52 protein-coding genes (2 of these 52 only partly in view) are annotated in these 57671 nt (G+C 37.8%); 32 read left to right on the top strand and 20 right to left on the bottom strand.

Annotation, left to right across the window (positions count from 1 at the left end):
* From DV415_RS02670 to gdhA, 5 genes are all read left to right on the top strand, one after another.
* A protein-coding gene (locus tag DV415_RS02670; protein WP_192878549.1) for an alanine/glycine:cation symporter family protein crosses the window boundary here: on the top strand, positions 1 to 253 show its final stretch. It extends 1187 nt beyond the left edge of the window; the window shows 253 of its 1440 coding nt (coding positions 1188-1440); the start codon falls outside the window, past its left edge; its stop codon occupies positions 251 to 253.
* Between the two features lie 172 nt (positions 254 to 425).
* Positions 426 to 653, top strand: coding sequence for a twin-arginine translocase TatA/TatE family subunit (gene tatA, locus DV415_RS02665; protein ID WP_192879074.1), 228 nt, complete (start codon positions 426 to 428; stop codon positions 651 to 653).
* A gap of 3 nt (positions 654 to 656) precedes the next feature.
* On the top strand, positions 657 to 1217 hold the full coding sequence (gene tatB / locus DV415_RS02660; protein WP_118790676.1) for a Sec-independent protein translocase protein TatB: 561 nt from the start codon (positions 657 to 659) through the stop codon (positions 1215 to 1217).
* A gap of 9 nt (positions 1218 to 1226) precedes the next feature.
* Complete coding sequence (gene tatC, locus DV415_RS02655; protein WP_009500069.1) at positions 1227 to 1997, top strand: twin-arginine translocase subunit TatC; 771 nt, start codon at positions 1227 to 1229, stop codon at positions 1995 to 1997.
* A gap of 376 nt (positions 1998 to 2373) precedes the next feature.
* Positions 2374 to 3723 carry an NADP-specific glutamate dehydrogenase gene (gdhA, locus tag DV415_RS02650; RefSeq protein WP_005630640.1) on the top strand — a complete coding sequence of 450 codons (1350 nt, stop codon included), beginning with the start codon at positions 2374 to 2376 and terminating at the stop codon, positions 3721 to 3723.
* Between the two features lie 106 nt (positions 3724 to 3829).
* On the opposite strand, the gene fur is transcribed toward gdhA, so the two are convergent.
* From fur to DV415_RS02635, 3 genes are all read right to left on the bottom strand, one after another.
* Positions 3830 to 4273: a ferric iron uptake transcriptional regulator gene (gene fur / locus DV415_RS02645; protein WP_046938890.1), complete on the bottom strand. Its 444-nt coding sequence runs from the start codon at positions 4271 to 4273 to the stop codon at positions 3830 to 3832.
* A 29-nt stretch (positions 4274 to 4302) separates the two neighbouring features.
* Positions 4303 to 4827 carry a flavodoxin FldA gene (gene fldA / locus DV415_RS02640; RefSeq protein WP_046938891.1) on the bottom strand — a complete coding sequence of 175 codons (525 nt, stop codon included), beginning with the start codon at positions 4825 to 4827 and terminating at the stop codon, positions 4303 to 4305.
* 98 nt (positions 4828 to 4925) lie between these two features.
* Positions 4926 to 5708, bottom strand: a complete 783-nt coding sequence (locus DV415_RS02635) for an alpha/beta fold hydrolase (RefSeq protein WP_118790674.1) — start codon at positions 5706 to 5708, stop codon at positions 4926 to 4928.
* A gap of 69 nt (positions 5709 to 5777) precedes the next feature.
* Here DV415_RS02635 and seqA point away from each other — a divergent pair, with 69 nt between their 5' ends.
* From seqA to selD, 8 genes are all read left to right on the top strand, one after another.
* Positions 5778 to 6389 carry a replication initiation negative regulator SeqA gene (seqA, locus tag DV415_RS02630; RefSeq protein WP_005630657.1) on the top strand — a complete coding sequence of 204 codons (612 nt, stop codon included), beginning with the start codon at positions 5778 to 5780 and terminating at the stop codon, positions 6387 to 6389.
* Between the two features lie 2 nt (positions 6390 to 6391).
* Positions 6392 to 7753 (top strand): o-succinylbenzoate--CoA ligase, encoded by a 1362-nt coding sequence (menE, locus tag DV415_RS02625; protein WP_118790692.1) that lies wholly within the window; start codon positions 6392 to 6394, stop codon positions 7751 to 7753.
* A gap of 16 nt (positions 7754 to 7769) precedes the next feature.
* Complete coding sequence (mscK, locus tag DV415_RS02620) at positions 7770 to 11096, top strand: mechanosensitive channel MscK (RefSeq protein WP_118790673.1); 3327 nt, start codon at positions 7770 to 7772, stop codon at positions 11094 to 11096.
* A gap of 10 nt (positions 11097 to 11106) precedes the next feature.
* On the top strand, positions 11107 to 12180 hold the full coding sequence (aroC, locus tag DV415_RS02615) for a chorismate synthase (protein ID WP_118790671.1): 1074 nt from the start codon (positions 11107 to 11109) through the stop codon (positions 12178 to 12180).
* A gap of 331 nt (positions 12181 to 12511) precedes the next feature.
* Positions 12512 to 13372, top strand: coding sequence for a penicillin-insensitive murein endopeptidase (mepA, locus tag DV415_RS02610; protein WP_118782356.1), 861 nt, complete (start codon positions 12512 to 12514; stop codon positions 13370 to 13372).
* Between the two features lie 17 nt (positions 13373 to 13389).
* Positions 13390 to 14157 (top strand): TSUP family transporter, encoded by a 768-nt coding sequence (locus DV415_RS02605; RefSeq protein WP_118776479.1) that lies wholly within the window; start codon positions 13390 to 13392, stop codon positions 14155 to 14157.
* A 46-nt stretch (positions 14158 to 14203) separates the two neighbouring features.
* Positions 14204 to 15160, top strand: a complete 957-nt coding sequence (lpxM, locus tag DV415_RS02600; RefSeq protein WP_118790670.1) for a lauroyl-Kdo(2)-lipid IV(A) myristoyltransferase — start codon at positions 14204 to 14206, stop codon at positions 15158 to 15160.
* Between the two features lie 56 nt (positions 15161 to 15216).
* On the top strand, positions 15217 to 16260 hold the full coding sequence (gene selD / locus DV415_RS02595) for a selenide, water dikinase SelD (protein ID WP_118794411.1): 1044 nt from the start codon (positions 15217 to 15219) through the stop codon (positions 16258 to 16260).
* Positions 16261 to 16367: 107 nt separating this feature from the next.
* Here selD and DV415_RS02590 read toward each other — a convergent pair whose 3' ends face one another.
* The 6 genes from DV415_RS02590 to serS form a co-directional block, all read right to left on the bottom strand.
* On the bottom strand, positions 16368 to 17561 hold the full coding sequence (locus tag DV415_RS02590) for a fimbrial protein (RefSeq protein WP_118794410.1): 1194 nt from the start codon (positions 17559 to 17561) through the stop codon (positions 16368 to 16370).
* A 24-nt stretch (positions 17562 to 17585) separates the two neighbouring features.
* Positions 17586 to 18140, bottom strand: a complete 555-nt coding sequence (locus tag DV415_RS02585; RefSeq protein ID WP_118794409.1) for a fimbrial protein — start codon at positions 18138 to 18140, stop codon at positions 17586 to 17588.
* 11 nt (positions 18141 to 18151) lie between these two features.
* The gene (locus DV415_RS02580) at positions 18152 to 20680 is read right to left on the bottom strand and encodes a fimbria/pilus outer membrane usher protein (RefSeq protein ID WP_118794408.1); all 2529 of its coding nucleotides are present in this window, start codon (positions 20678 to 20680) and stop codon (positions 18152 to 18154) included.
* Between the two features lie 12 nt (positions 20681 to 20692).
* Complete coding sequence (locus DV415_RS02575) at positions 20693 to 21391, bottom strand: fimbria/pilus periplasmic chaperone (protein ID WP_114908835.1); 699 nt, start codon at positions 21389 to 21391, stop codon at positions 20693 to 20695.
* 117 nt (positions 21392 to 21508) lie between these two features.
* Complete coding sequence (locus tag DV415_RS02570) at positions 21509 to 22165, bottom strand: fimbrial protein (RefSeq protein WP_118794407.1); 657 nt, start codon at positions 22163 to 22165, stop codon at positions 21509 to 21511.
* 256 nt (positions 22166 to 22421) lie between these two features.
* A complete protein-coding gene (gene serS, locus DV415_RS02565; protein ID WP_118776141.1) occupies positions 22422 to 23711 on the bottom strand; it encodes a serine--tRNA ligase in 1290 nt (429 codons plus the stop codon).
* A 171-nt stretch (positions 23712 to 23882) separates the two neighbouring features.
* On the opposite strand from serS, the gene DV415_RS02560 reads away from it, so the two are divergent.
* Together DV415_RS02560 and DV415_RS02555 are read left to right on the top strand one after the other, a co-directional pair.
* Positions 23883 to 24647: a hypothetical protein gene (locus DV415_RS02560; protein WP_118794406.1), complete on the top strand. Its 765-nt coding sequence runs from the start codon at positions 23883 to 23885 to the stop codon at positions 24645 to 24647.
* 114 nt (positions 24648 to 24761) lie between these two features.
* The gene (locus tag DV415_RS02555; RefSeq protein ID WP_005628252.1) at positions 24762 to 24980 is read left to right on the top strand and encodes an HP1242/YdcH family protein; all 219 of its coding nucleotides are present in this window, start codon (positions 24762 to 24764) and stop codon (positions 24978 to 24980) included.
* 46 nt (positions 24981 to 25026) lie between these two features.
* Here the strand turns inward: DV415_RS02555 and DV415_RS02550 are convergent, their stop codons facing one another.
* Positions 25027 to 25506: a threonine/serine exporter family protein gene (locus DV415_RS02550; RefSeq protein WP_005628250.1), complete on the bottom strand. Its 480-nt coding sequence runs from the start codon at positions 25504 to 25506 to the stop codon at positions 25027 to 25029.
* Position 25507: 1 nt separating this feature from the next.
* Positions 25508 to 26278, bottom strand: a complete 771-nt coding sequence (locus DV415_RS02545) for a threonine/serine exporter family protein (protein ID WP_118794405.1) — start codon at positions 26276 to 26278, stop codon at positions 25508 to 25510.
* A 204-nt stretch (positions 26279 to 26482) separates the two neighbouring features.
* On the opposite strand from DV415_RS02545, the gene DV415_RS02540 reads away from it, so the two are divergent.
* The 3 genes from DV415_RS02540 (at position 26483) to DV415_RS02530 (ending at position 32142) form a co-directional block, all read left to right on the top strand.
* Positions 26483 to 29731: a TonB-dependent receptor domain-containing protein gene (locus DV415_RS02540; protein WP_118794404.1), complete on the top strand. Its 3249-nt coding sequence runs from the start codon at positions 26483 to 26485 to the stop codon at positions 29729 to 29731.
* 98 nt (positions 29732 to 29829) lie between these two features.
* Complete coding sequence (locus DV415_RS02535) at positions 29830 to 30648, top strand: Slam-dependent surface lipoprotein (protein WP_118785824.1); 819 nt, start codon at positions 29830 to 29832, stop codon at positions 30646 to 30648.
* 54 nt (positions 30649 to 30702) lie between these two features.
* Positions 30703 to 32142, top strand: a complete 1440-nt coding sequence (locus DV415_RS02530; protein ID WP_118785823.1) for a porin family protein — start codon at positions 30703 to 30705, stop codon at positions 32140 to 32142.
* A gap of 66 nt (positions 32143 to 32208) precedes the next feature.
* On the opposite strand, the gene DV415_RS02525 is transcribed toward DV415_RS02530, so the two are convergent.
* Positions 32209 to 33471: an HlyC/CorC family transporter gene (locus DV415_RS02525; RefSeq protein ID WP_118794403.1), complete on the bottom strand. Its 1263-nt coding sequence runs from the start codon at positions 33469 to 33471 to the stop codon at positions 32209 to 32211.
* Between the two features lie 280 nt (positions 33472 to 33751).
* On the opposite strand from DV415_RS02525, the gene ffh reads away from it, so the two are divergent.
* On the top strand, positions 33752 to 35140 hold the full coding sequence (gene ffh / locus DV415_RS02520) for a signal recognition particle protein (RefSeq protein WP_118794402.1): 1389 nt from the start codon (positions 33752 to 33754) through the stop codon (positions 35138 to 35140).
* A 56-nt stretch (positions 35141 to 35196) separates the two neighbouring features.
* Here the strand turns inward: ffh and DV415_RS02515 are convergent, their stop codons facing one another.
* Positions 35197 to 35952 (bottom strand): Nif3-like dinuclear metal center hexameric protein, encoded by a 756-nt coding sequence (locus DV415_RS02515; protein ID WP_118794401.1) that lies wholly within the window; start codon positions 35950 to 35952, stop codon positions 35197 to 35199.
* Between the two features lie 376 nt (positions 35953 to 36328).
* On the opposite strand from DV415_RS02515, the gene DV415_RS02510 reads away from it, so the two are divergent.
* Positions 36329 to 36472 carry a hypothetical protein gene (locus DV415_RS02510; protein WP_005634891.1) on the top strand — a complete coding sequence of 48 codons (144 nt, stop codon included), beginning with the start codon at positions 36329 to 36331 and terminating at the stop codon, positions 36470 to 36472.
* A gap of 105 nt (positions 36473 to 36577) precedes the next feature.
* On the opposite strand, the gene DV415_RS02505 is transcribed toward DV415_RS02510, so the two are convergent.
* On the bottom strand, positions 36578 to 36961 hold the full coding sequence (locus DV415_RS02505; protein ID WP_118794400.1) for a helix-turn-helix domain-containing protein: 384 nt from the start codon (positions 36959 to 36961) through the stop codon (positions 36578 to 36580).
* A 193-nt stretch (positions 36962 to 37154) separates the two neighbouring features.
* Here DV415_RS02505 and DV415_RS02500 point away from each other — a divergent pair, with 193 nt between their 5' ends.
* Complete coding sequence (locus DV415_RS02500) at positions 37155 to 40109, top strand: autotransporter outer membrane beta-barrel domain-containing protein (protein ID WP_204626715.1); 2955 nt, start codon at positions 37155 to 37157, stop codon at positions 40107 to 40109.
* Between the two features lie 79 nt (positions 40110 to 40188).
* On the opposite strand, the gene DV415_RS02495 is transcribed toward DV415_RS02500, so the two are convergent.
* Positions 40189 to 41220 (bottom strand): branched-chain amino acid aminotransferase, encoded by a 1032-nt coding sequence (locus tag DV415_RS02495; RefSeq protein WP_118794399.1) that lies wholly within the window; start codon positions 41218 to 41220, stop codon positions 40189 to 40191.
* Between the two features lie 475 nt (positions 41221 to 41695).
* Here DV415_RS02495 and DV415_RS02490 point away from each other — a divergent pair, with 475 nt between their 5' ends.
* From DV415_RS02490 to cysB, 7 genes are all read left to right on the top strand, one after another.
* Positions 41696 to 42589: a transcriptional regulator GcvA gene (locus DV415_RS02490; protein ID WP_118794398.1), complete on the top strand. Its 894-nt coding sequence runs from the start codon at positions 41696 to 41698 to the stop codon at positions 42587 to 42589.
* On the top strand, positions 42582 to 43673 hold the full coding sequence (rlmM, locus tag DV415_RS02485; RefSeq protein WP_118794397.1) for a 23S rRNA (cytidine(2498)-2'-O)-methyltransferase RlmM: 1092 nt from the start codon (positions 42582 to 42584) through the stop codon (positions 43671 to 43673). The genes DV415_RS02490 and rlmM overlap by 8 nt, the downstream gene beginning before the upstream one ends.
* A gap of 35 nt (positions 43674 to 43708) precedes the next feature.
* The gene (gene sucC, locus DV415_RS02480; protein ID WP_118782374.1) at positions 43709 to 44878 is read left to right on the top strand and encodes an ADP-forming succinate--CoA ligase subunit beta; all 1170 of its coding nucleotides are present in this window, start codon (positions 43709 to 43711) and stop codon (positions 44876 to 44878) included.
* Complete coding sequence (sucD, locus tag DV415_RS02475) at positions 44878 to 45759, top strand: succinate--CoA ligase subunit alpha (RefSeq protein WP_053465323.1); 882 nt, start codon at positions 44878 to 44880, stop codon at positions 45757 to 45759. The genes sucC and sucD overlap by 1 nt, the downstream gene beginning before the upstream one ends.
* Before the next feature lie 120 nt (positions 45760 to 45879).
* The gene (locus DV415_RS02470; RefSeq protein ID WP_118794396.1) at positions 45880 to 46503 is read left to right on the top strand and encodes an L-threonylcarbamoyladenylate synthase; all 624 of its coding nucleotides are present in this window, start codon (positions 45880 to 45882) and stop codon (positions 46501 to 46503) included.
* Positions 46504 to 46550: 47 nt separating this feature from the next.
* Positions 46551 to 47624, top strand: coding sequence for a 23S rRNA pseudouridine(2605) synthase RluB (gene rluB / locus DV415_RS02465; RefSeq protein ID WP_118794395.1), 1074 nt, complete (start codon positions 46551 to 46553; stop codon positions 47622 to 47624).
* An 11-nt stretch (positions 47625 to 47635) separates the two neighbouring features.
* Positions 47636 to 48607 carry an HTH-type transcriptional regulator CysB gene (gene cysB, locus DV415_RS02460; RefSeq protein ID WP_118789220.1) on the top strand — a complete coding sequence of 324 codons (972 nt, stop codon included), beginning with the start codon at positions 47636 to 47638 and terminating at the stop codon, positions 48605 to 48607.
* A 56-nt stretch (positions 48608 to 48663) separates the two neighbouring features.
* Here cysB and DV415_RS02455 read toward each other — a convergent pair whose 3' ends face one another.
* From DV415_RS02455 to prmB, 3 genes are all read right to left on the bottom strand, one after another.
* Positions 48664 to 49056, bottom strand: a complete 393-nt coding sequence (locus tag DV415_RS02455) for a hypothetical protein (RefSeq protein ID WP_118794394.1) — start codon at positions 49054 to 49056, stop codon at positions 48664 to 48666.
* Between the two features lie 99 nt (positions 49057 to 49155).
* Complete coding sequence (locus DV415_RS02450; protein WP_118794393.1) at positions 49156 to 50232, bottom strand: MFS transporter; 1077 nt, start codon at positions 50230 to 50232, stop codon at positions 49156 to 49158.
* Positions 50233 to 50335: 103 nt separating this feature from the next.
* On the bottom strand, positions 50336 to 51280 hold the full coding sequence (gene prmB, locus DV415_RS02445; protein WP_118790626.1) for a 50S ribosomal protein L3 N(5)-glutamine methyltransferase: 945 nt from the start codon (positions 51278 to 51280) through the stop codon (positions 50336 to 50338).
* Positions 51281 to 51409: 129 nt separating this feature from the next.
* Here prmB and smrB point away from each other — a divergent pair, with 129 nt between their 5' ends.
* Positions 51410 to 51913 carry an endonuclease SmrB gene (gene smrB / locus DV415_RS02440; RefSeq protein ID WP_118790625.1) on the top strand — a complete coding sequence of 168 codons (504 nt, stop codon included), beginning with the start codon at positions 51410 to 51412 and terminating at the stop codon, positions 51911 to 51913.
* 77 nt (positions 51914 to 51990) lie between these two features.
* Here smrB and pta read toward each other — a convergent pair whose 3' ends face one another.
* The gene (gene pta, locus DV415_RS02435; RefSeq protein WP_118790624.1) at positions 51991 to 54126 is read right to left on the bottom strand and encodes a phosphate acetyltransferase; all 2136 of its coding nucleotides are present in this window, start codon (positions 54124 to 54126) and stop codon (positions 51991 to 51993) included.
* Positions 54127 to 54193: 67 nt separating this feature from the next.
* A complete protein-coding gene (locus tag DV415_RS02430) occupies positions 54194 to 55399 on the bottom strand; it encodes an acetate kinase (protein WP_118790623.1) in 1206 nt (401 codons plus the stop codon).
* Positions 55400 to 55619: 220 nt separating this feature from the next.
* Here DV415_RS02430 and yfbV point away from each other — a divergent pair, with 220 nt between their 5' ends.
* The 3 genes from yfbV to purF all read left to right on the top strand — a co-directional run.
* Positions 55620 to 56063: a terminus macrodomain insulation protein YfbV gene (gene yfbV / locus DV415_RS02425; protein WP_118790622.1), complete on the top strand. Its 444-nt coding sequence runs from the start codon at positions 55620 to 55622 to the stop codon at positions 56061 to 56063.
* 86 nt (positions 56064 to 56149) lie between these two features.
* Entirely contained in the window at positions 56150 to 56641 is a 492-nt protein-coding gene (locus tag DV415_RS02420; protein WP_118790621.1) for a CvpA family protein, read from the top strand.
* A gap of 10 nt (positions 56642 to 56651) precedes the next feature.
* Positions 56652 to 57671, top strand: partial view of an amidophosphoribosyltransferase gene (gene purF / locus DV415_RS02415; protein ID WP_118790620.1) — the 5' portion only. 498 nt of this gene lie beyond the right edge of the window; 1020 of the gene's 1518 nt are visible here — the first part of the coding sequence; its start codon is at positions 56652 to 56654; its stop codon lies beyond the right edge, outside the window.

Below are 57671 nucleotides of genomic sequence, written 5' to 3'. Positions count from 1 at the left end.
CCGTTTAATGGTGCTATTCTTCGTGTATTTTGGTTCGGTTCGTTCAGGCAATGTGGTGTGGAATTTCGCAGATACGGTAATGGCAGTCATGGCAATCATTAACTTAATTGCAATTTTGATGTTGTCGCCAATCGTATGGAAATTGATGAAGGATTATCAACGCCAGCTTAAAGAAGGAAAAACACCAGAGTTTAAAATTGACGACCACCCTGAATTACGTAAGAAAATATTTGATTCCCGCATTTGGAAATAAAGATAAAATGGCTAGAAAGAAATTTTTAGCCATTTTTAGTTTACTCATATATTGCGTTTTATCATTAATATCGTGATAAATTGAAAATAATCCCCGATAGCTATTGTTCTAAGTGGGTAAAAAGGGTATATTCCGACCCAAATTTTTTCTTTTTTACAGAACGGAGTTTATTATGTTTGGTTTATCCCCTGCTCAAATGATTATCTTATTAGTGGTCATTTTATTGGTTTTCGGTACGAAAAAATTAAGAAATGCGGGTTCAGATCTTGGCGCTGCTGTGAAAGGCTTTAAGAAAGCAATGCAAGATGACGAAAAAGCAAAAGATGCAGAATTTAAGTCTATTGACAATAATGCAACATCTACAAAAACTGAAACTACAAAAGAGAAAGAACAGGCTTAATCCGTGTTTGATATTGGTTTTTCAGAACTTGTTTTGTTAATGGTGGTTGGTCTAGTTGTTCTAGGGCCGAAGCGTTTGCCTGTCGCTATTCGCACAGTGATGGGCTGGGTGAAAACGATTCGTGGTTTAGCTGCCAATGTGCAAAATGAGTTGAAACAAGAACTAAAATTGCAAGAATTACAGGATAGTATCAAAAAAGCTGAATCTTTGAACTTGCAAACCCTTTCACCAGAATTGAGTAAAACGGTGGAAGAATTAAAAGCTCAGGCAGATAAAATGAAAGCAGAGCTAGAAGATAAAGCGGCTCAAGCTGGTACAACGGTGGAAGAGCAAATCAAAGAAATTAAAAGTGCGGCCGAAAATGCAGAAAAGCCTCAAAATGTGGCATTAACTGAGGATTCTACAGAAACTTTACCTGAAGTAGAAAAAACACCTGCAGATTTAACCGCACTTGAAGCCCACGAGCAAGCAGAATTGACGGAGCGTTTATCTGATTATTATCCACCTGATGATGTTGAAATTGCTCCAGCACCAAAATCTCAATCTTCAAAAACTGAATCATAGCGAGTTTTTATGAGTAATGTGGATGAATCTCAACCTCTAATTACACACCTTGTTGAGCTAAGAAACCGTTTATTACGCTGTGTGATTTGTGTGGTATTGGTTTTTGTCGCATTGGTGTATTTTTCCAATGATATTTATCATTTCGTTGCTGCACCTTTAACGGCTGTTATGCCAAAAGGTGCGACAATGATTGCAACGAATATTCAAACGCCTTTCTTTACACCAATTAAATTGACAGCGATTGTTGCTGTTTTTATTTCTGTTCCTTATTTGCTTTATCAAATTTGGGCTTTTGTTGCGCCAGCATTGTACCAACATGAAAAACGGATGATTTATCCGTTGCTATTTTCAAGTACGATTTTATTTTATTGTGGCGTGTCTTTTGCTTATTACGTTGTATTCCCGTTTGTATTTAGTTTCTTTACACAAACTGCACCAGAAGGTGTTGCTATTGCAACAGACATCAGCAGCTATTTAGATTTTGCTTTGGCATTATTTTTAGCGTTCGGAGTGTGTTTTGAAGTACCGATAGCCATCATTCTACTTTGCTGGACTGGCGTAACAACAGTAAAAGCACTTTCAGGAAAACGTCCTTATATTATTGTGGGCGCATTTTTTATTGGCATGCTTTTAACGCCTCCTGATGTTTTTTCACAAACTTTACTCGCAGTACCGATGTGCTTGCTCTTTGAGCTTGGTCTATTAGTAGCTCGTTTTTATCAACCCAAAGATGATGAAAGTGCGGTTGAAAACAACGATGAATCAGAAAAAACAGAATAATAAATCGATTAATATGTTAAATAGGGGCTTAGCCCCTTTTTTATTGCATTGATGGCATCGTCGTGTTGCTTTTTCATAAAACAATATCTTTTCTTTATTCACGAATAAATGTGATTTATAGCTTAGTAAAAGTTTCGTATTTTTACCGAAAACATCATCATTTTATTAGGTTATTATCTTTATTTTTATTTTCTATCTAATAAATTGGGTGATTTTTTAGATAATTTCTTTCTGTTTTGTTTTTCTTTAAATTTCCTTCATGAAAATTATTGCAACGTTAAATCAGTCATTGCATATTGTCAGTGCGCCCTATGAGGCGAGCATAATAAAAAAAACACAATACACACAACATTAACAACAAAGAAGGAAATTCATTATGTCAACAGTTGCTTCCTTAGATGCATTCTTAGCAAAAGTCGCTCAACGTGATGGTCATCAACCAGAGTTTTTACAAGCAGTGAGAGAAGTGTTTACTTCTATTTGGCCTTTTTTAGAAGCTAATCCTAAATATCGTTCAGAGGGATTATTAGAACGTTTAGTTGAGCCTGAACGTGCATTTCAATTCCGTGTAGCTTGGACTGATGACAATGGGCAGGTGCAAGTTAACCGTGCATTCCGAGTGCAATTTAATAGTGCAATTGGTCCATTTAAAGGTGGTATGCGTTTCCATCCATCAGTGAACTTATCTATTTTAAAATTCTTGGGTTTTGAGCAAATTTTTAAAAATGCTTTAACTACATTGCCTATGGGCGGAGCAAAAGGTGGTTCAGACTTTGATCCGAAAGGGAAATCAGATGCAGAAGTCATGCGTTTTTGCCAAGCATTGATAGCTGAACTTTATCGTCATGTAGGGGCAGATACTGATGTGCCAGCAGGTGATATTGGTGTTGGTGGGCGCGAAGTTGGTTATTTAGCTGGCTATATGAAAAAATTATCGAACCAAGCTGCATGCGTATTTACTGGTCGTGGATTATCTTTTGGTGGTAGCTTAATTCGTCCAGAAGCAACGGGATATGGATTAGTTTATTTTGCTCAAGCTATGTTGGCTGAAAAAGGCGATAGTTTTGCGGGAAAAGTTGTATCGGTTTCAGGTTCTGGTAACGTAGCGCAATATGCTATTGAAAAAGCATTATCGCTTGGCGCAAAAGTGGTGACTTGCTCTGACTCATCAGGCTATGTTTATGATGCTGAGGGATTTACTACTGAAAAATTAGCCGCACTTTTAGAAATTAAAAATGTGAAACGTGGTCGAGTGAAAGATTATGCAGAACAATTTGGTTTGCAATATTTTGAAGGTAAACGCCCTTGGGAAGTTAAAGTTGATATTGCGCTTCCTTGTGCAACTCAAAATGAATTAGAACTTTCTGATGCTCAACTTTTAATTAAAAATGGCGTGAGATTGGTCGCTGAAGGCGCCAATATGCCAACTACCATTGAAGCAACAGAAGCGTTACAGGCTGCTGGTGTATTATTTGGGCCTGGTAAAGCGGCTAATGCTGGTGGTGTGGCGACTTCTGGTTTAGAAATGGCGCAAAGCTCACAACGTTTGTATTGGACTGCAGAAGAAGTGGATGCACAATTGCATCGTATTATGTTAGATATTCATGCAAACTGTAAAAAATACGGCACGATTGAGGGGCAAGAAAATATTAACTATGTGGTAGGCGCAAACGTAGCAGGTTTTGTCAAAGTTGCTGATGCCATGTTGGCACAAGGTGTTTATTAATCCTTAAAATTTCAAATAGAAAATAACCGCACTTTAAAAAAGAGCGGTTATTTTTTCGGATAAAATTTGAATATAAGAAAGGCGACATTGAGTCGCCTTAGAGATGTTATTTATTTGAATTGTTTTCATCGCAATGATTAATATCACTACATTTCCCGTAAAGATATAAACTATGCGCTTTTAATTTAATGCCATATTTTTCGCTAATTTCACGTTGGCGTTGTTCAATAATATTATCACTAAATTCAAATACTTTTCCGCAATCTTCGCAGATAATATGATCATGGTGTTCAGTTGGTGCTAGCTCAAATACAGATTTATTACCTTCAAAATTGTGACGAATTAAAATATTAGCTTCATCGAATTGGTTTAATACTCTGTAAACTGTCGCTAAGCCAATTTCACTCCCTTGATCAAGTAGAATTTTGTACACATCTTCTGCTGAGAAATGTTCATTTTTGTGTTCTTGCATTAAGCTAAGAATAGTTAAACGAGGTTCAGTGATTTTTAATCCAGCTTTTTTAAGTAATTTAATGTTTTCTTCAGACATAAAGTTCCCTTCCTTTTATGTGAAAAATTCTAAGCGATCTCGGCTAAACACATTTCATCGTAAATTTGTTTACACCATTTTTCCACACGTTCTGCAGTGAGTTCAGGTTGGCGATCTTCATCAATACACAACCCAATGAAAGTTCCGTCTTCTAATAATGCTTTTGATGCTTCAAAAGTATAGCCTTCAGTTGGCCAGTTACCTACAATGATTGCGCCGCGCGGTTCTACAATGTCGCGCACGGTGCCGATAGCATCGCAGAAATAATCAGCATAGTCTTCTTGATCGCCACAGCCGAAAATACCTACGAGTTTATCTGTAAAATCGATTTCTTCTAACGTTGGGAAAAAATCATCCCAGTCAGCTTGTGCTTCGCCGTAATACCAAGTCGGAATACCGAAAAGTAAGAAATCATATGCTTCAATATCTTCTTTGCTACTTTTTGCAATATCACGAATATCGATTAAGTCATTACCTAATTGTTTTTGGATCATTTTTGCGATGTTTTCGGTATTGCCTGTGTCACTGCCATAAAATAGACCAACAACTGCCATTTTTCTTTCCTTTTAAAATTTAACGTATTGATTATAAATAGGGGATATTCCCTAAATTGTGTGGGAGTATACTACAAAAGTATTCTCATTTAAATTAATTAATTCTTATTTACAAATCGCTCTATCGCACGTATAACAAATTCAGGTTTTTCAGCATGTACCCAGTGGCCACAACCACTAATAGTAAAAGACGTCGCATGAGGAAATTGTTCTAAAATTTTTTCGCTATTCTCTATTTTTATATAAGAAGAATTTCCGCCTTTAATAAACAGCGTCGGCGTGAGTACATGCACCTTTTCCCAATCCATAATGTTAGCGTAATTGTTGAAAAGTGCAGTGAGATTAAACCGAAAATAATCAGGTGAATTGGGTTCAAAAGATTTCAGCATAAATTGCACGACATCCTGATCATCAATTTCCTTTTCTAAGAGCGGTTTGGCTTCTTGACGAGTTTGAGGTGCTGCATTTTTTACAGCGAACAAACCATTAAATACATCTTTATGTCCAAATCCTTCGTAAGGCAGGGGAGACATATCAATTACAATTAATTTTTCGACTAATTCTGGGCAAAGTGCGGTGATTTTCATGGCGGTTTTTCCCCCCATGGAATGGCCAATTAATATCACTTTGGATAAATTTAAGTGGTGGATTACCGCGATAACATCTTCAGCCATAAGTTGATAATTCATTTTTTCCGAATGAAAACTATGGCCGTGATTGCGCAGATCTACGCGTAAAATATTGTAATTTTCGCTAAAAGCTCTGGCGATGATACCAAGGTTATTCATATCTCCGAATAAACCGTGAATAAAAACTAAAGTTGGAGAATTAATCGTTTGTTTTACTTGATGAAATTGATAATTGAGCAATGAATTTGCCATAATTTTTGCGTGAGAATTTGTAAAGAAGTCGCTATAATTAAAAAAATTCTAGCAAACAGAGAGAAAAAAATGAAGATCATTGAAGTTGATGAAGAATTATACCAATACATTGCGAGCCAAACCCGCTCTATTGGGGAAAGTGCTTCGGATATTTTACGCCGTTTGCTTAATTTACCGGCACATGCGAGTGTTTTTGCCGATGGCTTAACATTTGCTCCGGCTGAAAATAACGAAAAAACAGAATCAAAAGTAGAAGTACAGCCCGAACCGGCTAAGTCAGAAAGTGTAAAACTGACGAAAAAACAGCCGATAACGGCGATTAATCAGATTGTAGAAAAAGTTCAAGCCTTATTAAAATCGACAGAATTTCAAGAGGAAGGCAAAGCTGTTACGCGTTTCTTGGCTATTTTGCGCGTGCTTTATCGCACTAATCCTGAGAGTTTTGCGCAAGCCACAGAATCTTTACAAGGCCGCACCCGAGTTTATTTTGCTCGAGATGAAGCAACATTGTTAATGACTGGTAATCATACAAAACCAAAACAAATTCCAGATACGCCTTATTGGGTTATTACTAACACAAACAGTGGTCGTAAAATGCTGATGTTGGAAGGCGCAATGCAATCAATGGATTTGCCTGAAAGTTTAATTGACGAAGTGCGGGCATATTTCACGGTAAATTAATGATGTATCCTTGGCAAGCCTTTGCTATCCAACCTAAGTTTTCTCATAAAATCGCCTTGCGCACTGCACAGGGCGATATTTTTAATTGGGCGCAAGTAGCCGAGAAAGTGAACCAAACTGTTTCCTTCTTACAAAATAAAGGTGTAAATCCTGAAAGTGCGGTTGCTTTTGTCGGAAAAAATACAGAAAACATTTTATTTTTATATCTTGCTGCAATCCAACTGGGTGCAAAAATTCTAGGCATTAATCCGGCGTTTCCTCAAGAAAAAATTGAAGAATTATGTGAGATTCATCACATCGATTTTTGTTTTTGTGATGAAGATTTGAGGGATTTTCCAATAGCTGACTTCTCTATACAAAAAGCTGATTTCTTTCGCCCTGCAACAATGACGCTCACGTCTGGCTCGACAGGTTTGCCAAAAGCAGTAGTACATAATGTTCAAGCGCATTTAGATAATGCGAAGGGCGTATGCGAATTGATGAAGTTCGATAGTGCATATTCTTGGCTACTTTCCTTGCCGTTATATCATGTTTCAGGTCAAGGTATTGTTTGGCGTTGGTTGAGTTGTGGCGCTGAATTGCATTTTCCGAAAACGGATTTTTACGCTTCATTATTGGAGGCGACTCACGTTTCTCTTGTGCCAACGCAATTACAGCGTTTATTAGATTATTTACAGGAAAATCCGAGTATTTCATTTGCTACGCGTCATATTTTACTGGGTGGTGCGCATATTCCGACAGAACTTACACAAAAAATGGTGAAATATGGTATCGAAACGTATTCTGGCTACGGAATGACGGAAATGGCGTCTACGGTTTTTGCCAAAAAATCTGATGAAAAACAAGGCGTGGGGCAACCTTTATTAGGTCGAGAATATCGTTTGGTGAATGATGAAGTTTGGCTAAAAGGCGCGGGTTTGGCGATGGGGTATTGGAAAGACCAACAAATTTTTCCATTAACCAATAGCGACGGCTGGCTTCAGACAAAAGATAAGGGCATTTTGCAAGATGGCGAACTGGTTATTATCGGACGACTTGATAATATGTTTATTTCAGGCGGTGAAAATATTCAGCCAGAAGAAATAGAGCAAGTGATGCTGAAAAATGCTATGGTGAAACAAGTTTTTGTTTTACCCAAAGCCGATCATGAATTTGGCTATCGTCCCGTTGCGATTGTTGCTTTGAATGAACCCTTTAATCAAAGTGCGGTCGAAAAACTCACTGAATTTTTACAAGATAAATTGGCTCGCTTTAAACAGCCAATAGCTTATTATGAATTGCCTGTAGATTTATCTGCTGGCGCAATAAAAATATCACGTAAAGTGCTTGCCGATTGGTTAGCAAAACAAATAAACGAACAATAAAAAATACAGGTAAATTATGAAAACATCACGTTTTTTCACCGCACTTTTAGCGACAGCTTTAATTGGTTGGGCGACGGTGCATCCAACATTGGCTGCAAATAAAAGCAATATATTATTACCTACGGACCAAGATCTCTCTGCAGATTTAGCTGATGCGCAAAAAATGGCTGATGGTGATGTAAAAACAGCACTTATTAATGAATTGCAAACCTCTTTGGATTTATTGCAGCTCATTCAAACTCAACAAAAAAATAATGAAGATTTACATGATGTTTTAGCCCATGCTGATAGTGAAATTAAGAAAAATAATGCAGATTTATTGGCGTTTAAGAAGCAGTTAGAACAATCTAAATCAGTCGATTATCAAGCTCAAAATTTAGCGGATTTACAGGCTACATTAAGTAAACTTAATGCTCAACAGCAGGAAACCCAAACAGCATTAAGTAAAGCGAATACTCAATTAGCGGGGCAAAGTTCTGTATCTGAGCGTGCACAAACCAGTCTTACTGAGAATTTGAAACGCACACAAGAAATTAATCAACAATTAGCCGATAGCAATCTTACAAAAACTTTACGTCAAAAAAATCAAATAGAATTGCAGTTGATTGATTTAAAAAACGCTTACAACCAAGATTTATTGAAAAATAGCGATCAGCTGACATTGCTTTATCAAAGCCGTTATGATTTGTTGAATGCTCGTTTGCAACTGCTACAACAACAAATTGTGGCGATCCAAGAAGTGATCAATCAGAAAAACTTAGCGCAAACTCAAAACCAAGTAGAACAAGTTCAACAACAGCAACAAAATAGTGCGAAAAATGCTTATATTCAGAAAGAATTGGCGCGTAATGCAGAGTTGAGTCAATATTTGTTGCAACAAACGGAAAAGACGAACATCTTGACGCAAGATGATTTAAGAATGCGTAATGTGTTTGATAGTCTCACTCAAACTCAACATACCATCGAGGAGCAAATTAGTGCATTACAAGGTACGTTGGTGCTTTCTCGTATTATCCAGCAACAAAAACAAAAATTACCGACGAACTTAAATATTCAAGGTTTATCAAAACAAATTGCGGATTTACGGGTACAAATTTTCGATATAACTCAAAAACGTAATGAACTTTATGATTTAGATGCCTATATTGCCAAAGTCGAATCAGATGAAGGTGAGAAATTTACTCACGCTGAAAAAACACAATTAGTTAATTTATTAACTGAACGTCGTAAAATGGCTTCTGACTTAATTAGGTCATTGAATAATCAACTTAATTTAGCTATTTCTTTAGAGCTTACTCAGCAACAAATTACTCAAATTAGTGATCAAATTCAATCAAAATTGGAGCAACAAAGTTTCTGGGTTAAAAGCAATAATCCTATTAATTTAGATTGGTTTGCTGAATTGCCTCGAGCCTTTATGGCGCAAGTTGATGGTATTGTGAAAAAAATTGGTTTACCCACAAATTACAGTAATTTGCCTTACTTACTGATGTACTGCTTAGGCTTGTTTGTCGTGGGTGGTGCTATTTTTAAATTTAAAGATCGTATCAAACAACGTCTGTCAAAAATTAACGGCGAAATTAACCGATTAAAATATGATAATCAGTGGAATACCCCACAAGCTTTATTGCTTACTGCATTTTTAACGCTTTCTGGGACTTTATGGTTTTTAGCCATTTGTCAAATGCTTGGTTTCTTCTTTATGAAAAATCCAACTGAGTTTTGGGATTGGTCGTTTAGTATGGCGGGCTATTGGTGGTTCTTCACGTTTTGGCTTTCTTTATTCCGTCCGAATGGGATTTTTGTCCGTCACTTTGAATTTTCTCAACAAAGTGCGGTGCGTTTTCAAAGTGTAATTAAACGTATTGTTGTAGCGGTTGTTTTATTACTGAATACATCAGTATTTAGTAACGTGACTGATTATGGGTTGGCAAATGATGTGATTGGACAAGTAAATACGATTGTTTCATTGCTGTTTTGCATTATTATCATCGCACCACGTTTTAAAAATGTGCTACGTTCTTACGAAGATGAGAAAAAAAACCATAACCACATTATCGTCAAAATTGTTCAATTTGGTTTACAGATTATTCCTGTTGGCTTAGTGCTATTAGTCGCATTGGGATACTATTACACTGCGTTGAATTTAATACAGCATCTGATTAATTCTTATATAGCCTGGTGTGTGTGGTGGTTAATTCGCCAAGTAATTTATCGTGGTATTACTGTATCATCTCGTCGCTTGGCTCATCGTCGTTTAGAAGAAAAACTCCGTCAAAAACAAGCAGGCTTTAATGATGGTTCGACATCCGATGATGTTGTTGTTCTGAATGAAAAAGAAGAAGGTTTAGCGTTAAATGAAGTGCGTAGTCAATTATTACGTTTTGCTGATCTCTTTATTTGGACTGCGTTGATTGGAATTTTCTATTACGTTTGGTCAGATCTTGTCACGGTGGTAAGTTATTTGCGTGAAGTAACTTTATGGCAGCAAACGACGACTACTGAAGCAGGTACAGTGACAGAAAGCATTACTTTATTTAATCTTCTTGTTGCCTTAGTTATCGTAGGGATTACTTATGTATTGATACGTAACATTTCGGGTATTTTAGAAGTATTGATTTTCTCTCGCGTGAATCTTTCACAAGGTACGCCCTATACCATTACGACGTTGCTCACTTATATTTTTATCGCTATTGGTGGCGCGTGGGCATTTGCAACCTTGGGTATGTCTTGGTCAAAATTACAATGGTTATTCGCCGCACTTTCTGTTGGCCTTGGTTTTGGTATGCAAGAGATTTTTGCTAACTTTGTTTCTGGTATTATTTTGTTATTTGAACGCCCAATTCGAGTAGGCGATACCGTTACAATTAATGACGTGAGTGGGACCGTTGCGAAAATTCGTATTCGTGCAATTACGTTGATTGATTTTGATCGTAAAGAAGTGATTGTGCCAAATAAATCTTTTGTAACAGGGCAGGTAATTAACTGGGCACTTTCTAACACTATGACGCGTTTAGTGATCAATGTTGGTGTCGCTTATGGTTCTAATCTTGAATTAGTGAAGAAATTATTGCTACAAGCCGCAAATGAGCAGACAACAGTATTAAAGGATCCTGAACCAAGAGCCTATTTCTTGAGTTTTGGTGCCAGCACCTTGGATCACGAATTGCGCGTTTATGTTGCTCAACTTGCTGAACGTACAAATACGATTGATGCACTTAATCGCCGTATTAATGAGCTCTTTGCAGAAAACAATATTGATATTGCATTTAACCAACTTGATGTTTTTATCAAAAATAATGATACTGGCGAAGAAATGCCTTTTATTGAAGTAAAAAAATAAGTGAGAAATTATGGCTGGTAACACAATCGGACAACTTTTTCGTGTGACAACTTTTGGGGAGTCACATGGTATTGCATTAGGCTGTATCGTTGATGGGGTACCGCCAAATCTTGAATTATCAGAGAACGATATTCAGCCAGATTTAGATCGTCGTAAACCCGGGACATCTCGATATACCACACCGCGTCGTGAGGATGATGAAGTTCAAATTTTATCTGGTGTGTTTGAAGGAAAAACGACAGGTACAAGTATTGGAATGATCATTAAAAATGGTGATCAGCGTTCGCAAGATTATGGCGATATTAAAGATCGTTTCCGCCCAGGACATGCGGATTTTACCTATCACCAAAAGTATGGAATTCGCGATTACCGTGGTGGTGGGCGTTCATCAGCGCGTGAAACAGCAATGCGAGTTGCTGCAGGAGCGATCGCAAAAAAATATTTACGCGAACATTTTGGTATTGAAGTCCGCGGTTTTTTAAGCCAAATCGGTCATGTGAAAATTGCACCGCAGACTATCGGAGAAATTGATTGGGAAAAGGTAAATAGCAATCCATTCTTTTGTCCTGATGAAAGTGCGGTAGAAAAATTCGATGAATTGATCCGTGAGCTTAAAAAAGAAGGGGATTCTATTGGCTCTAAACTTACCGTTATCGCTGAAAATGTTCCAGTCGGATTAGGCGAGCCAGTATTTGACCGTTTAGATGCAGATCTTGCTCACGCATTAATGGGAATTAATGCAGTAAAAGGCGTCGAAATTGGTGATGGTTTTGCTGTAGTTGAGCAACGAGGAAGTGAACATCGTGATGAAATGACCCCCGATGGATTTGAAAGCAATCATGCCGGTGGAATTTTAGGGGGAATTAGTTCTGGTCAACCGATAATCGCCACGATTGCACTAAAACCGACTTCAAGTATTACGATTCCTGGTCGTTCAATCAATCTTAATGGTGAAGTCGTAGAGGTTGTAACAAAAGGTCGACACGATCCTTGTGTGGGTATTCGTGCTGTACCCATCGCAGAAGCCATGATGGCGATTGTTTTATTAGATCATCTATTACGTTTTAAGGCACAGTGTAAATAATCTTAGTATAAGATGGGAGTCTGTGCCTAGGGTAGGTATACCCTAGGTTAGTTTGATGTTACCCCTTTGGGGTAGGTGGAAAGTTCTTCAATGGGGCTGAACTTAAGGTGTACCTATATGTGAGTCTGTTCCTAGGGTAGGTATACCCTAGGTTAGTTTGATGTTACCCCTTTGGGGTAAGTATAAAGTTCCCCAAAGGGGAACTATTTTTCTAACCGTGGGTATACTTACCCACGGCAAAACCTAGGATATACTTACCCACGGCAAAACCCAGAGTATGCTTATCTACAAGCAAGACCTAGAATATATTTACCTACGGCAAAACTTTAGAATGAATAAAATTTTATTAAAAACAACCATAATTTTTACCGCACTTTTCTCTCTGAACATTGTTGCGTCTCCTCTAGATTGGCAAAAAGTGAAACGTCCTATTCCAAGTGATGATGGGAAATCAAAACCTATTGGTAGTTATACCAATGGGTGTATTATTGGGGCGCAAGCATTACCAGCGAAAGGTGAAGGTTACCAAGTGATTCGTATGAATCGCAATCGCTATTATGGTCATCCAAATATGATTCAGTATCTTGAACGTTTGGGACAACGCGCTAAAGCTGCTGGGTTACCAACTATGTTAGTGGGCGATATTGCCATGCCCGGTGGCGGACGGTTTTTAACGGGTCATGCTAGCCATCAGATGGGATTAGATGCGGATATTTGGTTAAGAATGGGCGAAATGTCAGATGCCGATGCGCTCAATTCTGATGGTAAAGGTTTATTAGTTGTGGATAGAAAGGCACAACGAGTCGATGAGCGCGTGTGGAATAGCAATCACGCGACGTTAATCAAATTAGCCGCGCAAGATCCAAGTGTGACGCGTATTTTTGTTAATCCCGCGATTAAGGTAAAATTATGCCAAACCGCTGGCAATGATCGTGGTTGGCTACACAAAGTTCGTCCTTGGTATGGACACGACTCTCATTTTCATGTTCGTTTAACTTGCCCAGCAGATGCATCTTATTGTGAAAATCAAGCGCCTGTGCCTGCCGGTGATGGTTGTGGAGACGAATTATATTCTTGGTTTGAACCACCAAAACCAGGCACTTCAGTGAGTAAACCTAAAGTGACGCCACCTGAGCCGTTTTTGTGCCAACAAATTTTAAATTCCCCGAATCGGAGTGAATGGTTAGAATAGCATTAAGGTAAATCAATATGGATATCGGAATTGATCTTTTAGCAATATTGTTTTGTGTTGGTTTTGTCGCATCATTTATCGATGCGATTGCTGGCGGTGGTGGATTAATCACTATTCCAGCATTGCTCATGACAGGTATGCCACCGGCAATGGCGTTAGGCACCAACAAATTGCAAGCTATGGGGGGCGCATTATCCGCAAGCCTTTATTTCTTGCGAAAAAGAGCGGTTAATTTACGCGATATTTGGTTTATTTTGATTTGGGTTTTCTTAGGCTCTGCCCTAGGTACATTATTAATTCAATCAATTGACGTGGCGATTTTCAAAAAAATTCTGCCTTTTTTGATTTTAGCCATTGGTCTATATTTTTTATTTACCCCTAAATTGGGCGATGAAGATCGAAAACAGCGTTTAAGTTACATGTTATTTGGTCTTTTAGTTAGCCCATTTTTAGGTTTTTATGATGGCTTTTTTGGGCCCGGGACTGGCTCAATCATGAGTTTAGCCTGTGTTACTTTGCTAGGATTTAATCTCCCGAAAGCGACGGCACATGCAAAAGTGATGAACTTCACTTCGAATCTTGCTTCTTTTACGCTTTTCTTATTGGGCGGACAAATTCTTTGGAAAGTGGGTTTTGTGATGATGGCTGGGAGCATTTTAGGTGCAAATTTAGGCGCCAAAATGGTGATGACGAAAGGTAAAACCTTGATTCGACCGATGGTTGTTATCATGTCTTTTATGATGACGGCTAAAATGGTTTACGATCAGGGTTGGTTTCATTTTTAATTCGGAAAGCGCGCAAAAGTGCGGTTAAAATTAATTTCATTTTATTATGTCGGATAATCAACAAAATTTACGTTTGACGGCGAGAGTGGGCTATGACGCACACTTTTCATGGTCGTATTTAAAGCCTCAATATTGGGGAATTTGGCTCGGTATTTTCTTTTTATTGTTGTTAGCATTTGTGCCTTTTCGTCTGCGCGATAAATTGGCGGGAAAATTAGGTGTATGGATTGGACATAAAGCAAAGAAACAGCGTACGCGTGCACAAACTAACCTGCAATATTGTTTCCCTCATTGGACTGAACAACAACGTGAGCAAGTCATTGATAAAATGTTTGCGGTTGTTGCACAAGTTATGTTTGGTATTGGTGAGATTGCCATCCGTTCAAAGAAACATTTGCAAAAACGTAGCGAATTTATCGGTCTTGAACATATCGAACAGGCAAAAGCTGAAGGCAAGAATATTATTCTTATGGTGCCACATGGATGGGCGATTGATGCGTCTGGCATTATTTTACACACTCAAGGCATGCCAATGACTTCTATGTATAATCCACACCGTAATCCATTGGTGGATTGGCTTTGGACGATTACACGCCAACGTTTTGGCGGAAAAATGCATGCTCGTCAAAATGGTATTAAATCTTTTTTAAATCATGTTCGTAAAGGCGAAATGGGTTATTACTTACCCGATGAAGATTTTGGAGCCGAGCAAAGCGTATTTGTTGATTTCTTTGGAACTTATAAAGCGACATTGCCAGGATTAAATAAAATGGCAAAACTTTCTAAAGCGGTTGTCATTCCAATGTTTCCTCGTTATAACGCTGAGGCTGGCAAATATGAAATGGAAATTCATCCAGCAATGAATTTAAGTGATGATCCTGAACAATCAGCCCGAGCAATGAACGAAGAAATAGAATCTTTTGTTACGCCAGCGCCAGAGCAATATGTTTGGATTTTGCAATTATTGCGTACAAGGAAGGATGGCGAAGATCTTTATGATTAAGAATAGGGTTTGAAAGTCATATTCTCGAAAACCGATATTCAACAAGGTAAATAAAAATGGAAGAAAAAATTCGGCTGACGCAATACAGCCATGGTGCAGGTTGAGGCTGTAAAATTTCGCCTAAGGTGTTAGGGACAATTTTACATTCAGAACTGGAAAAATTTTATGATCCAAATCTGCTCGTTGGCAATGAAACCGCAGACGATGCGGCAGTGTATGATCTTGGTAATGGAACTGCAATTATCAGTACTACAGACTTTTTCATGCCAATTGTGGATGATCCTTTTGATTTTGGACGAATTGCCGCGACCAATGCCATCAGTGATATTTTTGCTATGGGCGGCAAGCCGATTATGGGCATCGCCATTTTAGGTTTTCCAACCAATGTATTACCTGCAGAAGTTGCACAGAAAATTGTTGATGGCGGTCGCTTTGCTTGCCATCAAGCAGGTATTGCTTTGGCGGGGGGGCATTCCATTGATTCGCCTGAACCTATTTTTGGTTTAGCCGTGACAGGCGTGATTGACACTGAAAAAGTGAAACGTAATGCGTCTGCAAAATCAGGTTGTAAGCTTTATATGACAAAACCGCTTGGTATTGGTATTTTGACGACGGCGGAGAAAAAAGGAAAACTCAAACCAGAACATCAAGGTTTAGCCACTGCCGCTATGTGCCAAATGAATTCCATTGGCAGTCAATTTTCCCAAGTGGATGGCGTCACAGCAATGACTGATGTCACAGGATTTGGTTTACTTGGTCATTTGATTGAAATCTGTGAAGGTTCAAATCTAAGTGCGGTAATTTTTTCAGACAAAATTAAAACCTTGGACGGTGTAAAAGATTATATTGCACAAGGTTGCGTCCCAGGTGGAACAGGGCGTAATTTTGAAAGTTATGGACATAAAGTGGGTCTATTAAACGAAGAACAAAAAGCGATTTTGTGTGATCCTCAAACATCAGGCGGTTTATTAGTGGCAGTTGAGCCTAATAGCGTTCAAACGGTAATTGAAATAGCCAAAGATGCAGGAATTGATTTATATGAAGTAGGTGAATTAAAGCCTAAAAAAGTAGAAAAAACGGTTTTAATTGATATCTATTAGGGATTATGTAAGTTTTAAAAGCTCAATGAAAAGGCTAACTTTTAAAAGTTAGCCTTTTGTTTCTTTATTTTTGGGTGATATTTTACATTATTCTTATTTTAGTGAGTTTATTGATAATATAGTGTAAACGTCGTTGCGGCTTTTACTTCACCGCCTGCAACGGGAACACTCTGATTATTAACATAATATACGTCGAAATTGTTTCTAGAATAACCGCTTCCTGTGGCATCTGCCATTTGGAATTTCTTACCAAATTTAATTGAAGTGTTATTATCGTGTTGTTTTAAGCGTAAGGAAACCCCTTGCGCTTTTCCTGTACCTGTTTGAATGTTTAATAAATCATTATTACCATCGTTAGTCGTGCCATTTAGTCCATTGAAAGTGACAAATACTTTAGGTGGTTTAAGCTGACTTCCTTCTTTATTATTTTCTCCAGTACAATTTACATCTAGGGAAAAATTCCCTCCCAGCGCTTCTAAACTACCAGTACTCCCGCTTGCAGTAGGGACTATCTCTCTCTTATAAATCTCTCTTAACGGGATATTTTGATCTGAGCTACCATTTATTAAGCAAGATTTAATAGGGTTTGAAATTACGAGTCCATTTGTTGAGAGATTAACCAATGCATTTGATCTGTCATCTAACTTAAACGTCGTATAGGGTGGTTTTTTTAATCGTGTTGTATTAGATTCCGTTTTTATTTGAAAAATAGGCTCATTTATTACTGGAATTGTGTAACTTGTACCGCTAGCCGGTTTATTCAATAGTATATAACGCGCTCTGACGACGGCTCCAAATGAGCCAGTACTTCGACTAAATCGAATTTGATTTGTGCCAATAACTGTTTCTCGATCATTCACTTTAACAGGAGAAAGAGACCATGAATTACTTCTCATTCTGGCATCAAAGATCAAGCCTAGGTTAGGATGACTATTTAATTTATATACTGTATAACCATCATAAGTCCTTCCAGTTGATGTGAGGTTACTTTGCATAACTAATTTCATCGTAATGGTAAACGGATCTAAGACATCTGTTCCTCTTTCATTGGTGAGCTGACTTAAATCAAAGCAAGCGGTGCCTGTTTCTGGGGTTGAGAACCAGTCAGAAATAAATTCATCTTGATCTTTTCTAAAATATTGAGTTGTTAAATTTAAATTTGAACCATTATTACCTCTAATCTCGTATGTCATGCTATTACCATATCTTCTAGGAGCGTCTACTTGAATACAAGCAAATGTTTCCCGCATCCCTAGCATCAGTAAAATAGTTGTGGCTATTTTATAAACGGATTTATTCATTCTTATTTCCTTATTTATTTAATCTTAAGGGTAACTAATTTCAAATTCTGCTCGAGCAGTGACCTCGCCAGCAGTAGCACTCCCTGTTGCATAATATTGAGCATAATAATCAAATTGGGGCTGAATGATTTTTCCCCCAAGCTGAATACCTGTATTTGCAGTTTTTGCAGAATCGGCAGCTGTACCATCAAGTAGCATAATTTGATTACTAGTTGCATTAATTAATTGAATCGAGACATGTTGTGCGCCCGTTGTAGTAAGATTATTTAATAATCCATTTGTGGCATTTGCATTCTTAAACTTAATCTGTGCTCTGCCATTATCTTCAGCATTACATTCTTTAAGTTTGATAGTAAATTTAGTTTTACCTGCAGTTTGCCCTGCAACAGCTAAACGGTTAGTCGCCACAGTGGGAAGTACCACTAATTGATCGTCGCTACCAATTTCTACTTTACAGGTGCCATCATCTTTTACCAATCCTGTAAAAGAAATCGTTCCTGTAGAAGACGCATGACTGCAAGTAGTACTTGCCAGTAACAGGGTAAACAGCACTAAATAAGAGCTGATTCTTTGTTTCATGATAAATTCCTTTATTTTTCTATGGGTAAACACATTGCGTCATATGTTTGGGCTTCTAAGCTATCAAGATTTTCTAACTTAACTTGGTAATCAAAATAGCATTGCTCATTATGATTTGGTCCCCAATTGACTGTAAGTCTTCCTTTTTCTTGTTGTAATTGACCAGCAAATAACATACCGCCTTGCACCACATACCCCACAAAATTGCCTTTATCATCTTGTGCAGTCGCTGCCATTGGCACATTTTCACCATTGGATTGAGTTAAATTAAACAACACCATCACATTTTTATGAGTACTAAACTCTACTAAATTAATCGCATTAGCACGTGGAATGATTTGTTGTTCAGTGGCATTAAATTCAATGTTGCCAGAAATATCTTTCGGATCAATACGAACATAGTTGATTGAATAAGGCATAGTGTAAGGAATAATACCATTACCAAAATAATCAATACGTTGATTATTGCCTTGAATTAACGCGCCAGATGCATCTTTGGCTCGTACAATAGCAAAGCTATCTCCCACTTGTTGCCCTAATGTCACGCCATATTTATGAGCAACAATAGAACCGCTTGCGCCTAATCCTATTTGACGGTTATGGCTATTTTCCTGCGAAATGTTCATACGGTAGCTACCAAAACGACCCGTATAGCCACCATTTGCGCCAATACCACGATATTGATGATTATTTTTGGATACATTTACACCATAATGCCATTGGTTCTGCTCTCCCATTGTGCCGCTAACACCAATTCGATTGTAGCTGTATCCAGAATTATCACGAGAATAAGAAGAGCTAACCGTATGTTTACCTTCACCAAGTGGTAAACTTAGATTGATATAAATAGCATTATCTCGTTTGCTACTTTCGCTATTGGTCGTTTGTGATAGCGTAATGTTATAGTTCAATTTTTTGTAACTATTCGCATAGGCAATCTGATATTCATTATTTGTTCCACTTTCGCCCCAATAATTATAAGTCTGCCCGACCAAATACAAATCACCGTAATCCCCTAAGGTTTGATTGATAGAGAATTGATATTGGCTTTTTGGACGTTGAGTGCGTACATTAACAAATTCATCGTAAATATAATCACGATGGTTAATTGCCAAGGTGTCACGTAAAGTATAGAAATGACGGGATGAATAGCGATAGGCTGCCAACGTAATATTAGTACCTGTGCTATTAAAATTAATACTGTAAGTTCCGTGTAAACTATAACCTTTCTTATTTTCCTTTTCTTCTGGGAAAGTAGCATGTGACCAAGTAGAGTCCGCAGAAAAAGCACCAATCGGCGTATTTAAACCAAAACCAAGTAAAGCAGCACGATAGTTTTTACTGTAAATTACGCCACCATTTAAGGTCAAATTATTAAACAAACCATATTGTAGAGTGGCTTGAGTAATTGGATCGACGTATTCGTTATTCCAATGGCGATAACGACCTGATGCAATTTGATAGCGATATTGCCCAACACGGATCAAAGGAGCGACATTAGAAAATGGCACCGTAAAAGTGCGGACAGAACCATCACTTTCTTGGATCTCTACTAGAAGATCACCGTTATATCCACTTGGGTATAAATCAGAAATAACAAAAGGACCTGCTGGCACGGAAAGTTGATAAATAATGTTGCCATTTTGCTTAATCGTGACATTGGCGTTACTATTTGCCACACCTCGTACAACAGGCGCAAATCCACGTTGTGAAGGACTTAGCATACGATCATCAGAAGCAATGCGTACTCCACGCATACCAAAACTTTCTCCAACTTGTGCGCTAGTATAAAAATCACCTAAGGTGACATTTCCGCGCAATAGTTCAAAATCGCGCTGAACATAGGTCTCACTTGGCTGATATTTAGAATAGGTATAACGGAAAGAATTTTCTTTGCTTCGGCTATTAACTTGGTTATAAAAACCAGTGTGGCGGAACGCTAAAGAACCGATATTCAAGCCCGCTCTCACATTGCCATAAAGGCTGTCACTTATAGAGCTTTCCGTTTGATAGCGGTAGTAATTTAAATCATAATTTAAAAATGCCGCCGTCGTTCCACTTTGCCAACGTTTTGGCGAAATGTATCCACGAGGTCGTTGAACCGTTAAAGCTTGCGGTATTTCAAAATCTAATTTTAGTTCGCCAGTTTTATAAACAAAGGTGCTCTCTGGTATTGCATCCTTAACAAATACGCAATCTTCATTACTTCCTTGTTTGATAATCGCCGCAGATTTTAGATCTAATACATCTTGTAGTTCTGGCGTTAAACAAAGTTCAGCTCGACCTTCCGAATTATCAACAAAGCGTAACGTTTCGTGACCTTTTAATTGATTATTTACCCAAATATCTGCTCGATACTCTCCTGGTAATACCGCATTTGCCTGATTAAAACGGGCAAAATCTACGCCTAAAACAGAACCACCGCCCCAAAGGGAGGCATCAAATTCATCGCTATAAGCTTGGTTACCATAAAGCCCTAAAGCACATAAAATAGCAAGAGAAGAGCGGTTAAAATGGGATAATGTTTTTTGAATACGCATAAACACTCCCCGTTATTGCAAAATAGATTCACCAATTGTGTCGCCACCAAAGTCATTAATGAGATTCCAAGTTACCTTGCTGCCAGCGCGGGCGCCTGAAACATGGAAAACTTCCTCACTAAAAGGCGCAACCATACGAGCGTCTTTAACTGAAGTTTTATTAATTTGAGCTGAAACATAACTCATATAATAAGGCGTTTGATTGCTAACTTTAATGCCATCTGGCGTCGCAATCCATTTTACCGCTTGATAGGCATCTGTTACTGTTATAGGGAGATTGCTTGGGCGGTAAAAGAATTTTAAACGAGAACGGATAGCCAATTGTAAAAAGTTTGGACTTTCAGCTAAACGCTCTGCACTTGGTTTAGGCGGAATATCAAGTAAATTAAAATAATAGAGGCTTTCTCGATCTTGTGGCAAAGATTGGCTGCCTGTATAAGTAATACGTAAACTCTGACCAGATTTTGCCTCAACACGGCTTACTGGCGGAGTAATGATAAAAGGTGTTTTAATATTTTTAGGATCGGCATTTTGATCGCCCGTATCTAACCAAGCCTGTACTAATGCTGCATTTTTACCGTTATTTTCTAATTTCACGATAATATTTTTTTGATCTTGAGGGTAAATCACTCTAGTGCCGATAATGACGACATTCGCTTGGGCAGAAAAGGTAAAAAGTGCGGTTAATCCGAATACAATTTTCTTAAACATCATTTTTCCTCAACTTTATTCATAAATAAGGTGATATCACCAAATAATTAAAACCGCATTGCTAAAATTGTCTTAACAATGCGGTGAAGTAAAAGCTAATAATATTAGCCAAAAGAATTATTCATAAGTTAATTCAAAATCAACCGCAGATTCGACTTCACCTACGCCAACACTTGCCGCAGTAGAATAATATTTAGCTACATAATGAAGAACTTGATTTGCGGTTGTAATATTTTCAAACGTTGCACCATCCTGTGATGTATGTGTAGGTACACCATCAGTAGTTGTAGTTACACGTTTCATAGGAGAAATAGGTGTAGTTCCGTCAGCATTAAATAATTGAATATTAACGTTAGTAGCTCCTCCAGTTTTAGTGTTTCTTAAAGTGTAGTTGTTAGCTGTATCTACATTCGCCACAGAAGCAAAGCGCGCTTTTACCCTTGTTGCTTTGCCACCAGTTGCTGGAACGGTACATCCACTTAATTTAATTTCAAATGGTGTTGGCATTGCTGTATTACCTACCGCAGTAAAACGATTTTTTGAAACTGTATCTAATACCACAATTTGATCTTGGCTCTCTGTCGCGACAGTACAGGTTTGATCGACCACTTTACCTTTAAAACGAACAACACCGCTGTTTGCACCTGGTGTAGAACCATCAGTAGCTCTTCCTGCAGTAGTTGTACCAATATCAGATCCGTTTGCATTAGTTGCTGCCATGACTTGGCTTGAGAATGCCGCAACTAATGCCGTTACCAATACTAATTTTTTCATTTATTTTCCTTTTTTAAATGTTTAATAAAAAATGACGACAAATAATGGATTTCTCCAATATTAATGTTTTTGCCATTTTTAACAGCGCAAAAACTTCCCCATTCTAAAAAAAAAAAAAAAAAATACAAGATGCCGAAGAAAAAAATTTGGCAGCCAAATGGCGTGTTTTAAACCACAATAATGACTTAACGCCCTATATTTTCCATAAAAAAGCGTGGAAATTTGAAAATCCACGCTTTTTTATTTTATAGAAGGATTATTTTCCGATAACCTCTAATCCGCCCATATATGGACGTAGCACTTCTGGCACAGTGATTGAACCATCAGCATTTTGATAGTTTTCAAGCACAGCCACTAAAGTACGACCAACAGCCAAGCCAGAACCATTTAAGGTGTGCACTAAGCGAGTTTTCTTATCCCCTTTCGCTTTGCAACGAGCCTGCATACGGCGAGCTTGGAAATCCCACATATTTGAGCAAGAAGAAATCTCGCGATAAGTATTTTGTGCAGGCACCCAAACTTCTAAATCGTAAGTTTTGCAAGAACCAAAGCCCATATCGCCTGTGCAAAGTAAAACTTTACGATATGGAAGATTTAATAATTGCAATACTTTTTCTGCATGACCAGTTAATTCTTCGAGTGCTTCCATTGATTTATCTGGATCAACGATTTGTACCATTTCCACTTTATCAAATTGGTGCATACGAATTAAACCGCGAGTATCACGACCGTACGACCCCGCTTCTGAACGGAAACATGGCGTATGTGCGGTCATTTTTATTGGTAATTCTGTTTCATCAATAATTACATCACGCACTAAATTAGTGACTGGCACTTCTGCGGTTGGAATTAATGCGTAAGGTTGTTCGCCTTCTAAGGCTAAAGTATGGAATAAATCTTCCCCAAATTTTGGTAATTGACCTGTGCCATAAAGTGTAGCATGGTTGACTAAATAAGGCACATAGGTTTCTAAATAGCCGTGTTGTTCAGTATGAAGATCTAACATAAATTGCGCTAATGCACGGTGCATTTTGGCGATTTGACCTTTCATTACGGCAAAACGCGCGCCAGCTAATTTAGCCCCAGCGGCAAAATCTAAGCCATTGGCTTCTTCACCCAAAGTGACATGATCTTTCACTTCAAAATCAAATGTACGTGGTGTACCCCAACGTAAGATTTCTTTATTTTCGGTGTCATCTTTGCCTAATGGCACTTCCTCTGCGGGTAGATTTGGAATAGTTAATGCAATTTGATTGATTTCCGCAAGTACCGCATCTAATTGTGCTTTTGCTTCAGTCAATTGATTGCCCATATTATCCACTTCAGCTAATAATGGCGCGATATCTTCACCGCGTGCTTTCGCAGCGCCAATAGCTTTGGAGCGTGTATTACGTTCAGCTTGTAAATTTTCGGTGGTGACTTGTAAGTTCTTGCGTTGTTCTTCTAATGAGGTGAGTTTTTCTGTATCAAGAATAAAGTTACGTTTTACTTTTAATTTTTCTGCGACTTCCGCTAAATTATTACGGAGCAAATTTGGATCGATCATAGAATTTCCTTACTTTTTTCGTTGAAATGAAAATGACTTTATTCTAGCGTGCTTTATTCAAATAAACCAGTTAAAAGCCAAGGGAAAAGCGAGATTCTGAAAATAAAGCAAAAATACACCGCACTTTGTGTTAGAATCCACACCTCATTTAGTCTGAATTTTAGGTAAATTATGAGAAAATTTATTCTTTCTTTTCTGTTTATGCTTATCGGAGGTGGACTTGGTTTTGCGGGGGCGCATTTTCACCCGACAAAATGGCAGGTTAGTGCGCAATTTGAAGCGCCAAAAATGAGTGAACTAGGTAATTATTTTTCTCTTTTTTCTACATACAGTTTAGTTAGCGGTGATGCTGATGCCGTTGATATGGTAAAAATTGAGCGTAAGGCGACAGATTCTGCGTATCATGAATTTACAAAAATTCTTAATTCACCTGCTCAATTAATGGCTTTTTTAAATCAATCTGATTTTGTGAAAGCGAGAGCTAAAGTTGAAAATCAAACCGTTCAGCAAATTGCTTCGCACTTTAAATTTTCCCAAGAAAATAATCTTGATCAATTCATCCTATCTTCTTTTGATCGTGAAGAAGTGGATCAACTTTTTGTGGAATACATTCGTTATGTGAATAATCAAGCGCGCCAAACATTAAATAATGAATTGATTACAAAATGGAAATCTTTATTTGAACAAGTGAAAAATGCAGCGGACGCCAAAATTGATGTTTCTTGGGAAAACAAATTGAAAATGATGCAATCTGTTCAACCGTTAGATAATAATTTGGTGGCATTTCATTTTGTTCAACAACCTAATCTTGTAATGGCAGAGAAACCTTATGTTATTTCAACGGGTATTGGTGCTGGCTTTGGAATTATTCTTAGTTTGTTAGCTATGCTGGTTTTAGGTGCAGGAAGAAATAAAAAGGTAAATGAGCAAAAATAATTCGTTCAGAATAAATTTTTGTGATCGCGGTCAAATTTTTAAAATTGAATTTTGTTTCTTTGTAAAGAAAAGCGTAAACTCAAGATCGATTTTAACTAACACAGGAGCGATTTTATGTTTCCAGAATACAGGGAATTAATCACCAAACTTAAAAGTAATGATGCTTATTTCGATCGTCTTTTTGAAAAGCATAACGAATTAGATCATGAAATTAAGAATATGCAGGAAAACATTCAGCTCGCTACTCATATGGAAATTGAGGCTTTGAAAAAAGAAAAATTACGGATTAAAGATGAGCTTTATGAATATCTCAAGAAAAAATCACAAGAATAGTAGAAAGCCGACAAAATGTCGGCTTTTTTGTTGCACTGTTTTAAGGTTACACCACGGGTTTTTGTCGATAAAACAATAATCCTGGTAAAGCTAATCCAAATACAATCGCACCTAAGATAAAACTGGTATTAATAAAGGAACTAATCATCTGTTCAAATAATGCATCAGAAAAGCCAAAATGATGAATTTGCACCATTGAAATCATTGCTTTATAGGCATGAACACCAGGGATCATGGGGATAATTGCGGCAACGGTGAAGGCTTTGGGGTGGGCTAAATAACGATGGGAAAGATGCACGCCTAAAAATCCAATTACGCAAGTGGCAAAGAATGTGGCAAATACAATAGGCATATTAATATGCAGTAATAATGTGCGTGTCACATGCCCAAGTGCGGCTAAAATTGCGCAATATTTTAAGGCCTTGGGCGGAACATTAAATACTAAAGCAAAGCCCACCGCTGGAATTGCGGCAAATAACATATCATCGAGTAATTTCAATATAAATATTGTGATGTCTAATAACATTTTAATGCCCCCAAGTTGTGATATGTAATACGCTTAACGCGAATACAATGCCAAGGCATGCGCCAAAAGTGAGAATAGTCGCAATCGTCCAACGGCCTAATCCCATATTGACATAACCTTTTAATATATCCGCCAAAGAATTAATCAGCGGAAACCCCGGCACAAGTAATAACACACTAGATGCTAAGGCAATTTGAGGATCGTTACCTAAGTTATATTTTAAGCTCACGCCAGAAATCAGCGAGGCGACAAAAGAGGTGATGGAAAAGACGATAAGGGGATTATAGTGCCGTTTAGAAAATTCTTGTCGCACAAACATTGCGATGGCTGCTGCCACAAAGGTGATGCCACAAATCACCCAATCTCCACCTGATAAATGGGCGAATGCCGCACAAGATAAGCCAATCATAAACACTACTAACCATCGGTTATATTTCAGCGGTTTTAATTGATCCAGTTTTCTTTGTGCGGTTTCTAAGTCATACAAATGATGCTCAACGGCAATCACAATGCGCTGAACATCAGTGACCATTTGCATATTAATGCCTTTATCTGTATTTTTTCGTGCGGTGGTAATGCAATGATTATCTGATAAGGTCGTCAGCACCACAGCATTTGCCGTAAGCGCACATTCTACACTTTCTACGCCAAGTGCGATGCCTAAACGCTGCGCCATTTGTACTACCACGGTACTTTCAGCCCCATGTTGTAACAAGAGCAGTGCCGTTTGTACGCACACGCGAGTCACCTCACGTTGATATTCGTGCTCCATATCTTTCTTCTTCTATCAAAATATACCTATAAATAATTATAAAAATGTTTTCTAAAAAATGCGCAAAAAAGAACCGCACTTGTGATTTAAGTCAAAAAATTTTTAGTGAAAAATTTTGTTACATCGATCACAAAATAAACAATTTTCCTTTGCGGATACAAAAAAATAGGACTAACATTTAAATGATAATCGTTATTGTTTTATATGGAGATTCAAAAAATGAAACATAAATTTTCCTTTATGCTATGTCCCCTCACCTTGCTCATTCATCAAACTATCTATGCTTCCCCACAAATAAATCAGCTTGATACGATCTCTGTTTTAGGGACTTCTGAAAGTAAAGCCGAGGCAGGTAAAGATAAAATGTTTTCAGAAAACCAAGTAACCGAATATAAAAGCAAGAAAGAAATTGAAACTTACAAAGGTCATTCTGTAGCGGATTTATTGACTGGCACAACGGGCGTATATAGCGGTGATGCACGTAATAGCGGTGCCTTGGATCCAAATATTCGTGGTGTACAGGGGCAAGGTCGAATTCCCGTTTTAGTCGATGGCACGGAACAAGCTATTACAGTTTGGCGTGGTTTTGCGGGTGTGAGCAACCGTAACTATCTTGATCCATTTTTAATTAGCAGTGTCACTGTTGAAAAAGGCCCAAATTTAAACCGCACTTTAGATAGTGGCGCAGCGGGCACTATTCGTTTAAGCACATTAGAACCTGATGACATTATTAAAAAAGGTGAAAAATTTGGTATCGAATTTAAAGCTGAAACAGCTAACAATTCTATTAAGCAACGTGGTTATCCTATTCCTGTTGGTCAAGATTTCCGAAAACTCGATCATCCTGAAGATATGGGGTTAGGTGCTATTTCAGCTTATTTTAGAACATCCGATCGTTATCCTGCGCGTGCCAAAGGACGCAATAAATTTTTTAATGATAATGCCTATCGACTAGCTATAGCAACAAAAGATGAGCATTTTGAAGGATTATTTGCTTATGCTTATCGTAACAAAGGCAATTATTTTTCTGGTGGAAAGGGTGGTCATAATTATGGTGAGGGAAAAACTTTAGATGAATACGCAAAGGCCCATGATATTAATCCTGATTATTATCGAAGTGATGATCCTTATATTCCCTGGATAGCGATTGTTTATCATCCGAAAAAAGAAGTCCCAAATACGTCTTTTGAATCCGAGTCCTATTTAGGCAAAGCCACAATTAAATTTAATGATCATACAAAATGGAAATTTGGTTTGCGCCATAGCGATATGCATTATGGTGAGATAATGCCTTCTCGTTTATGGCAAACCAGCTATCAACAAGGCACAGTTCTACAATGGCCGCTTGCCAATGTAAAACAAACCGCAGTGAATACAGATTTTGAATATAACCCTGAAAATAATAAATGGGTGAATTTGCGCCTTGGAGCCTATGCTGTATTTAATCATGCCAAAACCAATACTTCAGGCGGAAGCCCTTCCGATATTATTTTTGATGATATGGGATTTAATTCTGTAGGAACTGATCTTGTTGCACCTGAAATTAAACAACCAGGGGAAGAAGGTTATGAAAAATATTTAATAGATAAAGCCGAATATATAAAACAAATGCGTAAAAAATGGAAAGAATACGCTAATTCCAATGATAAAACACCAAATATTAAGGGGGTTTTTGATACCAAAGAAGCGCAAGCACAATGGTCAAAAGATAATCATTATGGTGTTTATGCCAGCAACCGTTTTGAAGTTACTCCAAAATTAAATTTTGATGTAATGAGTAATTACAAATGGGAGAATCTAAATTCTGAAAATGAATTTACCAAAAATACTCCACTTGCAAACGAGGTATGTGGTGGTTGGGTTGGTGGTGGTAAGAAGAACAGTAAAATATATTGCCCTAGTTGGGATTATTATATGAGTGGTGAACGTCATGGCAAACGCAAAGAGTTTAATGTTGGCTTTAATTTCCAATATAGCCCTGTGGATTGGTTAGTGTTAGATGCAGGCGCGAAATATACTCATTATAAATCTCGTGATGATGGATTAAGAAAACAAATTCAAGATAAACAAAGGGAAGAAGTATTTTATCCTGCCGCTTTAGAATTAAGTTATTATGGTTTTGTGAAATTAGACGATGAGATAAGAAAGAGACTAAATACTTATAAAATAGCAAGCAATAAGAAACTAGAATATGAAGATGAATTTGAAGCAAAGAATCCACCACCTGATGATGACAGTGCTTATGACAATTGGCTTAATGAAATGGAAAAATATGTTGATAAAAAATTAGAAAAAGAGAATTTACATAGACCTACAGAAGAAGATTATGCGATCGATAAAGCAGTAAGAAATTCTGAGCCTATATGGAGAAGTATATTCTTTGAGAGAGATGAATATGGAAACTTTAACTTTAATGAATCTGCTATAAACAAGTATTTCCCAAAAGATAAACTTGATGAAGAAATATATAATAAAGATACAGGAAGAATGGAAAAAGTTATAAAAACTATTACTCTTTCATCAGCTTTGGCTAAGAAAAATCCAACACCTGAACAATGGGAAAGAATGAAAAAGGCAAAACGAAGTGCTCATGCTTGGTCACCATCTTTGGGGATAACTATTTTAGTAAAAGATAATATTCGTTTATATGCTCGTTATACTGAGACTAAAAGAATGCCAAGTATTTTTGAAGATACAATTGGCTATTCAATTATAGAACTCCATCCATTCTATAAGCGAAAACCAGAACATAGTAAAAATATTGAAGTAGGTTATGTACAAGATTTACGCAACTTATTATCTAACGCTCGTCGTGCAGATATTCGTTTAAATTATTTTCATAATTTAACTAAAAATGTATTTGATCGAGATATAAATTATGAACTAAAACAATTTGACAAACGAATTTTATCTGGGTTGGAATTACAAGCTCGTTATGATCAAGGAAATTTCTTTGCTAATTTAGGTGTAGTTTATAATCTAAAAAATAAATTTTGTGATAAAAACTCTACTATTTTAGATAGAGGAGGTTGGGATTATAACGGACTTACAGGAAAAAGAACTAGAGCATTTCCTGAATGTGTAAATGGTGGTAATAATAATGGATATTTAAAACATACAATTGCACCAAAATATTCTATTACTGCAAATTTAGGTATTCGAGCATTTGATGAGCGCTTAGAATTAGGTACTCGCTGGCTTTATCATTCTCAAGTAAAAGACAGCCGTGCAAAATCATTAAGAGATGCGGGCTTCTTAGGAAGCTCTGAAACCAATCGCTGGAATCCAGTATTAGTGGTTGATGCTTATGCTTCCTATAAAGTAAATGAAAACCTTCAATTAGAATTGGTGGGAACAAATATTACTGATCGTTATTATCTTGATCCACTCACACGTTCTAGTATGCCTGCACCAGGAAGAACGATCAAATTAGGTTTTACCGCAAAATTTTAAATGAAAATAATTATCATATTTATTTTATGATATGATGATTTTGGCTCAAGACGATTAATGTTTTGATTTTATAAACCTTCTATAATAAGGAAATTATTATGAAAAAACTAAGTAAAATTGCAGTAGCAGTAATGGCTTGTGGGGTTGTTGGTTTTACACAAGCGCAGGTAGTGGGAAATGTATCAACTGATACAAATCAAACTCGATATATAAAAATCAAGGCAGGAGAAAAAGATGGAAAGGCTGGCGTTGAAATATATGACAGTAGTATTCCTAATGATCCCGCTGTCTTAAGTAAAACAGCAAATAATAAAGGTCAATCAATGGCTTTAATGGCTGAGCGTGCAGACAAATGGATTTCGCATATTACTGGCGTTGCTAAAAAAGATTCCAATGGCGTAGTTGTGGCAAAATTATACAAAATGCCTAAATTGACTTTAATTATGCCAGATCATACTGGGTTAGGAAGATTGTCCTTTAAACAAGTTGGTAATATGGATACCTACTACGGCGAATGGGAAAATGTGAGTGGCCAAACTACCCAAGAAAAAAATGTCAGTGTTTATTATGTTGGTTCTAATCCGACAAAACGTTTACCAAAAGGTAATGCTGTTTATCAAGTTAAAGGTATTAATCAATATAATGACTTCAATAGGGCACTAATGACAGGTAAATTCAATGTTGATTTTGATGCTGGAACTATTGAGGGTTCTCTATCTAAACCTGATTTAAAACTCTCTATTCAAAGCCAAATCAATAAAAGGGATGCAACCTTTGAGGGAAGTGCTAAAGCTGAAGGAGTAACTGGTAAATCAGAAGGCCGTTTCTACGGTGCTAAAGCTGAAGGCTTGGCAGGTATGGCAACCTTTGCTTCAAAACCTGAATACAACACAGCCTTTGGCGGTACTAAAAATTAAGTTTAATAAACAAAAGGCTTGCGAAAGCAAGCCTTATTGTAAACAGGATGTTTTATGTCGAAATTCTCTTTTATCCTTCTTTTTATTCCTTTCTTGGTACTTGCCGAAAATCAAGAAAAAGATTTTCGCTTACAGCAACAATCTCAATTAAATCAACAACGACAAGAACAACAATTTATTCAACAAGATAAATTCTTTACTACATTAACAATAAACAACCAAGAATTTGAGGTGAGTAATAATATAGAAGAAATAATGACCGCTCTTTTTCTCGCAATTAATCACAAACAAACGAATGATATTCAATATTTATTAATCCGTTATAAACAATTTCCGCAAGCAGAACGAGGAATGATTTTATTTGCAGAAGCGAATATTGCATTTAATCAAGGAAATACCAAAAAAGCCATTCAGCTTTACGAGCAACTTGTTCAACAAGAACCTGATTTCACACGCGGAAAATTAGATTTAGCTAAACTCTATTTTCTAAACTGGCAAAACAATCAATCTAAAATTCTTTTTAATCAGATAGCATTGCCACAACAACCAAATGTAATGGCACGTGTAAACCAATATTTATCACAACTTGATTATCGTCAATCGTGGCAAGGATCTTTTTCTTTTGGCACAATTTATAATTCTAATTTAAATCAATCTGGTAATGAAACTAGTAAAGAAATTGTCGAAAATCCTTATCTTGGTACATTAGAATTTACACGAACTAGACCAACTATTCAAAAAAGCACAGGATTTAGTTATGAAGCGGTATTAAATAAATATACTGAAATATTAAATAATCAAGGTATTATTTTTAAAGGATTAGCTTATGGTGAGTTTTATCCGAAAAAATCAGAATTTACTGAACATAATATTTCACTTGGATTAGGATACCGTTTTAAAGATCAAAAAAATCAATTAGATCTTTACCCTTTAATTGAAAAAACAAGAGCCTATCATCATTGGTATAGCGAAAGAAAAGGGTTTAATATCTCCTATTCAACGATTTTCAATCCGAATTTATACTTTTCTTTGCAAACAGAATATAAATGGGAAAAATATCAAGATCGTAATTTATCTTATCAAGATGGAAAAATTCTCTCTTTCTTTTCTACTTTAGTTTATAGCTTACCAAATGATTGGATTTTATTTGGTGGATTGGATTATGCGAAAAAGTTTTCAACAGAATCAAAAATTGATCAATATGCTAGAAAGGGGTTAAGAATAGGTATTAATAAAAGTTTTGAAAGCGGAATTGATATTACTGCGCAAGGTATTTTTAGAAAAATAGATTATCAAGATTATAATGCACTTTTAGGAAAAACAAGAAAAGACAATGAACAAAAATATCTGTTTACCTTTGCCATTCCTAAATTCAAATTTTACGATATTGTGCCTAGTATCAATTTTATTCATACAAATCATCAGAGTAACGTAGAAATGTTATATCGCTATAAACAGAATGAAGTGGTATTGAAATTTGAAAAAAACTTTTAAAAACAAACCGCACTTTGAGAGATATTTAACTCTAAGTGCGGTTCAATTTAGCGGAGTTTTTTATGATTAAAGTTTGACGACTTTCGCCTGTTTTATCATATTATCGCCCACTTCAAGAATGGTAATTTGCAAGCCATCAATTTCGCAAACCGTGCCTTCATCGGGAATTTCCTCTAAGTGTTCGAGGATTAAACCATTAAAGGTTCGGGCATCTTCTGTATCCAATTCCCAGTTAAACATTTTGTTGAGATCGCGTAGGTTGGCAGAGCCATCAATAATCATGGAACCATCGGATTGTTGCGTTACTTCCTCGTCAATGCTTGGGGCGGTGGAAGTGGTAAAATCACCAACGATTTCTTCCAAAATATCTTCCAACGTCACAAGGCCTTTAATATCACCGTATTCATCTACAACTAAGCCAATTCGCTCTTTATTTGTACGGAAATTTGCAAGTTGCGTTTTTAATGGCGTGCTTTCAGGAATGAAATACACTTCATCTGCGGCACGAATTAAGGTTTCTTTGGTAAATTCATTTTTTTCCAGCAGTAAGCGGAATGCTTCACGCACGCGCAAAATACCAAGTACTTGTTCATCAAGGCTGCCTTTGTAAAGCACCACTCGGTTATGTGCCGCATGATTGAGCTGGCGCATAATGGCTTTCCAGTCATCATCAATATCAATGCCGCCAATTTCGTTGCGCGGAACCATAATGTCATCAACGGTGACGGTTTCCATATCTAAAATAGAAAGCAACATTTGTGGATGTTGTTCATCAGGCGTCGCTTCGCCCGCTTCTGATACGATACTACGAAGTTCTTCACGGCTAATTACTTGTTTTTGCATATCGGGTTTTAATCCCACCAAATGCATTAATAATTTGGTAAAAATATTCATTAGCCAAACTAACGGATAGAAGATTTTAAGTAATACCGTCAAAATATGGCTGGACACAAAACCGACTTTTTCCGCGTGCATTGCTGCCACAGTTTTAGGAAAAATTTCAGAAAAGACAAGCATCACGAAAGTGAGCAAACCTGTTGCAATCGCCACGCCGGCATCACCGTATAAACGCATACCAATCATGGTCGCAATCGCCGATGCGCTGATATTTACAAGGTTATTAAAAATAAGAATAAAGCTTAACAAGGTATCTGGCTTTTCTAGCAGTTTTTCTGCTTTTTGTGCGCCTTTATTGCCTTGTTCTGATAGAAAACGAAGACGATATTTATTGAGAGAGAGTAGTCCGGTTTCTGAGCCGGAAAAATAGGCAGATAACACTAAACAGATAATGAGAATAATAAATAAAGTACTAAGGGGAATACTGTCCAAGGGAAAATCCTTTTGTTCGTTAATCAACAAAAAGTGCGGTCATTTTTCACCGCACTTTTTACCTGTTATTTGATTTTGCTAAATCAAATGGCTACTCAAATAGCCAAGAGTGGGCAGAATGATACCCGAAATTGGCTAAATAATCATTCTTTTTCCTTATCTCCTATGCTTTCTTTATGAAATCGCCTACTCAAAAAGCCATTTTCATTTGAAATGATGAAAAACGCCTAAATTTCGGTATAATCAGCGCAATTTTTTAAGAAAAACAGGATTGTTAGCCATGTTTGAGAATTTATCGGATCGCCTTTCCAAAACTTTACGTAATATCACAGGAAAAGGCCGTTTAACGGAAGATAATATTAAAGAAACCTTGCGCGAAGTGCGTATGGCATTACTTGAGGCAGATGTTGCTTTACCTGTGGTGCGTGAATTTATCGCAAAAGTAAAAGAAAGCGCGCTTGGGGAAGAAGTCAATAAAAGTTTAACGCCAGGGCAAGAGTTCTTAAAAATCGTTCAGCGTGAGCTTGAAAAAGCCATGGGCGAAACCAATGAGAGTTTAAATCTTGCAACCCAACCACCAGCAGTGATCTTAATGGCGGGTTTACAAGGTGCGGGTAAAACCACCAGTGTGGGTAAATTGGCAAAATTCTTGCGTGAACGCCATAAAAAGAAAGTGTTAGTGGTTTCTGCCGACGTATATCGTCCTGCTGCGATTAAGCAACTTGAAACCTTGGCTCAATCCGTTGGCGTGGGTTTTTTCCCATCGGATGTTAAACAAAATCCAGTTGATATTGCTAAAGCGGCACTTGCTGATGCAAAACTGAAATTCTACGATGTGTTGATTGTGGATACGGCAGGTCGCCTACACGTTGATACAGAAATGATGGACGAAATCAAGCAAGTCCATGCAGCATTAAATCCAATCGAAACCCTTTTCACTGTTGATGCGATGACTGGTCAAGATGCGGCCAATACGGCAAAAGCCTTTAATGAAGCATTGCCGCTTACAGGGGTTATTTTGACAAAAGTGGACGGAGATGCTCGCGGTGGTGCGGCGTTATCAATTCGTCAAATCACAGGTAAACCAATCAAATTCTTGGGTGTGGGCGAGAAAACGGAGGCGCTTGAGCCTTTCCATCCTGATCGTGTCGCTTCCCGTATTTTGGGCATGGGCGATGTGCTTTCCCTTATCGAAGATCTTGAACGTTCTGTTGACCGTGAAAAAGCCGAAAAAATGGCGCAGAAATTCAAGAAAGGCGATGATTTCACTTTAGATGATTTCCGCGAGCAGCTGATCGAGATGAAAAAAATGGGCGGCATGATGTCTATGCTTGAGAAATTACCAGGTGCAAAAAATTTGCCTGATCATGTTAAAAATCAAGTAGATGACAAAATGTTTATCAAAATGGAAGCGATCATTAACTCCATGACCTTAAAAGAACGTGCAAACCCAGATATTATCAAAGGATCTCGCCGTCGTCGTATTGCATTAGGCTCTGGCACTCAAGTGCAAGATGTTAATAAATTACTTAAACAATTCGATGAAATGCAACGTATGATGAAGAAAATGCGTAAAGGCGGCATGGCTAAAATGATGCGTGGAATGCAAGGCTTAATGGGCGGAGGCTTAGGCGGTCTTGGTGGTTTAGGCGGAATGTTTAAACGATAATTTCAGAAGATAAAAGTGCGGTTAAAAAAAAAATATTTTTACCGCACTTTTGTATTTTATGCTGGATTATCTATATCTTTAAATTCTACATCAAAGCCATATTCTTTTGCCAACCATTCGCCTAATGCCTTGATGCCATAGCGTTCTGTTGCGTGATGGCCAGCAGAGAAGAAATGTAATCCTTGCTCACGAGCAGAATGGATCGTTTGTTCTGACACTTCACCGGTAATAAACGCATCGCAGCCTTGTTCTGCAGCAAGATCAATATAACCTTGTCCGCCACCGGTGCAGATACCAATTTTTCGGATTAAGTGCGGTCCGTTTTCAATGCAAATTAACGGTTTTCGATTTAACACTTTTTCTACTTTTTCTGCAAAGTCTTTACCTGTCATCGGTTCTTTTAATTCACCCCAAACAGGAATACTGACAGCGCCTTTTTCTAATGGTTGTAAATTTTCAATGTTGAGCAGTTTGGCTAATTGCGCATTGTTGCCTAATTCTGGGTGCATATCTAATGGCAAATGATAGCCATATAAATTAATGTCGTTTACTAAAAGTGCTTTAATTCGCTTACCTTTCATTCCTCGGATACAAGGGTTTTCACTTTTCCAAAAATAGCCGTGATGAACCAAAATCGCATCGGCGTTTTGACTGATTGCGTAATCAATTAGAGCCTGACTCGCCGTTACGCCAGTAATGATTTTTTTGATTTCTGTTTTACCTTCGACTTGTAAGCCGTTGGGCGCATAGTCATTGATTTTATCAGAAGAAAGTTTTTGATTAATGAGTTGTTCAAGTTCGAGATTATTCATAATTGATCGTTGATTGGAAATAGGTGAGATATGGTACAAAATTCCAAAAAAAATGGCTAGTGCGAAGGAGTGGGGGAATGCACTAGCCAAGTTTCATTACTATTAAATTACTATCTAGTATCTAAAACAGGATTCATTATATACATAAATTTATAGCGATCAAGAGGAAATAAGAAATTTTTTATTTTATTTAAAGTGCGGTTTAAATTTCTTACGTTTTTTTAATAGTTCAATAAGTCAAATTTGTCAGCAAAGAAGGGAAGTTTGGCTTTGGTGAGAGGTGTTAATGATGGCAAGGAAAGCAAAATATTTTGTTGGGATATGGCATCGTTGTGCTACAATTCGCACGTTTTTAATTTAGCAAAAAGGTTTACTTATGAAAAAATGGTTGTTGATTATCGCAGGTGCGTTGATTATTTCAGCTTGTGCGAATAAAGATGTGTATTTTAACGGCGCAGAAGGTTCTCATTCAGGTGTTAAATTTGATAAAGATTCTCGCCAATGGGGACTAAATCAATAAAAAGTGCGGTTATAAAGAAGCCTATTTTACATTGTAGATAGGCTTTTATTATTTAGATTTTTTAGTTTTCGCACTTATTGCGGCTATCAATAAAATTTCATAATTTTATTTTGATTTTAATAGCTCAATAATCTCTTTTAATGCCTTAATTTCATCGTCTTTTTGAGCTAATAAGGTATCTTTCATTGCCAGTAAACTATTTAATTTTTTATTTTCTGCTGCAAGAATATTACTTACACCAAAATAACTATTATTATTTGTGTGATCACCAATACTAAAGAAAAATGATTTATCTTGGGCAGTAATCAACTCGCCCATATCAATATTAAACACATTCGCAATTTGCTGTAATTTATCTAAATTAATGCTGCTTTGTCCACGCTCAATTTTGGCATATCCATTCGGTGACATTGAAAGCTTCTCCGCCATTTCTTCTTGCGACCATTGATTGATTTCTCTCATTACGCGAATTTTATCGTGGACTTTCATTTTATTTCCTTAAAGTGCGGTTTTACACATTGTTAGGTTAGTTTTTAATATTACTTGTTTATGGTAAAAATTTCCTTGAAGTATATCATTTAGACAATTTTTATCCAAAATTTTATGGAGTCTTTGATGATTAATAATCAGGGTAAGGTAATTCTATTCCACCTGAAAAAATTTCATCTTTAAGTAAAAAATAATGAAACATTGTAAAAATTCCCTTCTTATGAGAAATCGAAAAATCTTATTTATTCTTTTAATTCCTTTAGTTGCACAAGGAAAAGTCATTGAAGAGTCGGGCTATACCTTAGTACATTCACAAACAGGGGATACAATAGAATATACCTACGATGCCGCTACCAAAGACAAACCCTTAAATTCCCTCATCATTGCCGCCAACGGCGGTACGAACAACATTACGATAAAAGGCAAATTGGCAGACGGCTCTGCCGATGCCTCACCGACGATTGACAATAACTCGATTCAAAGAAATATAAACACAAACGGTTATTCGTACACATTACCCGAAACGTACATACCGAGACGGCATAGGGGCGGCGCCGTGACGTTGGCGGATGAAAGCTATGAGGGCAAAAATAACGTTACTTTTGAAAACGTAACCATAGCCGCCCATAACGCGCCTGTCGGCATTATGTCTTATGACAAAATCAATACGAAGAAATCTAAAAGCTTGGCGCCGGCGACGCTTACCTTTAAAGGGCGCAATACCATCAATGTAGACGCAGACTCAAATGCCAACCCTAGAATCGACGGTATTTTATTGTTGAATAATGATAAAAAAGTAGGGGAATATCGCATTATTTCCGAAGAAGGCTCAACGCTGAATATCAACATCAAATCAGGAAAAGAGAATGGACAAGGCATTACCGCCAACCACTATGGTGATACTAAAAGTGACCCTAATTTTCCAAGCATCACCACAATGGAGTTCAAGGGCGATGTAAACATTAAAATCGATAGGAACGGACAGGAAGAGGCGGAAAGCAACGGTTTTGGTTTGTATTCAGGTGGATATGACGGCAAGATTCCGGACGGTTCTAAGATAGAAGCGATTTTCCGTGGGAATGTCGATATCGTTGCAACGCCGGTTTATGACGAGCAAGGCAGACCCAAAAGCATAGGCAGCGCGTTTGCCATTTCGGGGCGAAACAATAAAGTCGAGATTGTCGGCGGGGAAGACAAGGTTGTCAAAATCAAAGGCGATATTTTCGCCTACAACGGCGGCAGCGTGAGCGTAAACCTCGCCAACAAAGATTCTTATTTTGAAGGGGAAGCCCATATCGGGAAAAGGAGCTTTGCCAAAGGGAAAGATATGTTCGGCGCAACCGTGGATGCGGACGGATATAAATTAACCCCCGATACAGAGTCGATTGAAAAGAAAAAGAAAGAGCTGGATTCAAGACGGAAACAATTGCCAAACAGAAAAAAAGCTTTGGATACCGTAAATAAAAAATTGGATGAACTAAATAAAGAATTGGATAAATTCAATCAAGAATTGGCTGAAATAGGTGAAAATGACAACCAAAAGAGAAAAGAACTAGAAAAAAAAGTAAAATCGCTAGAGTACAGCATTCAGAACGGAAAAAAGCAAATAGAAAATCTAAAAGAAGAGATAGAAAGGGTTACGGTACTCGAAGAAGAAATCAAAAGATCTGAATCTGAAGATTTCTTCGATGAAAACGGGTTGATTAAAGACAGCGTTATCGACGACAAAACAAAAAATACCGTCAACCTCAAAATGAGCAACGGCGCGCGCTGGACGGTTACCAATGATTCAATGCTGAAAGAGTTGGATTTGTCGGAAGACGCGCGGGTCGAATTTAGCGACAACAATAAATTCGTCAAAGTGTCTGTGAGCAAGCTCAAGGGCGATGGCGGCGTGTTCAAAATGTATGGCGACATCGTCAAAGGCGAATCGGACAAGCTGATTACCCGAAAAGGCAGCGAAGGGACGCATATTATTGAATATGAAGATAAAGATAAAGCGACTGCGAAAACAACAGGAAAGGAATACCTTAAACTTGTTGAAAATAGAGGCGATGAAAAAGGTAACAAAGCGATTTATAAACTGAATATCCGCTGTACCGAACAAGGGGCTTACTGTTTTTCTATAGGTAAATCTACAGATTCTAAAATAGTCGATATTAAGACTGACAATAAACACGATTTCTATCTTTATCCAGCCACTTTGAGTTCATGGGCTCAGGCTGCAGTGGTGTTGAATGATTTAATCTATCAATCTAATTTAACTTTAACTGAAAGTTTACATCAACGTTTGGGAGAGGTTCATTTCAATAAAGAGATTGTTAAACAACAAAATGTTTGGGTAAAATCTCTTGGTGGCGAATATGTCGGAACAGAAACTGTGAAAGTGAGAGGATACACAAATCGTTATCGTGGATTAAAAGCAGGTTATGATTGGATTAAAGCAAGAGGAAATTGGATTAATTACAACGGGCTCTCATTTGGATACATCAATTCAACTGCACGATTGAATACATTTGGTGGAAAAATTCATATTTATGGTAAAGAATTAGGTTTATATTCTGCTTGGCTAAACAAAGAAAACGATCTGTATTTGGATTTTTGGGCAAAAGCTATTAGATATCGTGGTGGCTATAATGTAATTAATTATTCAAATAAAGACATTACATCTCCAAACATCATGGCGTCTACATACATTTTTTCTTCTGAAATGGGGAAACGTTTTAACCTAAGCCAAAATTCTGAACGTGTTATTTATTTCCAACCAGAAGCACAATTAAGTTATCACGCTACGAATGGCTATTCATTTAAAACCTCACATGATGCAAGCGTTAAAACAGAAAGAATGCGTAGTTTAGTGGGGAGAATTGGTTTTCGTGCGGGGATAGATTATTTCAAAGAAAAAAATCTACATCCTTATGTCAAGCTAATGTATGAAAGAGAATTTTTAGGTGAAATGCAACACACATTTAATGAAGTTGCAGTTGAGAAATTCAGTAATAGAGGAAGTTGGTGGGTTTATGGTTTTGGGCTCTCTTATATGAATAAAGCGAAAAATACGCAACTCTATTTCGAGGCACAACGTTCTTCAACGCATAACTTTAAACAAAATTGGCAAGCTCATCTTGGTGTAAGATACTTGTTCTAATTAATGTTTCATATTTACGTTCCATAAAAATAGAGCGATAACTTTTAGGAGAGTTATCGCTTTTTTATTTCAGGAAAAATTATTCTACTTTCACAATCCAGCCTTCAGGTGCTTCGACATCACCGAATTGGATGCCTGTTAGTTCATCGTAAAGACGACGGGTAACAGGGCCAACTTCAGTTTCAGAATAGAACACATGGAATTTACCTTTATGCTGGATTCCGCCAACAGGTGAAATTACCGCTGCAGTACCACAAGCGCCAGCTTCAGCAAATTGATCTAGCTGATCGATATAAACATCGCCTTCAATTGCTTCCATACCTAAACGCTCTTTTGCGATATGTAAAAGAGAGTATTTGGTGATACTTGGTAAAATAGATTCTGATTTTGGTGTGATGAATTTATTATCTTTTGTGATCCCAAAGAAGTTTGCAGCACCGACTTCTTCAATTTTAGTGTGAGTTTTTGGATCTAAATAAATAGCATCAGCGAATTTACGTTCTGGCGTACCTTGTTCTGCTGCCAATACATGTGGCAGAAGGCTTGCAGCGTAGTTACCACCCACTTTTACGCCACCGGTTCCCATTGGTGCAGCACGATCGTATTCGGTGGTAATAAAGTTAGATGGTGTTAAACCACCTTTGAAATAGGCACCAACTGGGCAGCAGAATACAGAGAAAATAAATTCTGGCGCAGCTTTCACACCGATGTTTTCACCCACACCAATTAAAAATGGACGTAAGTATAAGGTTGCACCAGAGCCGTAAGGTCCGACCCATTCTTCGTTTGCTTTCACTACTTCTTTACATGCACGGATGAATAATTCTGTTGGCACTTGTGGCATGAGTAAACGATCAGAAGTATTCTGCATGCGTTTTGCATTTTCTTGTGGACGGAATAAGTTGATTGAGCCGTCTTTGCAACGGTAAGCTTTTAAGCCTTCAAAGCATTGTTGACCGTAGTGAAGTGCGGTAGAACCTTCGTGAATATGTAAGGTATTGTCTGTGGTGAGTTTGCCTTTGTCCCATTTGCCATCTTTCCAGTGAGCGATGAAACGGTAATCTGTTTTAATATAACTAAAACCAAGGTTATTCCAGTCTAAGTCTTTCATTTTGCTTCCTTAATTTATTTTTATGAATGAAATAGGGGTTAATCTACATCATTATTATGGGAATTTGAATCTTAAATTTTCAAAATTGGTTAATTTTTAGAAAATTAACTAATAATTGTGAAATTTGTGAAGTCGATCAGAAAATCAAGATGTAACTGTGATAGAATCAGGAAGAAAAAAACGCCACTCAAGAAGAGTAGCGTTTAACCAATAAGGTTTAAATATACAGGAAGTAAATGAGTAACTTGATTTTGTTACTCAAGTTCGGTTACCCGAACTATATGCAAACACAACATCATACTTAAGTCCGAAACTCATTAACTAGTAAGGAATTACCAATCATTAAGTATGTTTGTATTGTAAGGAAAAAGGGTAGAAAAGGACAAATGACGTTTTTTTATTTGAAGTATTAGAAAAACTAATCCGAATTAAATCTTGTCTATTATAGACAAAAATTTTATGAATGGAAATACTTATGTATAAACGTTTGCCACCGTTGAATTCGCTAAAAGCTTTTGAGTCAGCTGCTCGCTATTTAAGTTTTACTAAAGCGGCAGATGAGCTTTGTGTGACACAAGCGGCAGTTAGTCATCAAATTAAATTATTAGAAGAGTTCTTAGGAATTGAATTATTTAAGCGAAAGAATCGTTCTTTAGAATTAACAGAGCTTGGAAAAGCTTATTTTGTTGATATTAATAAAATTCTACGTCGTTTAAATGAAGCAACAGAGCGATTGTTAACGTTAAAAACGGATCCGCATTTAAATATTAGTGTGCCACAAACTTTTGGTATCCAATGGCTCGTGCCACATTTAAGTGAATTTAATCAGCTTTATCCGCAAATTGAGGTTCGTTTAACTGGTGTGGATCAAGATGAAGGCTTGTTAAATAAAGAAATTGATCTTGCTATTTATTATGGTTTGGGTAATTGGCAGAATCTCCAAGTGGATCGTCTTGGCGGAGAAAATTTATTGATTTTAGCGTCGCCTGAATTGTTAGCAGAAAATCCAATTATTCAGCCTGAAGATTTAAAAAAACACACATTAATTCATATTCATACGCGTGATAATTGGCAAGCGATGGCAAATCATTTACAGTTAGACGATTTAAATATTCAGCAAGGGCCGTTATTTAGCCATACATTTATGGCGTTACAGGCTGCGATTCATGGGCAAGGCATTGTATTAGCTAATCGCTTATTAGCCTTGCAAGAAATTGAAAATGGCTCTTTAAAAGTGGTATTGCCAACCAATTTGTCTGATCCAAAATCATTTTATGTGGTCAATCATCTTGATCGCCTTGATGACCAAAAAATTCAAGCATTCCGTCAGTGGATTATTAACTCAATTAAACAAAAAGAAAATGAATAAACTCGCATTATATTGTCGCCCAGGTTTTGAAAAAGAAGTCGCCGCAGAGATTACCGATCAAGCAAGTAATTTAGGTGTATTTGGTTTTGCACGAGTACAAGATAATTCAGGCTATGTCATTTTTGAATGTTATCAACCTAATGAGGCTGATCGCCTTGCTCGAGACATTCCTTTTAACCGTTTGATTTTTGCTCGTCAGATGATTGTGGTTTCTGATTTATTGGAAGATTTAGATCCCGCTGATCGTATTAGTCCCATCGTGGCAGCATTTGAAGAATTATCACAACAAGTTAATTTTGCTAAATCTAACGAACTTTTTGTAGAAACTGCAGATACAAATGAAGCGAAGGAGCTTTCCACTTTTTGTCGTAAATTTACTGTGCCTTTACGTCAGGCATTGAAAAAACAAGGTTGGCTTTCTGCAAAAGCGACTCAAAAGAGCGGTCAATTTTTACATTGTTTTTTTGTAAAACCGAATTGCTGCTATGTGGGATATTCTTATGTGGATAATCATTCCCCCCATTTTATGGGAATCCCTCGTTTAAAATTTCCGGCAGATGCGCCGAGTCGCTCCACGTTAAAACTAGAAGAAGCTATTTTGACTTTTATTCCGCGTAAAGAAGAGAATAAACGTTTAAATGAAAATATGATTGGCGTTGATTTAGGGGCTTGCCCTGGTGGTTGGACGTATCAATTGGTCAAACGCGGTTTATTTGTTTATGCAGTTGATCACGGAAAAATGGCGGCGAGTTTGCATGATACGGGGCGCATTGAACATTGCGCGGAAGATGGTTTTAAATTTCAACCCCAAAAAAGGAAAACAGTGGATTGGTTAGTCTGTGATATGGTGGAACAACCAAGTCGAATTTCTTTATTGATTGGTAAATGGTTGTTGAATGGTTGGTGCCGAGAAACCATCTTCAATTTAAAATTACCGATGAAAAAACGTTATCAAGAAGTGATATTATGTTTAGAAAACTTGGCTGTTATGTTGGCGGAGCAGAATTTAAATTTTGATATTCAAGCAAAACATTTATATCACGATCGTGAAGAAATCACGGTACATATAGCATTAAAATCTTGAGTGAATTGTTTTCATAACCAAAAAGGACGTCGCGAATGAATTTACACGAATACCAAGCAAAACAACTATTTGAGCATTATGGATTACCCGTAAAAAATGGGGCGGTCTGTCAATCTGTTGATGAAGTCGATTTGGTACTGGCTCAACTTTCAGGCGATAAGTGGGCGGCGAAATGCCAAGTTCATGCGGGGGGGCGTGGTAAAGCAGGTGGCGTTAAATTAGTGCACGATGTAAAGGAAGCAAGATCTTTTGCAGAAAAATGGCTAGGACAACGTTTAGTCACTTTTCAAACGGATAAATTGGGTCAGCCAGTAAACCAGATTTATTTTGAAGAAACTTGCGATATTGATAAAGAATTTTACTTAAGTGCGGTTGTTGATCGCGCCTCTCAAAAAGTTATGTTTATTGCTTCTCCTGCTGGGGGAATGAATATTGAAGAAGTCGCGCAAAATTCACCGCACTTACTCCACAAAGTCACCGTTGATCCTTTATTTGGAGGATTGCCTTATCAAGGCCGTGAATTGGCGTTTAAATTAGGGTTAAGTGGTGCGCAAAACAAACAGTTTACCGATATCTTTATGGGCTTATCTCGTTTGTTTTTAGAAAAAGATTTATCTTTAGTGGAAGTCAATCCGCTTGTCCTCACTAAACAAGGCAATTTGGTTTGTCTCGATGCCAAAATATCTGTTGATGATAACGCTTTATTTCGCCATAAAGATTTATTGGCACTGCAAGATTTAACTCAAAATGATGCTCGTGAAGCAGAAGCTGAAAAATTCCAGTTAAACTATGTGGCTTTAGAGGGCGATATTGGTTGTATGGTAAACGGGGCTGGGCTTGCAATGGGCACCATGGATATTGTGAAACTCTATGGTGGGAAGCCTGCGAATTTTCTTGATGTCGGTGGTGGTGCAACGAAAGAGCGGGTTGCTGAAGCGTTCAAAATCATTTTAACCGATCCTTCCGTTAAAGTGATTTTAGTGAATATTTTTGGTGGCATTGTTCGTTGTGATTTGATTGCTGAAGGCGTGATTGCTGCAGTAAATGAAGTGGGCGTGAGAGTGCCTGTGGTTGTGCGATTAGAAGGAACGAATGCTGAAATCGGTCGCCAAATTTTAGCGGAAAGCGACGTTAATATTCTTACCGCACACAGTTTACAACAAGCCGCAGAATTAGCAGTGAATGCAGCAAAAGGAGAACACTAATGGCGATTTTAATTGATAAAAATACCAAAGTGATTTGCCAAGGTTTTACTGGTGGACAAGGGACTTTTCATTCCGAACAAGCATTAGCCTACGGAACGCAATTAGTCGGTGGCGTATCACCAAATAAAGGTGGAACCACGCATCTTGGTTTACCTGTATTTAATACAGTTCGTGAAGCTGTCGAAAATACGGGGGCAACAGCGACAGTCATTTATGTGCCAGCACCATTTTGTAAAGATGCCATAATTGAAGCTATTGATGCAGGGATTCAGTTAATTGTCTGCATTACTGAGGGCATCCCTACATTGGATATGCTTAAGGTGAAACAAAAATTAAATGAAACAGGCGTTGTGATGATTGGGCCAAATTGCCCAGGCGTGATTACGCCTGATGAATGTAAAATCGGCATCATGCCGGGACACATACATAAAAAAGGCAAAGTGGGGATTGTTTCTCGTTCTGGTACTTTAACGTATGAAGCGGTAAAACAAACCACCGATGAAGGCTTTGGACAATCGACTTGTGTGGGTATTGGTGGAGATCCCATTCCAGGCTCTAGTTTTATTGATATTCTTGAAAGATTTCAACAAGATCCCGAAACAGAAGCCATTGTGATGATTGGCGAGATCGGCGGTTCCGCAGAGGAAGAAGCGGCAACCTTCATAAAAGATAACGTCACTAAACCCGTGGTTGCCTATATTGCGGGTATCACTGCGCCAAAAGGCAAACGGATGGGGCATGCGGGTGCCATTATTAGTGGGGGAAAAGGCACTGCCGCAGAAAAAATTGCAGCACTTGAGGCTGCAGGTGTGACCTGTGTAAAAAGTCTCGCTGAAATTGGTGCAGCCTTGAGAAAGGTATTAAAATCATCTAAAAATTAACCGCACTTTAGTTTGACAAGGCGTAGATTGATTCTCTACGCCTTTATTTTTATATGCTCGCCATTATAAAGTGAGCGCAAAACTGCTATAATCAGCGCACACTTTTTAAGGAAGAAACACATGAGCCAATTTTTCTATATCCACCCTGAAAATCCACAAGCGCGCTTGATTAATCAAGCCGTAGAGATTTTACAAAAAGGCGGTGCGATTGTGTATCCGACGGATTCGGGATATGCCTTGGGTTGTATGATGGGCGATAAACATGCAATGGATCGCATTGTGGCGATTCGTAAATTGCCTGAAGGACATAATTTTACGTTGGTGTGTAGTGATTTGTCGGAACTTTCAACTTATGCAACGGTGAGCAATACTGCGTATCGTTTGATTAAAAATAATACGCCAGGGCGTTATACTTTTATTCTTACTGCAACGAAAGAATTACCGCGTCGTTTAATGACATCAAAACGTAAAACTATTGGTTTACGCGTACCAGATAATAAAATCGCTTTAGATTTGCTTTCAGCCTTAGGTGAGCCGATTTTATCTTGTTCGTTAATGTTGCCAGGTGAAGAACATACCACGCAATCTGATCCTGAGGAAATTCGAGATCGTTTGGAGCACCAAGTCGATTTAATTATTCATGGTGGATATTTAGGGCAAGAGCCTACAACAGTGGTGGATTTAACGGAAGAATCACCAGTAATTTTGCGCGAAGGAAGTGGAAGTACTGCTCCTTTTATTTAACTTATAGACGCTTGTGAAAGCGACCTTTCCATTATTTAAGGAAAACAATGAAACCTAGTCAAAAACAAACTCAAAGACAACCGCACTTTTCCAAAGATTCAGCAAAGAAAAGTGATTTTTCAGCTAAAAATGATAGACGTTCAGTGTCTCGTACTGCACGCGCAGAAATAGCAAATACGAAAAAAAGTGCGGTTAATTCTGACAACAAATTTTTATCTAAGCCAAAAGCGAAACCTGTTGTAAAAGCCTCGAATCAACCGAAAGCAGAGGGCGAAAAATTACAGAAAGTTTTAGCGCGTGCTGGACAAGGCTCTCGTCGTGAAATTGAAACAATGATTGCCGAAGGCCGAGTGAGCGTAGAGGGTAAAATTGCGACTTTAGGCGATCGTATTGACGTACATTCTGGCGTGAAAGTGCGTATTGATGGTCAAATCATAAATCTTAGCCACGCACAAAAAGAAATTTGCCGCGTGTTAATGTATTACAAACCTGAAGGTGAACTTTGTACTCGTAGCGACCCAGAAGGGCGTGCCACAGTGTTTGATCGTTTGCCGCGTTTAACAGGCTCTCGTTGGATTGCGGTGGGGCGTTTAGATATTAATACATCGGGTTTGTTGCTTTTTACCACTGATGGCGAATTAGCAAATCGCTTAATGCACCCAAGCCGTGAAGTGGAACGTGAATATTCCGTGCGTGTATTTGGTCAAGTGGATGACGCAATGTTAGCGCGTTTACGTAAGGGCGTTCAGCTTGAAGATGGCCCAGCCAACTTTAAAGAAATTAAATTTACAGGTGGAGTGGGTATTAACCAATGGTATGACGTAACCTTGATGGAAGGACGTAATCGTGAGGTGCGCCGTTTATGGGAATCTCAAGGGATTCAAGTCAGCCGCTTGATTCGTATTCGTTACGGAAATATCAAACTGATGAAAGGTTTGCCTCGTGGTGGCTGGGAAGAAATGGATCTTGAAAATGTCAATTACTTGCGTGAACTGGTGGGATTACCGGCTGAGACTGAAACGAAATTAGACGTTACACAGCCACGTCGTCGTCCAAAATCAGGACAAATTCGTAAAGCGGTAAAACGTTATTCTGAACTTAGCAAACGTTATAAAAAATAAGGAATTTTTTTATGAAAATGCAGCAACTTCGCTATATTGTTGAAATTGCTAACCATAATTTAAATGTAACTGAAGCGGCTAATGCGCTTTATACATCACAGCCTGGAATTAGTAAGCAAGTGCGGTTGCTGGAAGATGAATTAGGTCTAGAAATTTTTGAGCGTCATGGCAAGCATATAAAATCAATTACGCCAGCTGGGAAAAAGATTATTTCGATTGCACGCGAGTTACTTGTTAAAGCGCAAGGTATCCGTGCCGTTGCCGATGAATATACTCAGCCGAATCACGGTGTATTACGTATTGCGACGACAAATACTCAGGCACGTTATATGCTGCCAAGCGTGATTGAACGTTTTTCTAAAAAATATCCTGATGTGAGTTTGCATATTCACCAAGGTTCGCCAACACAAATTCATGATGCATTAATGTCGGGAGAGGTGGATTTGGCGATTACTACCGAAGCGCCTTATTTATTTGATGATTTGGTTCAGATTCCATGCTATTGGTGGAATCGTGCAGTGATTGTTACGCCAGAACATCCACTTGCCAAAGTGAAAGAATTGACGATTGAGGAATTAGGTAAATATCCACTTGTAACCTACACTTTTGGTTTTACAGGTGTTTCTGATTTAGATTATGCATTTAATAGCGCAGGAATTTTGCCGAATATAGTCTTTACGGCTACGGATGCCGATATCATTAAGACTTATGTGCGCTTAGGCTTAGGGGTGGGCATTATGGCATCTATGGCTCATACGCCATCAGATACAGATCTTGTGGCGATTGATGCAAGTCATTTATTCCGCCCGAGTATGACGAATATTGCATTTAAACATAGCACGTTCTTACGTAATTATATGTACGATTTCATGGAATATTTTTCACCGCACTTAACTCGTAGCGTCGTGGAAAAAGCCGAGCGTTTGCGTGATAATAATTCAGTGAAAAAATTATTTGATAACGTGAAATTAGACGTTAGATAAATTAATTGTTGAAATTAAGTGATAGAGAAAAGGACGTTAAACGTCCTTTCTTACTCTTATTGTTCATTCTGATTTTGAAGTTTTTCTTGTTTTGAATGATAAAAATAAAGATATATTAAGCCAATTGGTGCAATAAAAATTGAGAATATGAAACAAATCGCCATTGTGATTAGTTTTGTTACAAGCATTAAAGGTGCATTAACGAAAAAAACATTATCACCTAAAATATATTCGATAATACTTTCATAAACGAATCGAGAATAAGGATATAATAATAAGCAGATTAATCCTAGGATTACATTTGTTACAAGAATGGATGTATTCCCAGTGTAATTATATCCGTTATAGCTTATAGCAACTATAGATATAAAGAATATTAAACCAAATAGAAATTGTCGAGTATAGTAAGCTTTTGATAATCCACCGAGGGTCTTAGCTAAAAATGACATGGTATCTCCTTATTCTTGAATTTATAGCGTTCCTCAGTCTAACTTACATCGTAAATAAGAGCAATTTATTTATGTATAAAGGTGTATTGTGCTATTTGATTAATGCACTTGTTGCAATAAAAATAAATGTGGTACCAAGTTCATGACGATCACTGTCGCGATAGAAAGTAATAATCTTGATGCGCCAAAAATAAAGCCACGATTGGTGCCATTATCAAATTTTACTAATAAGTTTGCCATCGCCGTGAGGGCATACACTTCAATGACGGTAAAAATGACAAGATAGGCATAGGCGGAAAATACGGAAAGATAACGTAAGGTGATAAACCAAGGCACGATAATTCCAATAGCCAACAGAGGGGCAACCCATGCGGCTTGTTTGATCGTTAAATTAATTTTTCGGGAAAAATAGCTTTGTAATAGCACGGTGAGTAAGCCATTGCCAAATAATGCTATCGGTGAATGTTCAGGCATGCCAAGTTTATTGTTAAATAAAAATGGGAAAATGACAAAGAAAGAGCTCGCAATGGCAAGAGGTAAAAATAGCATTAAATGCACCATGAGAAATTCTTTTGTAATAATTTCTTTGATTTGTGTAAAGCGAAATTTTACCAACGTTTGTAGGGTTTGAATTTGATAGAAAGGTTTCACCATTAAGGTGAATAATATGGCTTCCATTGAAAAACAGACCCAAATGAGCAAGTCGATATGTTCGTATTTAATAAATGGGATGACTAAAAGCGGCGCAAACATGGATGACATGGAGGTCACTTTTAGATATTTCCCTTGCAAGCGAGTTTTTTCTTTGTATTCATCCCCAGCCAGCACAAGCAAACAGGCTTTGGCGTTGGTTCCAAATAAGCAACTACCTAAACCAAAACAAGTGGTCGCAATAAGAAGTAATAAATAATTATCTGCCGCGAGAAAGAAAATATAGGCTATCACATCTAAAAAACAGCCGAGCAACATTATTTTGGCTAAACCATAACGATCGCCCCAAATACCAGCAAGAATGGAAAGGGCTTGGTTTGAGAAAAAGAGTAGTGATAAGGAAAAGGCAATTTCGCTGTTGCTCAATCCTTTACTTTGTAGATAAATCAGAAATACCGTTTGCACAGAAAAAAATGCAAGGGTGGAAAAGAAACGCCGAGTAAGTAAAAGTTTTTGTAAATTCATAGAGTCAAATGATAAAAAAGAAAAGCACGCGTTGAATAACGAGCGCCATGAGTTTTATAAGTGCGGTTGAAATTGATATTAAAATTTTACCGCACTTGAAAGATTAAAACAGATCGTGATATTTCACTAAATCTTTACGCTGAATAGCAAATACGCCTAGCCCGCCATTTTTAAGTTCTACCCATTCAAATGGTACATCTGGATATTGCTCAATTAAGCTCACCATGCTATTGCCCACTTCACACACCAACAAGCCATTTTCGGTTAAGTAATCTGGCGCTTGTTTTAAAATTTGTTTGGTAATGTTTAAGCCATCATGGCCAGAACCTAAGGCTAACTCTGGTTCAAAATGGAATTCTTCTGGCATATCGGCGAGATCTTCTTCATCCACATAAGGTGGATTGGTCACGATAAGATCGTATTTTTGTCCTAAAATATTTTCAAATAAGTTTGACTGAATCGGGAATACGCGATGTTCTAATTGATGGCGTGAAATATTGATCTCCGCGACATTAAGTGCATCAACCGATAAATCTACCGCATCTACTTCCGCATTCGGGAAAGCATAAGCACAAGCAATGGCAATACAACCGCTGCCTGTGCATAGATCGAGAATATGATTTGGTTCTTGTGAAATTAAATCTTCAAAGCGATCTTGAATTAACGCACTAATTGGAGAACGCGGAATAATAGTTCGTTCATCTACATAAAATTCGTGACCACAGAACCAAGCGCTATTTGTTAAATATGCCACCGGTACGCGTTGTTCGATTCGGGTTAATACAAGTTGAACTAAGGTTTCTTTTTCAGATGGGGTTAATCGACTGTTAAATAATTCGGTAGGTAAATCAATGGGTAAATGTAAGCCACTTAAAACGAGTTGCAGGCTTTCATCCCAAGGATTATCGTGCCCTTGCCCGAAGTAAATATCAGATCGATTGAGAATGCTATACGTCCAACGCAGAAAATCTTGGATGGTTTGCAGTTCGTTTGCAACATTATCTTCCAAGATAGTTGCAACTAATTCTTGGTTATGTGAGGTTTCCATCGCATTTCTCCATAAAAGTGAGTAGAAAAGTTAGCATAAAATTCGATATGAAAATTTGGCGTAGTTATACCACAGATGAGAATGTAGAACTATGATATGATACGCAAAATTTGAAATTAATGAGAAAAAATGCAAGACGAATTTGATTTATTCCGTGCGGAAACTAAAGGCATTAAGCCAATTAAACAAGATACTTTTGTTGCCCCCCGCCAAAAACGTGATCAGAAAAAAATAGAATTGAAAGAATTACGAGCGAAAGAAGATACATTATTCTATTTTTCTGATGAATATGAGCCGTTACTGAATGAGCATGATGGTATTGTGAAATATTTACGTGATGGGGAAGATTCCCATTTATTAAAACAACTTCGTCGTGGAGATTTTTCGCCAGAATTGTTTTTAGATTTACATGGTTTAACCCGTGAACAAGCTAAGCTAGAATTAGCCGCACTTTTACTGGCTTGTGAAAATGAGCATGTTGATTGTGCCAGCATCATGACGGGCTATGGCACCTTTACATTGAAAAAACAAATTCCACGTTGGCTAGTACAGCATCCTAAAGTACGGGCATTACATCAAGCGCCAAGAGAATGGGGCGGTGAAGCCGCAATTTTGATTTTAGTTGATTTGTAAAAAAACGTTATAAAAAAATACCGCACTTCTACTGCCAGTGGCAAAGTGCGGTATTTTCTTTTATGTTTTTACTTGAACTATTGTGTCGCTTGAATTGCGGTTAAGGCAATTGTGTACACAATATCATCAACTAAGGCACCACGAGATAAGTCATTGACTGGTTTGCGCATACCTTGAAGCATTGGACCAATAGACACTAAATCTGCAGAACGTTGTACTGCTTTGTAAGTAGTGTTGCCAGTGTTCAAGTCAGGGAATACGAATACTGTTGCTTTACCTGCTACTGGTGAATTTGGTGCTTTAGAGCGAGCCACATCTTCCATCACAGCCGCATCGTATTGTAATGGACCATCGATTAATAAATCAGGACGTTTTTCTTTCGCAATACGAGTTGCTTCTTTCACTTTTTCTACATCAGCACCGCTACCAGATGTACCTGTTGAGTAAGAAATCATCGCGACTTTTGGATCAATACCAAATGCTTTCGCAGAATCCGCAGATTGAATTGCGATTTCAGCAAGTTGTTCTGCAGTTGGATCTGGGTTTACCGCACAGTCACCATAAACAAGCACTTGATCTGGTAATAACATAAAGAAGATAGAAGAAACAATAGAACTACCTGGTGCAGTTTTGATGATTTGCATTGGTGGGCGAATGGTGTTTGCAGTTGTGTGAACGGCACCTGATACTAAACCATCCACTTCATTTGCTTCTAACATCATAGTACCAAGTACTACGGTGTCTTCTAGTTGTTCACGTGCAGCAGTTTCAGTCATACCTTTTGCTTTACGTAATTCAACTAAACGAGCAACATAGTTTTCACGAACGTCTGCTGGGTTAATGATTGTAATACCTTTACCTAGTTTAACACCTTGTGCTTCAGCTACACGTTGAACGGATGCTGGATCTGCTAAAAGCACACATTCTGCAATGCCACGTTCTGCACAAAGTACGGCAGCTTTGATTGTACGAGGTTCATCACCTTCAGGAAGCACAATGCGTTTTTTCGCTGCACGAGCAAGTTCGGTTAATTGGAAACGGAATGCTGGTGGGGATAAACGACGTAAACGAGTAGAATCCGCAACTAAGTTATTGATAAAGTTAGAATTAAAGTGCTGGCTAGTGTATTGTTTGATGTTTTCAATACGCTCTTTATCATCAACAGGCACTTCAAGATTAAAGTTTTGTAAATTTAATGCTGTTTGCCAAGTATTACCTTCAATACGGAAGATTGGCAATTTTGCTTTTTCAAAAGCTGGTTGGCAAAGTTTATTGATTTGAGCATCAATTTTGTAACCGCCAGTTAATAAAAGGCCGCCGATTTCAATACCATTTGACGCTGCGAGAGCGGCTGCTACAACTACATCTGGACGATCTGCTGAAGCGACTAATAAGCTGCCTGCACGGAAATGCTCAACCATATTTGGTAAACTTCTTGCGCAGAAAGTGATACCACGGATACGACGGTTAATATCTCCTTCAGTGATAATGGATGCACCTAAGTATTTCACTAAATCGATAGCACGTGTTGCGATTAAATCTGCAGACCAAGGCACGCAAGCTAATAATTTGATTGAGCTATTTGCAAATAATTTGCTTACTTCTGCTTCACATGCATGGCTATGTTGGAATGAATCAAAGATTTCAGCAAGATCAGGGCGTGTACGACCAGATTCATCAACGGGTGCATTAAATTTATTTACAACCACGCCTAAAAGATTTGGATTGTTTTTCCCACCAAATAAAGAGGCTGCTGCTTCTACACGATCTTTTAATTCGGTTGGGGTTTCAGTTGCAGGTGCTGCAACTAATACGATTTCCGCATCTAATGCTTGTGCAATTTCATAGTTGATGCTATTTGCGTAACCGTGTTTTCTTGTAGGAATTAAGCCTTCAACCACAACGATATCGTTGTTTTTAGTTAATTGTTGGTGATTTGCCACAATTTTTTCTAACAATACATCAGACTGATTTTGCCCAATTAATGATTCTGCTACGCTTAACATAAACGGTTCAGAAGTTTCAAGGCTAGTGCTAGTGCGAATAATAGAAGTTGTGCGATCCAATTTATCTTCGCCAGTGCTTGGTTGAGAAACTGGTTTCATAAAAGCAACTTTTGCGCCTTTTTGTTCAAGAGAATGGATTAATCCCAGACTAATGCTGGTTAAACCCACGCCTGTGCTTACAGGGATAAGGATAATCGTGCGAGACATAGTTAAACCTTAATGTGTATATGTTATAAATAAAAACTGCCGAAAAATTCGGCAGCTTGTCGTTGAATTAGAAACAAAGTTTTGCGGTATCTTGTGCGATAACCAATTCTTCGTTAGTTGGAAGAACAATCGCTTTAAATGCTGAATCATCAGTGGTGATTACGCCATCTTTACCGAAACGTGCCGCAAGATTGCGTTCGTTATCCACTTTAATACCAAATAATTTCAAGTGATTTAATGCTAATTCACGAACGTGTGCTGAGTTCTCACCGATACCACCAGTGAAAGCAATTGCATCTAAGTGATCATCACCTAATACAGCCATATAAGCACCGATATATTTTGCTAAACGATAGCTGTATACATCTAAAGCGCGTTTTGCTTCTGGTTTAGATGTGTCATCATAGTTATCTTCAGCATAACGGCAGTCGCTCGTTACTTCAGTTAAACCTAAAAGACCAGATTTTTTCACTAAAGTCTCTTCGATTTGTTCCATAGACATACCTAAAGTTTTGTATAGGTAGAATACGATTGCAGGGTCGATATCACCACAACGAGTGCCCATGACTAAACCTTCTAACGGAGTTAAGCCCATTGATGTATCGATACATTTACCGTTACGCACAACAGAAATAGAACCACCGTTACCTAAGTGACAAATAATTGTATTGACTTGGTCTGCCGGTTTGCCTACATATTCAGCGACTTCACGAGAAACGAAGTAGTGGCTAGTACCGTGTGCACCGTAGCGACGAACGCCATGTTCTTTATATAATGAGTATGGAAGGGCATAAAGGAATGCTTCTTCAGGCATGGTTTGGTGGAATGCCGTATCAAAAACTACCACGTTTTTATCTTTTAAGTGCGGGAATGCGTTGAATGCTTCGCGAATACCGATTAAGTGCGCTGGATTGTGAAGTGGCGCAAATTGTGCAGCATCTTCAATACCTTTAACGACTTCATCAGTGACGATAACAGATTGGGTGTATTTTTCGCCACCATGTACGATACGGTGACCAATTGCCGCGATAGAGTTTTTAAGCTCATCTGTCATGATATTAGACGCGATAAAGTTAAGCGCTTCAGTATGCGCTGCGCCTGCGCCTAAATCTGCGTTACCTTTCTCACCATTGAGTTTCCATTTGATACGCGCTTCTGGTAAGAAAAATGCTTCCGCTAAGCCGGATAATTTTTCTTCACCTGTTGCAGGATCAAGAATTGCAAATTTTAGTGAAGAACTACCACAGTTAAGGATAAGAACAAGTTTTGACATGGGAACCCTATATTTGATTAAAGTTAATGGAAATCCACCTTGTAGATGGACTGAAAAGATCTAGCATAGGATACACCTTTTGATAAACAAAATAAATTCATCTCAGCATAAAAAGACAAGGATTTATGGAACTTTTTGAAAAATTAAACTTTTTCAGTAAGGTGACAATTTCAGGCAAACTGGGGTATGATAAGTGCGGTTGTTTTTTAAAGGTGTTTTTATGGCATTTTTTTCCATTTTAAAACAGGGACAAATTTATCTTAATACTTGGCCGCAGGAGGCTAAGTTAGGGATTATTTTCCCAGAAAACCGCATTATGAAAGCCACGAATTTTGCACAAAAATTCATGCCCTTTGTTGCTGTATTTGCAGTGGTGTGGCAACAGATTTATGCAAGAAATGATTTGATGGCCTTTTCTATTGCAATTTTGACCGCACTTTTTGCCTTACTTATTCCTTTTCAAGGTCTTTATTGGCTTGGTAAGCGTGCGAATACGCCGTTAGAAAATCAAAGTGCGGTATGGTTTTATGATATTTGCGAACGCTTAAAACAACGACATGAACCCTTGCCTCTTGTGCAAGATCAACCGACATACCAACATTTAGCAGAAGTCTTAAAGAAAGCTCAAAGCAAATTTGAACGAGCTTTTTGGCAGGAAATTTAGTTTACGCAAACGTTTTCTTTTTGGCTTTATTTTTGTAGAATACCTCGGTCGTTTTAAACGGCCGTTTTTCATTGAGAGATTTTTTAATGATCGATTACATTATTATTGGCATTATCGCTTTTTCCATTCTTGTCAGTTTATTACGCGGTTTTGTGCGCGAGGTGCTTTCGCTCGGTAGCTGGGTTGTGGCATTTATTGTAGCAAGCCAGTTCTATCCTTATCTTGCCGCTTATCTTACGCAAATTGAATCAATGTATATTCGTAATGGAACCGCAATCGGGATTTTATTTGTACTGACTTTAATTGTGGGCGCCATAGTAAATTATGTGATTAGTCAATTAGTAGATAAGACGGGTTTAAGTGGCACCGATCGTGTGTTAGGTGCGGCTTTTGGCTTAGTGCGCGGTGCACTGATTGTGGCTGCGTTATTATTTTTCATGGATACCTTCACCAATTTTGAACAAACTGATTGGTGGAAAGAATCTCAATTAATACCGCACTTTGGTTTTATTATTGAATGGTTCTTTCAACAACTTCAGGCTAGTTCAAGTTTTTTAAATTCAACGCTTAATCAATAAGGAACACAAAATGTGTGGTATTGTCGGTATTGTTAGTCAAAGTCCGGTTAATGAATCTATTTATGCAGCATTAACTCTTTTGCAACATCGTGGGCAAGATGCTGCGGGCATAGTGACGGTTGATGATGAAAACCGTTTTCGCTTACGTAAAGCTAATGGTTTAGTGAGTGATGTGTTCCGTCAAGAGCATATGCTACGGTTGCAAGGAAATGCTGGATTAGGGCATGTTCGCTATCCTACAGCGGGGAGTTCTAGCGTCTCAGAGGCGCAGCCTTTTTATGTGAATTCCCCCTATGGTGTCACTTTGGTGCATAACGGCAACTTAACCAACTCAGTGGAGTTAAAAGAAAAAGTCTTTAAAACAGCCCGCCGCCATGTAAACACGAATTCAGATTCCGAACTTCTTCTTAATATTCTCGCTAACCATCTCGATCATATTTCTCAAGCTCACCTTGACCCACAAGATATTTTCTATGCCGTTCGTAAAACTCACAACGATGTGCGAGGTGCTTATGCTTGTTTAGCGATGATTATTGGGTATGGCATGGTTGCGTTTCGTGATCCTTTTGGTATTCGTCCTTTAGTGTTGGGTAAACGCGAAGAAAATGGCAAAACTGAGTATATGTTTGCCTCTGAAACAGTAGCCTTAGATATTGTGGGTTTTGACTTTGTTCGTGATATTGCCCCGGGTGAAGCCGTTTATGTGACGTTTGATGGCGAGCTTTATTCGCAGCAATGCGCCGAAAGTGCGGTGTTAAATCCTTGTATTTTTGAGTATGTTTATTTTGCACGTCCAGATTCAACAATTGATGGCGTCTCTGTTTATGCTGCACGTGTTCATATGGGCGAAAAACTTGGACAAAAAATTGCAAAAGAATGGGCGGATGAAATTGATAATATTGATGTGGTGATTCCCGTTCCTGAAACCTCCACAGATATTGCGTTACAAATAGCTCGTGTACTAGGGAAACCTTATCGCCAAGGATTTGTGAAAAATCGCTATGTTGGTCGTACGTTTATTATGCCAGGA

The organism is Haemophilus haemolyticus, assembly GCF_003490595.1.
In the GTDB taxonomy this organism is placed as follows: Bacteria; Pseudomonadota; Gammaproteobacteria; order Enterobacterales; family Pasteurellaceae; genus Haemophilus; species Haemophilus haemolyticus_L.
Note: the sequence above shows the minus strand (reverse complement) of the source record. Positions and strands in the feature narration are given on the sequence as shown.

Coding starts and splice junctions, on each gene's coding strand:
- tatA (WP_192879074.1), top strand. CDS start 426: ATGTTTGGTTTATCCCCTGCTCAAATGATTATCTTATTAGTGGTCATT.
- tatC (WP_009500069.1), top strand. CDS start 1,227: ATGAGTAATGTGGATGAATCTCAACCTCTAATTACACACCTTGTTGAG.
- gdhA (WP_005630640.1), top strand. CDS start 2,374: ATGTCAACAGTTGCTTCCTTAGATGCATTCTTAGCAAAAGTCGCTCAA.
- fur (WP_046938890.1), bottom strand. CDS start 4,273: ATGTCTGAAGAAAACATTAAATTACTTAAAAAAGCTGGATTAAAAATC.
- fldA (WP_046938891.1), bottom strand. CDS start 4,827: ATGGCAGTTGTTGGTCTATTTTATGGCAGTGACACAGGCAATACCGAA.
- DV415_RS02635 (WP_118790674.1), bottom strand. CDS start 5,708: ATGGCAAATTCATTGCTCAATTATCAATTTCATCAAGTAAAACAAACG.
- seqA (WP_005630657.1), top strand. CDS start 5,778: ATGAAGATCATTGAAGTTGATGAAGAATTATACCAATACATTGCGAGC.
- menE (WP_118790692.1), top strand. CDS start 6,392: ATGTATCCTTGGCAAGCCTTTGCTATCCAACCTAAGTTTTCTCATAAA.
- mscK (WP_118790673.1), top strand. CDS start 7,770: ATGAAAACATCACGTTTTTTCACCGCACTTTTAGCGACAGCTTTAATT.
- aroC (WP_118790671.1), top strand. CDS start 11,107: ATGGCTGGTAACACAATCGGACAACTTTTTCGTGTGACAACTTTTGGG.
- mepA (WP_118782356.1), top strand. CDS start 12,512: ATGAATAAAATTTTATTAAAAACAACCATAATTTTTACCGCACTTTTC.
- DV415_RS02605 (WP_118776479.1), top strand. CDS start 13,390: ATGGATATCGGAATTGATCTTTTAGCAATATTGTTTTGTGTTGGTTTT.
- lpxM (WP_118790670.1), top strand. CDS start 14,204: ATGTCGGATAATCAACAAAATTTACGTTTGACGGCGAGAGTGGGCTAT.
- DV415_RS02590 (WP_118794410.1), bottom strand. CDS start 17,561: ATGAATAAATCCGTTTATAAAATAGCCACAACTATTTTACTGATGCTA.
- DV415_RS02585 (WP_118794409.1), bottom strand. CDS start 18,140: ATGAAACAAAGAATCAGCTCTTATTTAGTGCTGTTTACCCTGTTACTG.
- DV415_RS02580 (WP_118794408.1), bottom strand. CDS start 20,680: ATGCGTATTCAAAAAACATTATCCCATTTTAACCGCTCTTCTCTTGCT.
- DV415_RS02575 (WP_114908835.1), bottom strand. CDS start 21,391: ATGTTTAAGAAAATTGTATTCGGATTAACCGCACTTTTTACCTTTTCT.
- DV415_RS02570 (WP_118794407.1), bottom strand. CDS start 22,165: ATGAAAAAATTAGTATTGGTAACGGCATTAGTTGCGGCATTCTCAAGC.
- serS (WP_118776141.1), bottom strand. CDS start 23,711: ATGATCGATCCAAATTTGCTCCGTAATAATTTAGCGGAAGTCGCAGAA.
- DV415_RS02560 (WP_118794406.1), top strand. CDS start 23,883: ATGAGAAAATTTATTCTTTCTTTTCTGTTTATGCTTATCGGAGGTGGA.
- DV415_RS02555 (WP_005628252.1), top strand. CDS start 24,762: ATGTTTCCAGAATACAGGGAATTAATCACCAAACTTAAAAGTAATGAT.
- DV415_RS02550 (WP_005628250.1), bottom strand. CDS start 25,506: ATGTTATTAGACATCACAATATTTATATTGAAATTACTCGATGATATG.
- DV415_RS02545 (WP_118794405.1), bottom strand. CDS start 26,278: ATGGAGCACGAATATCAACGTGAGGTGACTCGCGTGTGCGTACAAACG.
- DV415_RS02540 (WP_118794404.1), top strand. CDS start 26,483: ATGGAGATTCAAAAAATGAAACATAAATTTTCCTTTATGCTATGTCCC.
- DV415_RS02535 (WP_118785824.1), top strand. CDS start 29,830: ATGAAAAAACTAAGTAAAATTGCAGTAGCAGTAATGGCTTGTGGGGTT.
- DV415_RS02530 (WP_118785823.1), top strand. CDS start 30,703: ATGTCGAAATTCTCTTTTATCCTTCTTTTTATTCCTTTCTTGGTACTT.
- ffh (WP_118794402.1), top strand. CDS start 33,752: ATGTTTGAGAATTTATCGGATCGCCTTTCCAAAACTTTACGTAATATC.
- DV415_RS02515 (WP_118794401.1), bottom strand. CDS start 35,952: ATGAATAATCTCGAACTTGAACAACTCATTAATCAAAAACTTTCTTCT.
- DV415_RS02510 (WP_005634891.1), top strand. CDS start 36,329: ATGAAAAAATGGTTGTTGATTATCGCAGGTGCGTTGATTATTTCAGCT.
- DV415_RS02505 (WP_118794400.1), bottom strand. CDS start 36,961: ATGAAAGTCCACGATAAAATTCGCGTAATGAGAGAAATCAATCAATGG.
- DV415_RS02500 (WP_204626715.1), top strand. CDS start 37,155: ATGAAACATTGTAAAAATTCCCTTCTTATGAGAAATCGAAAAATCTTA.
- DV415_RS02495 (WP_118794399.1), bottom strand. CDS start 41,220: ATGAAAGACTTAGACTGGAATAACCTTGGTTTTAGTTATATTAAAACA.
- DV415_RS02490 (WP_118794398.1), top strand. CDS start 41,696: ATGTATAAACGTTTGCCACCGTTGAATTCGCTAAAAGCTTTTGAGTCA.
- rlmM (WP_118794397.1), top strand. CDS start 42,582: ATGAATAAACTCGCATTATATTGTCGCCCAGGTTTTGAAAAAGAAGTC.
- sucC (WP_118782374.1), top strand. CDS start 43,709: ATGAATTTACACGAATACCAAGCAAAACAACTATTTGAGCATTATGGA.
- sucD (WP_053465323.1), top strand. CDS start 44,878: ATGGCGATTTTAATTGATAAAAATACCAAAGTGATTTGCCAAGGTTTT.
- DV415_RS02470 (WP_118794396.1), top strand. CDS start 45,880: ATGAGCCAATTTTTCTATATCCACCCTGAAAATCCACAAGCGCGCTTG.
- rluB (WP_118794395.1), top strand. CDS start 46,551: ATGAAACCTAGTCAAAAACAAACTCAAAGACAACCGCACTTTTCCAAA.
- cysB (WP_118789220.1), top strand. CDS start 47,636: ATGAAAATGCAGCAACTTCGCTATATTGTTGAAATTGCTAACCATAAT.
- DV415_RS02455 (WP_118794394.1), bottom strand. CDS start 49,056: ATGTCATTTTTAGCTAAGACCCTCGGTGGATTATCAAAAGCTTACTAT.
- DV415_RS02450 (WP_118794393.1), bottom strand. CDS start 50,232: ATGAATTTACAAAAACTTTTACTTACTCGGCGTTTCTTTTCCACCCTT.
- prmB (WP_118790626.1), bottom strand. CDS start 51,280: ATGGAAACCTCACATAACCAAGAATTAGTTGCAACTATCTTGGAAGAT.
- smrB (WP_118790625.1), top strand. CDS start 51,410: ATGCAAGACGAATTTGATTTATTCCGTGCGGAAACTAAAGGCATTAAG.
- pta (WP_118790624.1), bottom strand. CDS start 54,126: ATGTCTCGCACGATTATCCTTATCCCTGTAAGCACAGGCGTGGGTTTA.
- DV415_RS02430 (WP_118790623.1), bottom strand. CDS start 55,399: ATGTCAAAACTTGTTCTTATCCTTAACTGTGGTAGTTCTTCACTAAAA.
- yfbV (WP_118790622.1), top strand. CDS start 55,620: ATGGCATTTTTTTCCATTTTAAAACAGGGACAAATTTATCTTAATACT.
- DV415_RS02420 (WP_118790621.1), top strand. CDS start 56,150: ATGATCGATTACATTATTATTGGCATTATCGCTTTTTCCATTCTTGTC.